General features: G+C 67.0%; 52 protein-coding genes and 1 other RNA gene (2 of these 53 only partly in view). 29 read left to right on the plus strand and 24 right to left on the minus strand.

Annotated elements, in window-relative coordinates:
* Positions 1–700, plus strand: partial view of an aspartate aminotransferase family protein gene (locus U5775_RS17245; RefSeq protein WP_322059295.1) — the 3' portion only. Its footprint begins 620 nt before the window's first position; only the last 700 of its 1,320 coding nucleotides appear in the window; its start codon lies beyond the left edge, outside the window; the stop codon is at positions 698–700.
* Between the two features lie 26 nt (positions 701–726).
* Here U5775_RS17245 and U5775_RS17250 read toward each other — a convergent pair whose 3' ends face one another.
* From U5775_RS17250 to U5775_RS17260, 3 genes are all read right to left on the minus strand, one after another.
* Positions 727–3,753: a hypothetical protein gene (locus U5775_RS17250; protein WP_322059296.1), complete on the minus strand. Its 3,027-nt coding sequence runs from the start codon at positions 3,751–3,753 to the stop codon at positions 727–729.
* A 382-nt stretch (positions 3,754–4,135) separates the two neighbouring features.
* Entirely contained in the window at positions 4,136–4,459 is a 324-nt protein-coding gene (locus U5775_RS17255) for a rhodanese-like domain-containing protein (protein ID WP_322059297.1), read from the minus strand.
* A 107-nt stretch (positions 4,460–4,566) separates the two neighbouring features.
* Positions 4,567–5,220: a protein-L-isoaspartate O-methyltransferase gene (locus U5775_RS17260; protein WP_322059298.1), complete on the minus strand. Its 654-nt coding sequence runs from the start codon at positions 5,218–5,220 to the stop codon at positions 4,567–4,569.
* 243 nt (positions 5,221–5,463) lie between these two features.
* Between U5775_RS17260 and U5775_RS17265 the strand changes: the two genes are divergently transcribed.
* The 7 genes from U5775_RS17265 (at position 5,464) to U5775_RS17295 (ending at position 13,041) form a co-directional block, all read left to right on the plus strand.
* Entirely contained in the window at positions 5,464–6,537 is a 1,074-nt protein-coding gene (locus U5775_RS17265) for a LacI family DNA-binding transcriptional regulator (RefSeq protein WP_322059299.1), read from the plus strand.
* A 38-nt stretch (positions 6,538–6,575) separates the two neighbouring features.
* Complete coding sequence (locus U5775_RS17270) at positions 6,576–8,063, plus strand: sugar ABC transporter ATP-binding protein (RefSeq protein WP_322059300.1); 1,488 nt, start codon at positions 6,576–6,578, stop codon at positions 8,061–8,063.
* The gene (locus tag U5775_RS17275) at positions 8,044–9,069 is read left to right on the plus strand and encodes an ABC transporter permease (protein ID WP_322059301.1); all 1,026 of its coding nucleotides are present in this window, start codon (positions 8,044–8,046) and stop codon (positions 9,067–9,069) included. Before U5775_RS17270 ends, U5775_RS17275 begins: the two co-directional genes overlap by 20 nt.
* A 145-nt stretch (positions 9,070–9,214) precedes the next feature.
* Complete coding sequence (locus U5775_RS17280; RefSeq protein ID WP_322059302.1) at positions 9,215–10,186, plus strand: substrate-binding domain-containing protein; 972 nt, start codon at positions 9,215–9,217, stop codon at positions 10,184–10,186.
* Positions 10,187–10,214: 28 nt separating this feature from the next.
* Complete coding sequence (locus U5775_RS17285; protein ID WP_322059303.1) at positions 10,215–11,264, plus strand: sugar phosphate isomerase/epimerase; 1,050 nt, start codon at positions 10,215–10,217, stop codon at positions 11,262–11,264.
* A 147-nt stretch (positions 11,265–11,411) separates the two neighbouring features.
* Positions 11,412–12,566: a Gfo/Idh/MocA family oxidoreductase gene (locus U5775_RS17290; protein WP_322059304.1), complete on the plus strand. Its 1,155-nt coding sequence runs from the start codon at positions 11,412–11,414 to the stop codon at positions 12,564–12,566.
* Between the two features lie 178 nt (positions 12,567–12,744).
* Entirely contained in the window at positions 12,745–13,041 is a 297-nt protein-coding gene (locus U5775_RS17295) for a type II toxin-antitoxin system RelB/DinJ family antitoxin (protein WP_322059305.1), read from the plus strand.
* A gap of 49 nt (positions 13,042–13,090) precedes the next feature.
* Here U5775_RS17295 and U5775_RS17300 read toward each other — a convergent pair whose 3' ends face one another.
* Together U5775_RS17300 and U5775_RS17305 are read right to left on the minus strand one after the other, a co-directional pair.
* Entirely contained in the window at positions 13,091–14,302 is a 1,212-nt protein-coding gene (locus tag U5775_RS17300) for an ABC transporter substrate-binding protein (RefSeq protein ID WP_322059306.1), read from the minus strand.
* 109 nt (positions 14,303–14,411) lie between these two features.
* The gene (locus U5775_RS17305; RefSeq protein WP_322059307.1) at positions 14,412–15,353 is read right to left on the minus strand and encodes a CysB family HTH-type transcriptional regulator; all 942 of its coding nucleotides are present in this window, start codon (positions 15,351–15,353) and stop codon (positions 14,412–14,414) included.
* A gap of 226 nt (positions 15,354–15,579) precedes the next feature.
* On the opposite strand from U5775_RS17305, the gene U5775_RS17310 reads away from it, so the two are divergent.
* The 6 genes from U5775_RS17310 (at position 15,580) to cobA (ending at position 21,849) form a co-directional block, all read left to right on the plus strand.
* Positions 15,580–17,259, plus strand: a complete 1,680-nt coding sequence (locus U5775_RS17310) for a nitrite/sulfite reductase (protein ID WP_322059308.1) — start codon at positions 15,580–15,582, stop codon at positions 17,257–17,259.
* A 34-nt stretch (positions 17,260–17,293) separates the two neighbouring features.
* Positions 17,294–17,842, plus strand: coding sequence for a DUF934 domain-containing protein (locus U5775_RS17315; protein ID WP_322059309.1), 549 nt, complete (start codon positions 17,294–17,296; stop codon positions 17,840–17,842).
* The gene (locus U5775_RS17320) at positions 17,839–18,612 is read left to right on the plus strand and encodes a phosphoadenylyl-sulfate reductase (RefSeq protein WP_322059310.1); all 774 of its coding nucleotides are present in this window, start codon (positions 17,839–17,841) and stop codon (positions 18,610–18,612) included. Before U5775_RS17315 ends, U5775_RS17320 begins: the two co-directional genes overlap by 4 nt.
* Before the next feature lie 92 nt (positions 18,613–18,704).
* Positions 18,705–19,667 carry a sulfate adenylyltransferase subunit CysD gene (gene cysD, locus U5775_RS17325; protein ID WP_322059311.1) on the plus strand — a complete coding sequence of 321 codons (963 nt, stop codon included), beginning with the start codon at positions 18,705–18,707 and terminating at the stop codon, positions 19,665–19,667.
* Positions 19,668–19,692: 25 nt separating this feature from the next.
* Positions 19,693–21,009, plus strand: a complete 1,317-nt coding sequence (locus U5775_RS17330; protein WP_322059312.1) for a sulfate adenylyltransferase subunit 1 — start codon at positions 19,693–19,695, stop codon at positions 21,007–21,009.
* Positions 21,010–21,075: 66 nt separating this feature from the next.
* Positions 21,076–21,849, plus strand: a complete 774-nt coding sequence (gene cobA / locus U5775_RS17335; RefSeq protein ID WP_322059313.1) for a uroporphyrinogen-III C-methyltransferase — start codon at positions 21,076–21,078, stop codon at positions 21,847–21,849.
* A 100-nt stretch (positions 21,850–21,949) separates the two neighbouring features.
* On the opposite strand, the gene U5775_RS17340 is transcribed toward cobA, so the two are convergent.
* From U5775_RS17340 to lptF, 3 genes are all read right to left on the minus strand, one after another.
* Positions 21,950–22,327, minus strand: a complete 378-nt coding sequence (locus U5775_RS17340) for a CbiX/SirB N-terminal domain-containing protein (RefSeq protein WP_322059314.1) — start codon at positions 22,325–22,327, stop codon at positions 21,950–21,952.
* A gap of 68 nt (positions 22,328–22,395) precedes the next feature.
* Positions 22,396–23,544: an LPS export ABC transporter permease LptG gene (gene lptG / locus U5775_RS17345; protein WP_322059315.1), complete on the minus strand. Its 1,149-nt coding sequence runs from the start codon at positions 23,542–23,544 to the stop codon at positions 22,396–22,398.
* A 3-nt stretch (positions 23,545–23,547) separates the two neighbouring features.
* The gene (gene lptF, locus U5775_RS17350; RefSeq protein WP_322059316.1) at positions 23,548–24,648 is read right to left on the minus strand and encodes an LPS export ABC transporter permease LptF; all 1,101 of its coding nucleotides are present in this window, start codon (positions 24,646–24,648) and stop codon (positions 23,548–23,550) included.
* 131 nt (positions 24,649–24,779) lie between these two features.
* Here lptF and U5775_RS17355 point away from each other — a divergent pair, with 131 nt between their 5' ends.
* The 3 genes from U5775_RS17355 (at position 24,780) to U5775_RS17365 (ending at position 27,254) form a co-directional block, all read left to right on the plus strand.
* Positions 24,780–26,309, plus strand: a complete 1,530-nt coding sequence (locus U5775_RS17355) for a leucyl aminopeptidase (RefSeq protein WP_322059317.1) — start codon at positions 24,780–24,782, stop codon at positions 26,307–26,309.
* On the plus strand, positions 26,306–26,722 hold the full coding sequence (locus U5775_RS17360; protein ID WP_322059318.1) for a DNA polymerase III subunit chi: 417 nt from the start codon (positions 26,306–26,308) through the stop codon (positions 26,720–26,722). Before U5775_RS17355 ends, U5775_RS17360 begins: the two co-directional genes overlap by 4 nt.
* Positions 26,723–26,786: 64 nt before the next feature.
* Positions 26,787–27,254, plus strand: coding sequence for a DUF2486 family protein (locus U5775_RS17365; protein WP_322059319.1), 468 nt, complete (start codon positions 26,787–26,789; stop codon positions 27,252–27,254).
* An 8-nt stretch (positions 27,255–27,262) separates the two neighbouring features.
* On the opposite strand, the gene U5775_RS17370 is transcribed toward U5775_RS17365, so the two are convergent.
* The gene (locus tag U5775_RS17370; RefSeq protein WP_322059320.1) at positions 27,263–27,616 is read right to left on the minus strand and encodes a c-type cytochrome; all 354 of its coding nucleotides are present in this window, start codon (positions 27,614–27,616) and stop codon (positions 27,263–27,265) included.
* 119 nt (positions 27,617–27,735) lie between these two features.
* Positions 27,736–29,409: a dihydroxy-acid dehydratase gene (gene ilvD / locus U5775_RS17375; protein WP_322059321.1), complete on the minus strand. Its 1,674-nt coding sequence runs from the start codon at positions 29,407–29,409 to the stop codon at positions 27,736–27,738.
* Positions 29,410–29,582: 173 nt separating this feature from the next.
* Between ilvD and U5775_RS17380 the strand changes: the two genes are divergently transcribed.
* A complete protein-coding gene (locus U5775_RS17380) occupies positions 29,583–30,596 on the plus strand; it encodes a LysR family transcriptional regulator (protein ID WP_322059322.1) in 1,014 nt (337 codons plus the stop codon).
* Positions 30,597–30,861: 265 nt separating this feature from the next.
* A complete protein-coding gene (gene lgt / locus U5775_RS17385; RefSeq protein ID WP_322059323.1) occupies positions 30,862–31,779 on the plus strand; it encodes a prolipoprotein diacylglyceryl transferase in 918 nt (305 codons plus the stop codon).
* A 120-nt stretch (positions 31,780–31,899) separates the two neighbouring features.
* On the opposite strand, the gene U5775_RS17390 is transcribed toward lgt, so the two are convergent.
* The 5 genes from U5775_RS17390 to U5775_RS17410 all read right to left on the minus strand — a co-directional run bounded on the left by U5775_RS17390 (position 31,900) and on the right by U5775_RS17410 (position 34,445).
* Positions 31,900–32,631, minus strand: a complete 732-nt coding sequence (locus U5775_RS17390; protein ID WP_322059324.1) for an SIMPL domain-containing protein — start codon at positions 32,629–32,631, stop codon at positions 31,900–31,902.
* Positions 32,632–32,884: 253 nt separating this feature from the next.
* Complete coding sequence (locus U5775_RS17395) at positions 32,885–33,343, minus strand: EVE domain-containing protein (RefSeq protein ID WP_322059325.1); 459 nt, start codon at positions 33,341–33,343, stop codon at positions 32,885–32,887.
* Between the two features lie 143 nt (positions 33,344–33,486).
* Positions 33,487–33,667: non-coding RNA, 6S RNA (gene ssrS / locus U5775_RS17400), on the minus strand.
* Positions 33,668–33,783: 116 nt separating this feature from the next.
* Positions 33,784–34,098: a cell division protein ZapA gene (locus tag U5775_RS17405; RefSeq protein ID WP_238465170.1), complete on the minus strand. Its 315-nt coding sequence runs from the start codon at positions 34,096–34,098 to the stop codon at positions 33,784–33,786.
* Positions 34,095–34,445 carry an ATPase gene (locus U5775_RS17410; protein WP_322059326.1) on the minus strand — a complete coding sequence of 117 codons (351 nt, stop codon included), beginning with the start codon at positions 34,443–34,445 and terminating at the stop codon, positions 34,095–34,097. The genes U5775_RS17405 and U5775_RS17410 overlap by 4 nt, the downstream gene beginning before the upstream one ends.
* Before the next feature lie 312 nt (positions 34,446–34,757).
* Here U5775_RS17410 and U5775_RS17415 point away from each other — a divergent pair, with 312 nt between their 5' ends.
* The 5 genes from U5775_RS17415 to cobC are packed head-to-tail and all read left to right on the plus strand — an operon-like array spanning position 34,758 to position 39,153.
* On the plus strand, positions 34,758–35,834 hold the full coding sequence (locus tag U5775_RS17415; RefSeq protein WP_322059327.1) for an iron ABC transporter permease: 1,077 nt from the start codon (positions 34,758–34,760) through the stop codon (positions 35,832–35,834).
* On the plus strand, positions 35,831–36,667 hold the full coding sequence (locus tag U5775_RS17420) for an ABC transporter ATP-binding protein (RefSeq protein WP_322059328.1): 837 nt from the start codon (positions 35,831–35,833) through the stop codon (positions 36,665–36,667). Before U5775_RS17415 ends, U5775_RS17420 begins: the two co-directional genes overlap by 4 nt.
* A gap of 50 nt (positions 36,668–36,717) precedes the next feature.
* The gene (gene cobT, locus U5775_RS17425) at positions 36,718–37,791 is read left to right on the plus strand and encodes a nicotinate-nucleotide--dimethylbenzimidazole phosphoribosyltransferase (RefSeq protein WP_322059329.1); all 1,074 of its coding nucleotides are present in this window, start codon (positions 36,718–36,720) and stop codon (positions 37,789–37,791) included.
* Between the two features lie 10 nt (positions 37,792–37,801).
* Positions 37,802–38,569: an adenosylcobinamide-GDP ribazoletransferase gene (locus U5775_RS17430; protein ID WP_322059330.1), complete on the plus strand. Its 768-nt coding sequence runs from the start codon at positions 37,802–37,804 to the stop codon at positions 38,567–38,569.
* Positions 38,554–39,153: an alpha-ribazole phosphatase gene (cobC, locus tag U5775_RS17435; protein ID WP_322059331.1), complete on the plus strand. Its 600-nt coding sequence runs from the start codon at positions 38,554–38,556 to the stop codon at positions 39,151–39,153. Before U5775_RS17430 ends, cobC begins: the two co-directional genes overlap by 16 nt.
* Before the next feature lie 30 nt (positions 39,154–39,183).
* Here cobC and U5775_RS17440 read toward each other — a convergent pair whose 3' ends face one another.
* The 4 genes from U5775_RS17440 to cobU are packed head-to-tail and all read right to left on the minus strand — an operon-like array spanning position 39,184 to position 42,725.
* Entirely contained in the window at positions 39,184–40,155 is a 972-nt protein-coding gene (locus tag U5775_RS17440; protein WP_322059332.1) for a cobalamin-binding protein, read from the minus strand.
* Positions 40,155–41,204 carry a threonine-phosphate decarboxylase CobD gene (gene cobD / locus U5775_RS17445; protein ID WP_322059333.1) on the minus strand — a complete coding sequence of 350 codons (1,050 nt, stop codon included), beginning with the start codon at positions 41,202–41,204 and terminating at the stop codon, positions 40,155–40,157. Before cobD ends, U5775_RS17440 begins: the two co-directional genes overlap by 1 nt.
* Positions 41,197–42,138, minus strand: coding sequence for an adenosylcobinamide-phosphate synthase CbiB (gene cbiB / locus U5775_RS17450; protein WP_322059390.1), 942 nt, complete (start codon positions 42,136–42,138; stop codon positions 41,197–41,199). The genes cobD and cbiB overlap by 8 nt, the downstream gene beginning before the upstream one ends.
* Entirely contained in the window at positions 42,135–42,725 is a 591-nt protein-coding gene (gene cobU, locus U5775_RS17455; RefSeq protein WP_322059334.1) for a bifunctional adenosylcobinamide kinase/adenosylcobinamide-phosphate guanylyltransferase, read from the minus strand. The genes cbiB and cobU overlap by 4 nt, the downstream gene beginning before the upstream one ends.
* Before the next feature lie 119 nt (positions 42,726–42,844).
* Here cobU and U5775_RS17460 point away from each other — a divergent pair, with 119 nt between their 5' ends.
* A complete protein-coding gene (locus U5775_RS17460) occupies positions 42,845–44,425 on the plus strand; it encodes a cobyric acid synthase (RefSeq protein ID WP_322059335.1) in 1,581 nt (526 codons plus the stop codon).
* 96 nt (positions 44,426–44,521) lie between these two features.
* On the opposite strand, the gene U5775_RS17465 is transcribed toward U5775_RS17460, so the two are convergent.
* Entirely contained in the window at positions 44,522–44,941 is a 420-nt protein-coding gene (locus tag U5775_RS17465) for a PaaI family thioesterase (RefSeq protein WP_322059336.1), read from the minus strand.
* Between the two features lie 289 nt (positions 44,942–45,230).
* Here U5775_RS17465 and U5775_RS17470 point away from each other — a divergent pair, with 289 nt between their 5' ends.
* A complete protein-coding gene (locus tag U5775_RS17470) occupies positions 45,231–45,857 on the plus strand; it encodes a ParA family protein (protein WP_322059337.1) in 627 nt (208 codons plus the stop codon).
* Between the two features lie 54 nt (positions 45,858–45,911).
* On the opposite strand, the gene panD is transcribed toward U5775_RS17470, so the two are convergent.
* The 4 genes from panD to U5775_RS17490 form a co-directional block, all read right to left on the minus strand.
* Positions 45,912–46,298, minus strand: a complete 387-nt coding sequence (gene panD, locus U5775_RS17475; RefSeq protein ID WP_028207747.1) for an aspartate 1-decarboxylase — start codon at positions 46,296–46,298, stop codon at positions 45,912–45,914.
* Positions 46,299–46,450: 152 nt separating this feature from the next.
* A complete protein-coding gene (gene panC / locus U5775_RS17480) occupies positions 46,451–47,284 on the minus strand; it encodes a pantoate--beta-alanine ligase (RefSeq protein ID WP_322059338.1) in 834 nt (277 codons plus the stop codon).
* Positions 47,285–47,535: 251 nt separating this feature from the next.
* A complete protein-coding gene (locus tag U5775_RS17485) occupies positions 47,536–48,471 on the minus strand; it encodes a segregation and condensation protein A (protein WP_415913595.1) in 936 nt (311 codons plus the stop codon).
* Between the two features lie 23 nt (positions 48,472–48,494).
* Complete coding sequence (locus U5775_RS17490) at positions 48,495–48,680, minus strand: DUF3460 family protein (protein WP_322059339.1); 186 nt, start codon at positions 48,678–48,680, stop codon at positions 48,495–48,497.
* A 520-nt stretch (positions 48,681–49,200) separates the two neighbouring features.
* On the opposite strand from U5775_RS17490, the gene U5775_RS17495 reads away from it, so the two are divergent.
* From U5775_RS17495 to U5775_RS17505, 3 genes are all read left to right on the plus strand, one after another.
* Entirely contained in the window at positions 49,201–50,937 is a 1,737-nt protein-coding gene (locus tag U5775_RS17495) for an autotransporter assembly complex family protein (RefSeq protein ID WP_322059392.1), read from the plus strand.
* 76 nt (positions 50,938–51,013) lie between these two features.
* The gene (locus U5775_RS17500; protein ID WP_322059340.1) at positions 51,014–55,483 is read left to right on the plus strand and encodes a translocation/assembly module TamB domain-containing protein; all 4,470 of its coding nucleotides are present in this window, start codon (positions 51,014–51,016) and stop codon (positions 55,481–55,483) included.
* 425 nt (positions 55,484–55,908) lie between these two features.
* On the plus strand, positions 55,909–56,317 hold the 5' portion of the coding sequence (locus U5775_RS17505) for a fimbrial protein (RefSeq protein WP_322059341.1). Its footprint extends 143 nt past the window's final position; 409 of the gene's 552 nt are visible here — the first part of the coding sequence; its start codon is at positions 55,909–55,911; its stop codon lies beyond the right edge, outside the window.

The raw sequence follows: 56,317 nt of genomic DNA on the forward strand, positions 1-56,317 counted from the left end.
GCACGACGCGTCGACCATCGCGGCCGTGATCGTCGAGCCGGTGGCGGGCTCGGCCGGCGTGCTGATTCCGCCGCAGGGCTATTTGCAGCGCCTGCGCGAGATTTGCGACAAGCACGGCATCTTGCTGATTTTCGACGAGGTGATTACGGGCTGGGGGCGCCTCGGCGCGCCGTTCGCGGCCAATTACTTCGGCGTGACGCCCGACCTGCTGACGATGGCCAAAGGCACCAACAACGCCGCTGTGCCGATGGGCGCCGTGGCCGCGAGCGCACGCATCCACGACGCCATCGTGGGCGGCGCGCCCAGCGGCATCGAGCTCTTTCACGGCTACACCTATTCGGGCCACCCCGTCGCCGCCGCGGCCGCGTGCGCGACCATCGACCTGTACGAGCGCGAGGGACTATTCGGGCGCGCGGCGCAAATGGCGTCGGTGTTCGAGCGCGAGATCCACAAGCTCAAGGGCGAGCCGCACGTGATCGACGTGCGCAATCTCGGGCTCGTGGGCGGCGTGGAGCTGGAGCCGCGCGAAGACGCGCCGGGCGCGCGCGCCTATGAGGTTTTCGTGCGCTGCTACCAGAAGGGCGTGCTCACGCGCTATACGGGCGACATCCTGGCGTTCTCGCCGCCGCTGATCGTGGACGAGGCGCAGATCGAGGAGATCTTCTCCACCGTCGCGCTGGTGTTGCACGAGGTGGAGTGAAGGACGTGCCCGTTTGCGCGTGACCCTCAAACCCCAAGCCACCTGGCAATGTCGATGCGTTGCTGGGTGGTGAGTGGGGCGTTGACGTTGGGATTGAGATACGCGCGCACCAAATCCGGCGTCAGGTTGGGAAATCCCTGATCTCTCATCGCCTGTTGCAATCCGGCTGGCGCAGGGCCATTTTCGTTGAGCCAGTCGTAGATGGAGTTGAAGGTTTCGTTGTCAAGCGGATTGGGATCGTTGATGTACTGCTGGACCTGTGTGCGCCCCCACGCCTGCTCCGCCTCGGCTGGCCCGGTCAGACGCTGGACCTTCGCAGGCGGCTCTGACGGACTGCCAGGCGCACGGGGCGACACGACATATCCTTGCTGCGAATCCGACCAATGGCCTTTGCCCCCGGCGATCTCGTCAACCCATGGCTTGGGTATGCCGGTTTCTTTTGCAATATCCTCGCGCGACAGTTTGCCCTCGTCGTAGAGCTTTGCCGCCTCGTTGAATTGCTCATGCGTCATGGGATCTACGTGCGGCTGGTCACTTGTTGTTGCCAGCCCGGCGCCGGATGCGGGTCCTGCTTCCCCGGCAGTCCCTTTCGGTCTGAACTGTACAACCGGTTCAGTCGAGACATCGTTGGTGCGTGCATATCGCATTGCACTCCGATATGCCGCCAGTGTGTTGCCGCTCGTATATTTGTTTGCGACATCCGCCAACGAACTCCCGTTTGACAGGTCGGTATAAATGGATTTTCCTGTTCCGTCACTCATCCAATTCAATTCGAGGCGTGATGCGACACTGTAGGGCACTGGGAGGCCGTGCTCCTTCGCATATCGCTCCATATAAGCCTTTGTTGTTTGACTGGACTTGCCCATCAGCCTTGCGGTCTCTGCATAATTGCCTCCGCTTTCATAGCTTTCGTATGCGATGCGACCGGCCTCATCGGTATACATGGTCCGCCCCCCGCCGGGCAATGAAGTGTACTTGGGGCCGCCCCCTCCCTTCAAACCGGTATCTGCATTCGGTTCCCAGTTCCCTTCACGGTTGAGCCGCACCGGATAGGGTGCTGAGTAATCTCCACGAGGCGCGTTCACGGTCCACGTTCCATTATCCTTTTGGTAGCTCACGGCGAAGGTTTGGTCACCCTGCCGGATATAGCCGTTTCCCTTGCTGTCGCGGTAGATGCCGCGATACTTGGGATCCGCTATGAGAGGTTCTGTCGGATGGCTCACGTAAGCCGCGGGCACGTTGGCGATGTTCGACATTGTGGGTCCTTTGGTTGGCGTGCCAGTTCCTTGCGGTGAGCCACCGCCGCGTACGCCTGTGCCGCCCTCAGTGCCGCTCGGGGGCTCGCCCGATTCACCGTTGCTACCGGTCTCGGTCTCGGTCTTGGCGCCCGTGCCTGTGCCTTCGCCGGATTTGACTTCACCACCGGGCGGCGTTACTCCTCTGCCCGTTGCGCCTCCACCTCCATCTCCTCGGGGCTTGGGGGTGCTCGGAAGTTTCGCAAACCCAAGCATCCCCGAGAGAACACCCGACATCAAGTCAATGCCGTTTTTCGCATCTTGGGAAAGCGAGTTCGCCGGAACGATCCAGGGTGTGAGCAGATTTACGCCGGGCACCATCCCGACGAAGAAGCGACCCAGCACATCCTCGGCCCGCTGCTGCCACAGAGGTTTCGGCGGCGTATGCGTATTGAGATACTCTTCCCTGATCGGGCCACCCTGGCTGGCGGAGTGATACATCGCCTGGTCCGCGGCAATCCCCTGGTTCGCCTGCTTGTAGCGATCCAGCAGTTCCGCTCCGTAGTTGCCGATGCGCAAATCGTCGGTTTTCATATTCGTGAAGTCCGGAAGCGGGCCGGGTAAATCGGGCGTGCGTCGGAAAGGATCGTCCTGGATTTTCTTGCGCGCCCATTCGGTCTTCGCCGCCGCGTCGGCGTACCACGTCTTGACGGGGCCGAAGCGTTCGGGGTTGTGTTGAATCTGATACTGGAATTCCCGCACGTTGCGCTCCGACGCGAGGCCATTGTCTGCAAACGATTTGAGTCGTTCGAATGAACTCGTGTTGTCGAGATCGCCCAGCGTCGCGATGCTCATGTTGTTGGCGTTCTCCTGTGCCGTGAGTAACTCCTTGTCGGCTTCGGCCCACTGCTGATCCACCTGCGTTTTGCCATACGCAATGTTGCTTCCGATCTGCAACTGCATGCTGTGACGGAGTTCCGCTGCCTGACGGAACACGGTTTCGCGTTGCTCAGGCGTCTTCGCCCCATTGAAATCGTCGTGCAGTTGTTGGAGTCTTGCTATCTGTTGCTGCCCCGCCGATCCCAGATATTGCGAACCGAACGGCGCGTTGAATTCCAGGGGTACGCGCTGCGTCGGGTCGCTCTTGATCTTCTGGTATGCCGTGTCCACCGGTTGGGTCACCTGGCCGTCCATGGTTTGCTGGACCTTCGCACGATCGGATGGCGATTTCATGGACTCGTACACATTGATGCCCTGTGCCTGCATGCCGCTGTACCGTTCGCGCTCCTTTTGCGGCAGCGCTTCAATCTTCTGACGGGTTTGCGTTTGCTGGGTTTGGAACTTGATGGCATCCGGCGATTCGCCGCGCAGGCCGTCCTCCTGAAGTTCGGAAAGCGCCTTCGCATTCGTCTCGTCGTCTGGGTAGCCCTTGCCGGACTCATACGTGTCGACGAGGTGCTGCGCCTCAGCCCGCGGAACGTCAGAGGGCGAAATTGCTGGCGCTCCAGATGCCTCTGCTGGCGTGGACGTTTGCTGCGATTGTGCGTAATTCACTTGCATGGACGTCGTGATCGACGTCGGCTGCTGGGGCTGGTCGGTTTGCTGAGTCTGCTGGCTTGGTTGAGTTTGCTCGGGCGGTTGATCTTGCTGAACCTGTTGATCCTGGCTCGACGGAGTCTGCTGGTCCTGTTGAGTTTGCTGGGCCGATTGCTCTTGCTGAATCTGCTGATCTTGCTGATTCGACGGTGTTTGCTGGCTATCCTGCGACGACGGGTCGTACCAGGCATTGGAGTCGGTACTGCCAACAGGGGGCGACATAGGCTCACCTCGCTTTACGATTGTGGGGATGTCCACGCCAAGGTGCGGACGTGCCTATGACAACAGAGTCGCGAGTGCGCGCGGTAATGAAATCTCATGCGGTGGCTGTACGACTGCCAGGCGATTCAACGTGCGCGATCAAGCGGCGACACGCCTTTGGTCCGGGGCGGCGGGATAGACAATCCGAGGCGTCCAGCGGACATGCGCGGGAGTAGAAGCGCGGCTTGCATGAGCCTGCGCGCGCACTCGAAATCGGACGGTTGGCGGCTCGTTGGCAAACCGTCAATCAACGTGGGTACGCCCGAAAAACAAAAAGGCGCGGTGTGCGCCGCGCCCTTCGTGACAGCTACCTGCAAAAGCGGGCGTGCCGCTGCTGAGGTCCTCAGTACGTCGGCACCTTGGGATCCACCTGACGCGACCACGCGTCGATACCACCCTGCAGGTTGAACACCTTCGTGAAGCCGCGCGACTCGAGGAACATCGCGACCTGGGCGCTGCGCGCGCCGTGGTGGCAGACGCAGACGATCTGCGCCTCGTCGTCGAGCTCCTCGCTGCGGGCCGGAATCTGCGCCATCGGAATCGAGACGCTGCCGGCGATGTTGGCGGTCTGGATCTCCCAGGGCTCGCGCACGTCGAGCAGCACGGGGGCGTCGCGCGAGGTGTCGGCGAGCCATTCGGCGAGGGCGGGGGCGGTCAGATTCTGCATGTGAGACTCGGTCGTTGAAAAAGTACGAGCCGCTTGCGCGGCCCGCTACGAACAATAACAGGATATGGCCTGGGTATGGGCCAAACTGCGGGCCGGGAACTACGGGCCTAGAACTTGAAGCGCGAGGGCTGCACCGCGTTTTCGAGCGGCTCGACGTACGTCTCGAACACGCTCGCGATGCGGTACTGTTTTTCGTCCATGCGCGTGATGATCTGGGCTTCCATGACCGGCGCGCCGCCGACGAAAGCCGCCATGCGCCCGCCCACCTTCAGTTGCTCGAGCAGTTCCTGCGGCACCACGGGCAGGCCGCCCGAGACGCAGATCACGTCGTAGGGCGCGTTGGCCGCCCAGCCGCGCGAGCCGTCGCCCTGCACGACCTCGGCGTTCAGCACGCCGTTCTTCACGAAGTTGGCGCGCGCGAAATCGGCGAGCTCCGTGTCGATCTCCACCGTCAGCACCTTCTGCGCGCGATGCGCGAGCAGCGCCGCCATATAGCCCGAACCCGCGCCGATCTCCAGCACGCTCTCGTGCTTCTTGACCGCGAGCTCCTGCAGCACGCGCGCTTCGACGCGCGGCGCCAGCATGTGCTGGTCGTTGGGCAGCGGCACCTCGAGGTCGGCGAACGCGAGATCGACATAGGCCGCGGGGACGAAATGCTCTCGCTTGACGATCGAGAGCAGGTTCAGCACGTCCTGGTCGAGCACTTCCCAGGGGCGAATCTGCTGTTCGATCATGTTGAAACGCGCTTGTTCGATGTTCATGGTGACTCGGCGTTATGGTTCGGGTTCTATGCAGATGGCCCGGCCCCGGATACACGGTCAAAGTGGCGCAGAAAAAACGGTGCCAGGCAACCGCGAGATTGTACCAAAGGGCTTTCGCGCCGCGCCTGGCCGGCGGCAGCTCAAACGCGCAAGCGGATCAGTATTTGTCCTGGCTACGCTCGCCTTGAAGTTTGGGCCGATCCGGACCAAGAATGTAATCGATTACATTCTGACGGACGCGCGATGCCCGCTCAGCCGCAACCGGGGTCCACCAGCTTGCCGGAAGCCGATGAGGCCCCGGCCACCGCGCGCGGCAGCTCGATCGCGGCGGTGGCCCGGCGCGCGGGCGTCTCGGTCGCCACGGTCTCGCGCGTGCTCAACGGCCATGCCAACGTGCGGCCCGCCACCCGCGAGCGCGTGCTGGCCGAGATCGAGGCGAGCGGCTATCGCGTCAACGAGCTCGCGCGCAACCTGCGCACGGCGGAAAGCCGCCTGCTGCTGACGATGGTGCCGGACTTCGGCAACCCGTTCTATGCCGAGATCGTGCGCGGCATCGACAGCGTCGCGCGCCAGCACGGCTACTTCATGCTGCTGTGCGACACCGGCGCCGATGCGGGCCGCGAGCGCAGCTATTTCGACCTGCTGCGCCGCCATCGCGCGGACGGCGCGATCTGCCTCGACCCGGCCACGGTCCAGCAGGCCAACCGGATGATGGCCGACGAATCGACGGCGCTGCCATGGGTCGCCTGCTGCGAGTTCGATCCGGCCGTGGGCGTGCCGTACGTCGGCATCGACAACTTTCGGGCCGCGCGCGACGCGGTGCGGCATCTGATCGCGGGCGGGCGCCGCCGTGTCGCGCTCATCAACTCCGACGACCACTATCTCTACGCGCAGCAGCGCCGCGACGGCTATCTGGCCGCGCTCGCCGAAGCCGGCATCGAGGCGCGCGACGCGTGGCGCGTGAACGTGAACTGCCTCGACTACGAGGCGGGCGGGGAGGCCGCCGCCGCGCTGATGCGCGTGCGCCGCAGCGAAGCGCCCGACGCCATTTTCGCGGTCTCGGACACGCTCGCGGTGGGCGTGCTCAACGGCTTGCGCGGGGTGGGCTGGTGCGTACCCGAGGACGTCGCCGTGGTGGGCTTCGACGACATCGCGCTTGCCGCGCAGGTGGACCCGCCGCTCACGACCATCGCGCAGCCGATGCGCGAGCTGGGCGAGACCGCCGCGCGCCTGCTGCTGCGGCGCCTCGCCGATCCGCAGGCGAACGTGCCGGGCGTGCTGCTGCCGCACCGGCTGGTGGTTCGGCAAAGCGGCTGAGCGTGCAGACGCCATCACACAAGGAGGAGCGGCCGGCCATGAGCGTCGCCGTGCGATTTACCGACATCCGCAAGGACTTCGGCCCCGTGCGCGTGCTGCACGGCGTCACCTTCGAGCTCGCGCCCGGCCGCATCCATGGTCTGCTCGGCGAGAACGGCGCGGGCAAGTCCACGCTCATGAGGATCCTCGCGGGCTACGAGCGCGCGAGCGCGGGCGAGATGCTCGTGGACGGGCGCGCGTGCAGTTTCGAGGGCTCGCGCGAGGCCGAGGCCGCCGGCATCGTGCTGATCCATCAGGAGTTCAACCTCGCCGAGCATCTGACGATCGCGCAGAACATCTTTCTCGGTCACGAGAAGAAGCGCGGCCCCTTCGTCGACGATGCCGCGATGCGCCGTGAAGCGCGCGCCCTGCTCGCGCAGGTGGGGCTCGCGCGCAGCCCGGACACGCCGGTGCGCGAGCTGATCGTCGCGGAAAAGCAACTGGTGGAGATTGCGAAGGCGCTGTCGCGGCACGCGCGCCTGCTCATCATGGACGAGCCCACCGCGACGCTCACGCCCGCCGAAACCGCGCGCCTCTTTGCGCTGATGACGAAGCTGCGCGCCGACGGCACGACGATCGTCTATATCTCGCACAAGCTCGACGAAGTCGAGCGCATCACCGACGACGTGATCGTGATGCGCGACGGCCGCTTCGTCGCGGCGAGCGCGACGGCGGGGCTCGCGCGCCAGCAGATGGCGAACCTGATGGTGGGGCGTGAGCTCTCCGACATGTTCCCGGAAAAGACGCCGGCGAGCGCCGATGCGCCCGTCGCGCTGCGCGTGAGCGGTCTTGCGGTGCCGGGCAGGGTCGAGGACCTGAGCTTCGAGGTGCGCGCGGGCGAGATTCTGGGCTTCGCGGGGCTCGTGGGCGCGGGGCGTAGCGAAGCGTTCGAGGCGATCGTGGGCCTGCGCGCGCGGCGCGCCGGGACGATCGAGATCGATGGGCGCGCGGTGGCGCTCAGGCATCCGCGCGACGCCGTGCGCCACGGCCTCACGTATCTGAGCGAGGACCGCAAGGGGCGCGGCCTGCATCTGGACCTGAGTCTCCAGGACAACCTCACGCTGATGACGCTCGAACGCTACGGCTGGCCGCTGCTCGATCTCAAGGCGGGACGGCGCGCGCTGGAGACGGCGGTGCGCGAATTCGGCATCCGCACCGGCGATCTTTCCAGTCGCGCGCGCATGCTCTCGGGCGGCAACCAGCAGAAGCTCGCGCTCGCCAAATTTCTGCAGCCCGACCCGCGCGTGATCGTGCTCGACGAGCCCACGCGCGGCGTCGATATCGGCGCGAAACGCGACATCTATTTCCTGATCCAGCGGCTCGCGGCCTCGGGGCGCGCCGTGATCGTGATCTCGTCCGAGCTCATCGAGCTGATCGGCCTTGCGCACCGCGTCGCCGTGATGCGCGCGGGCCGGCTCGTCGCCACGCTCGCCGAGGCGCAGCTCAACGAAGAGGAGCTCATCGCTCATGCAACCGGCACCCACTGAAGCGGCGCACCCGCACGGCCGCGCACGGCGCCTCGCCGCGCTCGCGCACCGGCTCGCGGGCGTGGGCCCGCTCATCGGCCTGATCGCGCTATGCGTGCTCGGCACGCTGCTCAACCGCGACTTCGCCACCGTCGACAACCTGCTCAACGTGCTCACGCGCACTTCGTTCATCGGCATCATTTCGGTGGGCATGACCTTCGTGATCATCTCGGGCGGCATCGATCTTTCCGTGGGCTCGATGGCCGCGCTCATCGCGGGCGTGATGATCTGGACGATGAACACGCTCGCGGCGGGCGTGGGCGGCCATGCGCTCGCGCCCGTGGCCATCGTGGCGATCGGCATCGCGATTGCGCTCGCGCTCGGCGCGCTGTTCGGGCTCGCGCACGGCTTGCTGATCACGCGCGGACGCATCGAGCCGTTCATCGTGACGCTCGGCACGCTCGGCATCTTCCGCTCGGTGCTCACGTGGCTCGCCGATGGCGGTGCGCTCACGCTGCAGAACAATCTCGCCGATCTCTACGGGCCCGTCTATTACGCGAGCCTTTTCGGCGTGCCGGTGCCCGTCTGGGTGTTCGCGCTCACCGCGGTGGGCGGCGCGCTGATCCTCAATCGCACGGCGTTCGGGCGTCACGTGCAGGCGATCGGCTCGAACGAGCAGGTGGCGCGCTATGCGGCCATACGCGTCGATCGCGTGAAGTGCGCGACTTATGTGCTCGTCGGCATGTGCGTGGGCGTGGCGACCGTGCTCTACGTGCCGCGCCTCGGCTCCGCCACGCCGACCACGGGCTTGCTGTGGGAGCTCGAAGCGATCGCGGCCGTGGTGGTGGGCGGCACCGCGCTCAAGGGCGGCGAAGGCCGCGTGGCGGGCACCGTGGTGGGCGCGGTGCTGCTCTCGGTGATCGCGAACATCCTCAATCTCACGAGCATCATCAGCGTGTATCTCAATGCGGCGGTGCAGGGCGTGGCAATCATCGCCGTGGCCTTCCTGCAGCGCGGCAGGCGGTGAGTTGATTTGGTATGGATTACGAAATATTTATGAGCTATCGGAAAGCAGGTGCTTAAAAGTGCTTGAGCGGCAGGCAGAAGGAGGCAGGACTTTCACACGGTCACACGGACGACGCTCGCATGAGCGCACATGAGGAGACGGCAACATGAACAAGGCGATTCGCAGGTTCTGCGGGGCGGGCGTACTGGCGCTCGGCGTGGCGGCGGTGCTCGGCACAGCGCCCGCGCGGGCGCAAGAGAAAGTGACGCTGGGCGTGGCGATTCCGACTGCCGATCACGGCTTCACGGGCGGCATCGTCTGGTGGGCGAACGAGGCGAAGAAGGATCTCGAGAAGGCGCATCCGGACCTGAAGATCATCGTCAAGACCGCCGCCAACGCGCCCGATCAGGCCAACCAGTTGCAGGACCTCGTGACCGTCAACAAGATCAACGCGCTCGTGATCTTCCCATACGAGTCGGCGTCGCTCACGCAGCCGGTGGCGCAGGTGAAGAAGAAAGGCGTCTACGTGACGGTGGTGGACCGCGGCCTCACGGATAAAAGTGCTCAGGATGCCTACGTAGCTGGTGATAACACCGCGTTCGGCAAGATCCCCGCCGAATATCTCGCGAAGCAGCTGAACGGCAAGGGCGACATCGTCGCGTTGCGCGGCATTCCCACGACGCTCGACAACGAGCGCTGGACCGCCTTCACGTCGGTGCTCAAGAACTATCCCGACATGAAGATCCTCGACGCGAAGTACGCGAACTGGAACCGCGACGATGCGTTCCGCACCATGCAGGACTTCCTCACGCGCTTCAAGCACATCGACGCGGTCTGGGCCGCCGACGACGACATGGCCGTGGGCGTGCTCAAGGCGATCGACCAGGCCAAGCGTACGGACATCAAGATCGTGTTCGGCGGCGCGGGATCGAAGGACATGGTCAAGCGCGTGATGGACGGCGACCCGCTCATCAAGGCCGACGTGTCGTATTCGCCGAAGTTCATCTACGACGCGATCAAGCTGACCGCCGAGGCGCGCCTGCAGGGCAAGTCGCTGCCGCCCACGACGATCATTCCTTCGGTGCTCATCACGAAGGAGAACGCGAAGCAGTTCTACTTCCCCGACTCGCCGTTCTGAGGTCGGGCCGCAACGAGGGAGGTTGGCGATGAAAACCATCAAGGGGCCGGCGATTTTCCTCGCCCAGTTCCTCGGCGACGACGCGCCGTTCGACAGCTTCGCGCACATGGCCGAGTGGGCCGCGCAACTGGGCTACAAGGGCATTCAGGTGCCCTGCGACGCGCGCCTGATCGATCTCGACCGGGCCGCGTCGAGCGTCGCGTACTGCGACGAGCTGCGCCAGGTCGCCGAGGACGCGGGCGTCGCGATCACCGAGCTCTCGACGCATCTGCAAGGCCAGCTCGTGGCCGTGCATCCGGCCTACGACGCGCTATTCGACGGCTTTGCCGCGCCGCACGTGCGCGGCGACCGCGAGGCGCGCACTGCGTGGGCCATCGGGCAACTGATGCTGGCCGCGAAGGCGTCGAAGAACCTGGGGCTGGCCGCGCACGTGACGTTTTCGGGCGCGCTCGCGTGGCCGTATCTGTATCCGTGGCCGCAGCGGCCGGCAGGGCTCGTCGAGACCGCGTTCGAAGCGCTCGCGCAGCGCTGGCGGCCGATTCTCGATGCGTTCGATGCCGCGGGCGTCGACGTATGCTACGAGCTGCATCCGGGCGAGGACCTGCACGACGGCGTGACGTTCGAGCGTTTTCTTGCGGCCGTGGACGAGCATCCGCGCGCGAACATCCTCTACGACCCGAGCCATTTCGTGTTGCAGCAGCTCGATTACCTCGCGTTCATCGACCTCTATCACGCGCGCATCAAGGCATTTCACGTGAAGGACGCGGAGTTCCGGCCCAGCGGCCGCCAGGGCGTCTACGGCGGCTACAGCAACTGGGTCGAGCGCGCGGGGCGCTTTCGCTCGCTGGGCGACGGGCAGATCGACTTCGGCGCGATCTTCTCGAAACTCACGCAGTACGACTACCCCGGCTGGGCCGTGCTCGAATGGGAGTGCGCGCTCAAGCATCCGCACGACGGTGCGCGCGAGGGCGCCGAGTTTATCCGGCGGCACATCATCCGCGTGGCCGAGCATGCATTCGACGACTTCGCCGGCAGCGGCATCGACGCCGCGGGGCTGAAGAGCGTGCTCGGTCTCTGAAGACCGGCGCGAGGATGCAATGCAGTGCGTCGCGCGCGCTGCACGATTGTGCAGGCGGCAAATGACTTCATGCGCATGCAACGCGTGCACATTAATGCAGGCATTTTGTTGCCGGTACGCATCGGCAATTCCTGAAGGAGCGAGGCAATGGCAGCGAGCGCGGCACGAAGACTCAGGCTCGGCATGGTCGGCGGCGGCGAGGGCGCCTTCATCGGCGCCGTGCACCGCATTGCGGCGCGGCTCGACGACTGCTTCGAGCTGGTCGCGGGCGCATTGTCGTCCGATGCGGGGCGTGCGCAGGCGAGCGCCGAGGCAATCGGCCTCGCGCGCAGCTACGCGGACTGGCGCGAGATGGCGCGCGCGGAAGGCGCACGCAAAGACGGCATCGACGTCGTGGCGATCGTCACGCCCAACCATCTGCACGCTCCCGTGGCGCACGCGTTCATGGACGCCGGCATCCACGTGATTTGCGACAAGCCGCTTGCCGTGTCGCTCGCCGAGGGCGAGGCGCTTGCGCAGCACGCGCGCGCGGCGAATCTCGTGTTCGCGCTCACCCATACCTACTCGGGCTATCCGCTCGTGCGCCATGCGCGGGAGCTCGTCGCGGCGGGCGAGCTTGGCGAGGTGCGCATCGTGCAGGTCGAATATGCGCAGGACTGGCTCGCCACGCCGCTCGAACGCGATGGCGCGAACCGGCAGGCGAGCTGGCGCACGGACCCGGCGCAGGCGGGACCGGCCGGTTGTCTCGGCGATATCGGCACGCATGCCTGGCAGTTGGCGGCGTTCGTGAGCGGTCTCACGCCCGAATCGGTCGCGGCCGACGTGCATACCTTCGTGCCGGGGCGGCGCGTAGACGATCACGTGGAGGCGCTGCTGCGCTACGCGAACGGCGCGCGCGGCATGCTGTGGGCGAGCCAGGTGGCGAGCGGCGCGGAGAATGCGCTGCGCCTGCGGGTCTACGGCACACGGGCGGGGCTGGCGTTCGATCAGGAGGAGCCCAACGTGTTGTGGTTCACGCCGCAAGGCGGCGAGGCGCAGCGCCTCACGCGCGGCCGCGTGACGGGCGCGGCCGCGCGCCATGCCACACGTGTGCCGCCGGGTCATCCCGAGGGCTATCTGGAGGCGTTCGCGCAGCTCTATCGCGACGCGGCGACGCAGATCCGTGCGCGTGAGCAGGGCATTGCGCCGCCGCCGGAGAGCCGGTTGCTGACCACGGTCGACGACGGCGTGGCCGGGCTGCGCTTCATCGAAGCCGTGCTCGCGAGCAGCGCGGCGAACGGCGCCTGGCGAAGCATCGGTTGATGCGTTGGAGCAAGCCCGCGGCATGGCACGGATCGTATGGCCATTCGGATGAATGGAGCGGATCGCGTCGGACAGCGAAACTTGAGGCGGGTTTAACCAGCTTCAAAGGAACAGCATGTCTAACGTAATACAGATGAATTTCGATGTCGCTTCGAACATCACGCGAAGGAGTTGGGGGATGAGCGCAAGCGCATTGGTACAGGTCCGCATCGATCCGGCGCTCAAGGAGCGCGCGTCGGCGGTGCTCGAAAGCATGGGGCTCACCGTTTCGGACGCGGTGCGCATTCTGCTCACACGCGTCGCGAACGAAGGCGCTTTGCCTTTCGACTTCGCGGTCGATCCGGCCACGCATGACGCGTGGTTCCGCGCGAAGGTGCGCGAGGCGCTTGAAGATCCGCAGCCGGGCATCGAGGCGGACGAGGTGGAGGCGCATTTCGCGAAGCGGGGCGCGGCGGCGGTGAGCAACGCGCCTTAACCGAGGCGAAGAGCCCGCGCGCTGCGGTCGAGCCGCCCGACTCGCCGCTTTACTGCGCGAGATACACGAACTTGCCGCCGCGTATCGTGCCCATCACGCTCGCGCGCTGGTCGAGGCCCACGTGGTCTTTTTCGCTGGTGTTGACCACGCCGTTGGGCACGACCAGCTCGTGGGCGTGCTCGAGCTCGCGGCGCAATGCCACGCGAAACGCCTCCGTGCCAGGCTGCGCGCTCTTGAGCGCGCGTGTCACGGCGTCCTGCAGGCGCGGGTAGACGCCGGCCGCGTCGCCCGCGAACTGCGTGACCGTGCCCGGGCCGTATTTGGCCTCATAAGCCTCGACGAACGCGAGCGCCGCCTTCTGCGCCGGCTGGTCCGCCGGCAGCGTGCGCGCGACCACGACCGGTTGCGTCGGGAACAGCGTGCCTTCCACGTCCTTGCCGCCCAGCTTGATGAATTCGGGCGTGGCGATGCCGTGCGTCTGATAAATCGCGCCCTTGTAGCCGCGCTCGACCAGCGTGCGCTGCGGCAGCACGGTGGGCGTGCCGGCGCCCGCGATCAGCACGGCGTCGGGTTTGGCGGCAATCAGCTTGAGGATCTGGCCCGTCACGCTGGCGTCGGTGCGGTTAAAGCGCTCGGTCGCCACGATCTGGATGTTGCGTTCCTTCGCGAACTTCGTGAATTCGTTGAGCCAGCTGTCGCCGTAGCTGTCCGCAAAGCCGATGAAGCCCACGGTCTTCACGCCGTGCGCGGCCATGTAGCGCGTCATCACGTCGGCCATCGCGGCGTCGGTCTGCGCCATCTTGAAGGCCCACACGCGTGCGCCTTGCTGCGGCTCGACCACGGAGCCCGAGCCCACCAGCGTGATCATCGGCGTTTTGGCCTCGGCCACGGGGTCGAGCGCGGCGAGCGCCGCCGGCGTGATGTTCGGCCCGACGATCACGTCCACGTGATCCTCATTGATGAGCTTGTGGATGTTGCGCACCGCGGCGCCCGGGTCGGAGCCGTCGTCGAGCACGATGTAGTCGGTCTTCTGGCCCGCGATCTCCGGGGGCCACATCAGCATGGCGTTCTTGCTCGTGATGCCGATGGCTGCAGCGGGGCCCGTGCTCGACAGATCGATGCCGACCTTGAGGTCCGCATGCGCAGCGGGCGCAAACGCGGCAGCAGCAAGCGCGGCCGCCGCCGCGAGCGGACGCAGCGTAGCGAAAGGCGAACGCGGGGACGAACTCAGGAACGAACTCAGACGCGGATACGGCTTCATGCGATGGGTCTCCAGGAGGAAATGAAGCGAGAAGCGTTGTTGTAATGAGGCTTGATCGTTGTTCCGGCGCGTTGGCGCGCGCCGTGCCAGGCTCGCGCGTGCTTGTGCTTTACAGCTCGTAAGTCTCGTGCTCGCCCTTGAGCGCCTGCTCGATCAGCTTGCGGTTCAGGCTCGGCGAGAGCAGTTCCACCAGCGTATAGACGTAGCTGCGCAGGTACGCGCCCTGTTTGAGCGCCACGCGCGTCACGTTGCTGCCGAACAGGTGGCCCACGGGCACCGCGCGCAGATGGCGGTCGCGCTCGGCATTGAACGCGATGTCGGCCATGATGCCCACGCCCATGCCCAGTTCCACGTAGGTCTTGATCACGTCCGCGTCGATAGCTTCGAGCACGATGTCGGGCGAGAGGCCGCGCAAGCGGAACGCGTCGTTGATCTTCGTACGGCCCGCGAACGCGTTGTCGTAGGTGATGAGCGGAAACTGGGCCAGATCGTCGAGCGAGAGCGGCTTGCGCTCGAGCAGCGGGTGGTCGGGCAGCATCACCGCCACGTGGTGCCAGTTGAAGCAGGGCAGCGAGACCAGCTCCTTGTACCCCGAAATGGCTTCGGTCGCGATGCAGAGGTCGGCCTGGTCGTGCAGCACCATGTCGGCCACCTGGGTCGGGCTACCTTGCAGAATCGAAAGGTGCACCTTCGGGAAGCGCCGCTTGAATTCGGCGATGGCCGCCGGCAGCGAGTAGCGCGCCTGGGTGTGCGTGGCCGCGATGACCAGATTGCCCTGATCCTGCGCCGCGTAGTCCTTGCCCACGCGCTTCAGGCTCTCCACTTCCTGCAGGATGCGCTCCACCGAGGCGAGGATGATGCGCCCCGGCTCCGTGAGCGAGCGCACGCGCTTGCCGTGCCGCGTAAAGATTTCGACCCCGAGTTCATCCTCCAGCTCGATGATCGCCTTCGAGACGCCCGGCTGGCTTGTATACAGGGCCTTCGCCGCCTCCGTGAGGTTGAAGTTCTGGCGCACGGCCTCGCGCACGAAGCGGAACTGGTGGAGGTTCATATATAACCCCTTGGCATATCAACCTGATTTTTAGATCGTTTGAAATATAAAGCGAGTTTATTACCATTCCCCCAAGTTTTCCAATATGGATATCTGTTTTGGTCATTAGCAAAGGAGCGGTGCATTGAAGGGCACCCCTCCCAAGCGACGATCAAGGCGGTCGAATTGAAATCGGAGCGCGCGGCGTAACCGGAACGCTGCGAATGAACAACCCTGGGGTCCCCGAATGTACCAATACGATCAGTACGACCAGACCATCGTTGACGAACGCGTCGCGCAATACAGCGACCAGGTTCGCCGGCGCCTCTCGGGCGAATTGAGCGAAGAAGAGTTCCGCCCGCTGCGCCTGCAGAACGGCCTGTACTACCAGCGCCACGCCTACATGCACCGCATCGCGATTCCGTACGGTAACCTGCGCAGCGACCAGTTGCGCATGCTCGGCCGCATCGCGCGCGAGCACGACCGCGGCTACGGCCACTTCTCGACGCGCTCGAACATCCAGTACAACTGGATCCAGCTCGAAGACACGCCGGAAATCCTGCGCAAGCTCGCCTCGGTGCAGATGCACGGCATCCAGACGTCGGGCAACTGCATCCGCAACATCACCGCCGACCAGTTCGCGGGCGTGGCGCCCGACGAAGTCATCGATCCGCGCCCGTGGGCCGAGATCATGCGCCAGTGGTCGACGTTCCACCCCGAGTTCGCGTGGCTGCCGCGCAAGTTCAAGATCGCCGTCTCCGGCTCGAAGGAAGACCGCGCCGCCGTGCAGATCCACGACCTGGGCGTCTACCTCGACCGTAACGAGAACGGCGAAGTCGTCGCGAGCATTCTCGCGGGCGGCGGCCTCGGCCGCACGCCGATCGTCGGCGCCATCATCAAGCGCGACCTGCCCTGGCAGCATCTGCTGACCTACTGCGAAGCCGTGCTGCGCGTGTACAACCGCTACGGCCGCCGCGACAACCTCTACAAGGCGCGCATCAAGATTCTCGTGAAGGCGCTCTCGCCGGCGAAGTTCGCCGCGCAGGTCGAAGAGGAGTGGCAGCACCTGAAGGACGGCCCCTCGACGCTCACGCAGGAAGAGCTCGACCGCGTCTCGCAGCACTTCGCGCCGCCGGCCTACGAAAAGCTCGCCGATACCGACGCGTCGTACGAGAAGCATCTGCTGGAAAGCCGCGCCTTCGCGCGCTGGGTCGAGCGCAACGTGCGTCCGCACCGCGTGCCGGGCTATGCGTCGGTCACGCTCTCGCTCAAGCCGCGCGACATCGCGCCGGGCGATGCCACCGACGCGCAGATGGAAGCCGTGGCCGACTGGGCCGACGAGTACTCGTTCGGCCAGATCCGCGTCTCGCACGAGCAGAACCTGATCCTCGCCGACGTCAAGAAGCGCGACCTCTACGCGCTCTGGGAAAAGGCGAAGGCGCAAGGCTTCGCCACGGCGAACATCGGCTTGCTGACCGACATCATCGCGTGCCCGGGCGGCGACTTCTGCTCGCTCGCGAATGCGAAGTCGATCCCCATCGCGCTCGCGATCCAGGAGCGTTTCGACAACCTCGATTTCGTCTACGACCTGGGCGACCTGTCGTTCAACATCTCGGGCTGCATGAACTCGTGCGGTCACCATCACGTCGGCAACATCGGCGTGCTGGGCGTCGACAAGGACGGCTCGGAGTGGTACCAGGTGTCGCTCGGCGGCGAGCAGGGCAATGGCGCCAACGGCGCACGCCTTGGCCGCGTGATCGGCCCGTCGTTCTCGGCCGAGGAAATGCCCGACGTGGTGTCGAAGGTGATCGATACGTTCGTCGAGCACCGCATCGACGGCGAGCGCTTCATCGACACGTACGACCGCATCGGCATCGCGCCTTTCAAGGAGCGTGTGTACGCTTCGCGCCAGCCGGCCCACGCATAAGCGGCACGCAACGAGACACGAGGGTTAAGCAAACATGGTTTCATTGATTATCAGGAATCGCGAGATCGTTGAGGACACCTGGCAAGTCGTGCGTGCGGCCGAAGACGGCGCGGTGCCCGAGATTGCGGCGCTGCCCGCTGGCAAGGTGCTGGTGCCGCTCGCACTGTGGCAGGCCGGGCGCGACGCGCTCGTCGCCTCGCGCGGCAAGGACGAGCTCGGCGTGTGGCTCGCGCCCGATAGCGAACCGGCCGACATCGCCGGCGACTTCGACAAGATCGCGCTGATCGGCATCGACTTCCCGGTGTTCCGTGACGGCCGCGGCTATTCGATCGCGCGTCTGCTGCGCGAGCGCTTTGGCTACAAGGGCGAGCTGCGCGCGATCGGCGACGTGCTGCGCGACCAGCTGCGCTTCTACGAGCGCTGCGGCTTCGATGCGTACGCGCTGCGCGCCGACAAGGACATCAACGACGCGCTCAAGGCGTTCACCGAGTTCACGGTGCAGTACCAGGGCGCGTTCGACGAGCCGTCGCCGCTGTTCCGCCGTCGTCTCGCGCAACAAGCACAGCAGGGCGCCGCAGCATGAGTACCGCTTCTGCCACGCTAGCGAATGAAATCGCGCCGGCGCTGCAGGCGAAGATCGAGCGCCTCGACGCGCTGCTCGATTCGATCGCCGCGCGCCACGCCAACGTGAAGCTCGCGAGCAGCCTCGCAGCCGAAGACATGCTGCTCACCCACGCGATCCTCTCGCGCGGCGTGAAGATCGGCATCTTCTCGCTGAACACGGGTCGCCTGCATGCGGAAACGCTCGGCATGATCGACCGAGTGCGCGAGCGCTACGGTTACGAGATCGAGCAGTTTCTGCCGCAGCAGGACGCCGTCGACGAATACGTCGCGCAGCACGGCCTCAACGCGTTCTACGAGAGCATCGATCTGCGCAAGCGCTGCTGCGAGATCCGCAAGGTCGAGCCGCTGAACCGCGCGCTTTCGGACGTTTCCGCCTGGGTCACGGGCCAGCGCCGCGAGCAGTCGGTCACGCGCGCGGAGCTGCACGAGGAGGAGCAGGACAACGCGCGCGGCATCGCCAAGTTCAATCCGCTCGCGGACTGGACCGAAGCCGACGTATGGGCCTATCTGGGCGCCTTCGAGGTGCCGGTGAACCCGCTGCACGCGCGCGGCTACCCGAGCATCGGCTGCGAGCCCTGTACGCGCGCCGTGCGCCCCGGCGAAGACAGCCGGGCGGGCCGCTGGTGGTGGGAGTCGCGCGACACGAAGGAATGCGGGCTGCACATCACGTCGGTTTCCGCAATTCCGGTTGTGCAGGCGCCGGCCGCCGGCCACGCGAACCAGCATTGAAGGTTGTCGCGCCGCTTCCCGAAGGCGGCGCGAAGTCGAATACAGAGCACCGCGCTCCACCAATGAGGGGCGCACAAACGAAGGATCCGAACATGAGCACGACGCTCGATTCCGCAGTGAACGCACCGCTCCAGGTCACGGCGAACCGCATGGACCACCTCGACTGGCTCGAAGCCGAGTCGATCCACATCCTGCGCGAACTCGTTGCCGAGTGCAGCAAGCCCGCGCTGCTGTTCTCGGGCGGCAAGGATTCGGTCGTCGTGCTGGCGCTCGCGCTCAAGGCATTCGGCCTCGGCGCGAACCGCAAGACCTCGCTGCCGTTCCCGCTCGTGCACATCGACACGGGCCACAACTACGAGGAAGTGATCGACTTCCGCGATCGCCGCGCGGCCGAGATCGGCGCCGAACTCGTGGTCGGCCACGTCGAGGATTCGATCAGGAAGGGCACCGTGCGTCTGCGCCGCGAAACCGATTCGCGCAACGCCGCGCAGGCCGTCACGCTGCTCGAAACGATCGAGCAATACGGCTATACGGCGATGATCGGCGGCGCGCGCCGCGACGAAGAAAAGGCCCGCGCGAAGGAGCGCATCTTCTCGTTCCGAGACGAATTCGGCCAGTGGGACCCGAAGGCGCAGCGCCCGGAACTCTGGAGCATCTACAACGCGCGCCTGCATAACGGCGAGCATCTGCGCGTGTTCCCGATCTCGAACTGGACCGAACTGGACGTGTGGCAATACATCGAGCGCGAGAAGCTCGAACTGCCGTCGATCTACTACGCGCACCAGCGCGAGATCGTGCGCCGCAACGGCCTGCTCGTGCCGGTCACGCCGCTCACGCCGATGAAGGAAGGCGAAACCAGCGAAACGGCGCTCGTGCGCTTCCGTACCGTGGGCGACATCAGCTGCACCTGCCCGGTGGAAAGCGATGCCGACAACGTCGAGAAGATCATCGCCGAAACGGCCGTGACCGAAATCACGGAACGCGGCGCGACGCGCATGGACGACCAGGCGTCGGAAGCCGCGATGGAACAGCGCAAGAAGCAAGGTTATTTCTAAAGAGCACGTTGAGGAAACATTGAATATGGTTACGACGCATCAACCTGAAGACCTCGGCGTGCTGCGCTTCATCACGGCCGGCAGCGTGGACGACGGCAAGAGCACGCTGATCGGCCGCCTGCTGTACGACAGCAAGGCAGTTTTGAGCGACCAGCTCTCGGCGCTTTCGCGCGCGAAGAACAAGCGCACCGTGGGCGACGAGATCGACCTCTCGCTGCTCACCGACGGCCTCGAAGCCGAGCGCGAGCAGGGCATCACGATCGACGTGGCGTACCGCTACTTCGCCACCGCGAAGCGCAAGTTCATCATCGCCGACACGCCGGGCCACGAGCAGTACACGCGCAACATGGTCACGGGCGCCTCGACGGCGCACGCCGCGATCATCCTGATCGACCCGACGCGCGTGACGGTCGAGAACGGCGTCACGCAACTGCTGCCGCAGACCAAGCGCCATAGCGCGATCGTCAAGCTGCTCGGCTTGCAGCACGTGATCGTCGCGATCAACAAGATGGATCTGGTCGACTACAGCGAAGCCACGTTCGACCTGATCCGCGACGCCTACGTCGCGCTCGCGCGCCAGCTCGGTCTGGAAGACGTGCGCTTCGTGCCGGTCTCGGCGCTCAAGGGCGACAACATCGTGGCCGCGAGCGAGCGCATGCCGTGGTACGCGGGCGAGCCGCTGCTCGACGTGCTCGAGGCGCTGCCGGTCGAGCAGGCCACGGGCGACGCGCTGCGCTTCCCGGTGCAATGGGTCGCGCGCCAGGACGGTTCCAGCGCCGACGACTTCCGCGGCTACATGGGCCGCGTCGAAGCGGGCGAAGTGAAGCTCGGCGACGCCATCACGGTGCTGCCGGCGGGCCGCAGCGCAACGGTCGCCGAGATCATCGCGCCGGTGCCGGGCGGCACGGCGCAGGTCGACCGCGCGTTCGCGGGCCAGACCGTCACGATCCGTCTCGCTGAAGACGTCGATGTTTCGCGCGGCGACACCTTTGTGCCGGCCTCGGACGACACGCAGCCCGCGAAGAAGCTCGAAGCGGACCTCTGCTGGTTCGACGAAGAGCCGCTCTCGCCGCAGCGCAAGTATCTGCTCAAGCAGACCGCGAGCACGGTGTTCGCCAAGATCGGCGCGGTCAAGGAAGTGCTCGACGTGCATACGCTCTCGCACGCCACCGACCGCCACAACCTCGCGATGAACGACATCGGCCGCGTGGCGCTCACGCTGCAAAAGCCGATCGTCGCGGACCTGTATGATGTGCATCCTGGCACCGGCGCGTTCGTCCTCATCGACGAGGCGACGCACCACACGGTGGCGGCGGGCATGGTCCGCGCGGTTTCCGCTTAAGGCGCACTGCACGCGGCGCGCCACCCGACTAACGGCGACGCGCCGACACACGAGTCAACGAGGCAAATGGGCAAGGTTTATCTGATCGGCGCAGGACCGGGCGCGGCGGACCTCATCACGGTGCGCGGCGCGCGGCTGCTCGCGCAGGCACAGGTCGTGCTGCACGACGCGCTCGTCGAGCCGGCGATGCTCGAGTACGCGCCGCAGGACGCAAAGTTCATCGCGGTCGGCAAGCGTTGCGGGCAGCGCTCGACGGCGCAGCATTTCATCAACAAGCAGCTCGTCGATGCGGCGCGCGAGCACGACGTGGTCGTGCGTCTGAAGGGCGGCGATCCGATGCTGTTCGGCCGCGCCGACGAAGAGATGCGCGCGCTCGAAGCGGCCGGCATCGAGTATGAGATCGTGCCCGGCATCACCGCGGCGCTGGCCAGCGCGGCCGCGCTGCAGCGCTCGCTCACGCTGCGCGGCGTCTCGCGCAGCGTCGCGCTCGCGACGTACTCGCGCGCGGCGGGCAGCGACGAGATCCGCGAGCACGTGAGCGCGGATTCGCTCGTGTTCTACATGGGCCGCGACAGCGCGCCCGAGATCGCGCGCCAGTTGATCGAAGCGGGCCGCGCGGGCGCGACGCCCGTGGCGATCGTCGAGGCGTGCAGCACGGCGCGCGAACGCACGCTCACGCTCACGCTGGCGGGTCTCGCCGCCGGCGAAGCGCAGGATTGGCTCGATGCCGCGCAGCCGAGCCTGCTCATGATCGGCGACGCGTTCGCCGAGCGGGCAGCGCAGCGCCAGGCCGAAGCCGATGCGGACGCCGAACCGTCGGGCCGCCGCGCCGCGGCCTGAAGCCTCGGAAGAAAAACGGGGGTAGGTAGAACGCAAGACGGGCCGCTCTTTGAGCGGCCCGTCTGCTTTTGTGCTGGCGAATCTTTCGATGGGCGGCGCGCTAGTCGCGCTCGCGCCTGAGACAGTACTGGACGATCGCGTCGAGCACGCCTTCGTCCTCGCCCACGGCGCTCGCGCAGGCGATCCGCACGTGTGGATGCTCGGCCTGGCATTGCGCGACGAGCGCCGGCAAATCGCGCCGGATATGGCCGCCCTGGCCGAAGAACACCGGCACCACCGTGATGGCGTCGCAGCCGAGCGCGGCTTGGGCGGCGATGGCCTCGGGCAGGTCCGGCGTCATGAGTTCGAGGAAAGCGAGGCTCACGGGGCCCGCTTCGCCGCGCGTGGCCGCGAGCTTCTCCGCCAGGCGCGCGAACGGCTCTTTCCAGCGCGCATCGCGCGCGCCGTGGCCGAACAGGATCATGCCGTGCTTGCCCATCGTCGCGATTTCCCGTGAAAGCGTGGCCTTAGCCGCTGACGAACGCCGAAGCGCACGTCAAAGCGACATCAATGCCGGTCGACCCATTTCAGGCCGATCAACCCGAGCGCCAGATAGATGAGACCCGGTGTTGCCGCCGTGAGCGGGGCGGGCCACGTGTTCAGTGTACCGATGTGCGAGAACAGCGTGTTCACGAGCTGGAAGCTCATGCCGAGCATGATCCCGCCGAACACCTTCACACCCACCACGCCCGCGCGCGTATGCAGGTACGCGAACGGCAGCGAGAGCACCAGCATCACGAACACCGCGAACGGGTAGATCAGCTTGCGCCAGAACGCGATCTCGTAGCGCTGCGTGTCCTGATGGTTCTCCGAGAGATGCTGGATGTAGCGGAACAGGTTGAACATCGACATGCGATCGGGCGAAACCAGCAGCACCGAGAGAATCTGCGGCGTGAGCTCCGAGCGCAGCGAATATTCGGGCAACGCGGTCTGCTGCGCGCGATAGACCGGATTGAGCGCATCGGTGGGCTGGTTCGGCGGCGGCGGCACGCCGATGAGCTCGGTGTCGGTCACGTCCTTGAGCAGCCAGTGGCCCGGCGGCTCGTACTTGCCGCTCTTCGCGAGACGCACGTTGGTGAGCCGGAACTGCGAATCGAATTCGTAGATGCGCACGTTGGTGATCGTCGCGTCGGGCAGCAGCTCGCCCACATTGACGAAGCGCGTGGCCTGCTCGCCGTCGGCGCGTTTGGTGAGCGTGTCTTTCACCCAGACGCCCGACTTGAAGTCCGTCGACACCGCGGAGCCGAGCGCTTCGAGGCGCACGCGCTCGGAGAGCTGGTCGGTGTACGGGCCGATCACTTCGCCCACGAGGTAGGTGAGCAGCACGAGCGGCACGCCGATCTTGAGCAGCGAGCGCAGCGCCTGGCCGGTCGCGAGACCGGAGACGCGAAAGATCGTGTACTCGGAATTGGCGGCCATCTGCGCGAACACATAGATCGCGGCGATGAGCGCCGCGACCGGAATGATCTCGTAGAGCCGCGAAGGCGCCTGCAGCGCGACGCGCAGCACCGCGTACATGAACTTGTAGTTGCCGTGGCCGACCGAGTTCAGCTCGTTGATCAGGTCGAAGAAGAAGAACAGACCCGAAAAGGCGAACAGGATGAACACGAACGCCAGATAGACCTGGCGCGCGAAGTATTTCTCGTAGATGCGCATCGGTCAGCTCCCCTGCGACGCACGCTGGAACATCGCGCGCGAAAAGAGCGGTCGGTTGCGCACGCGCAGCCAGAAGATGAAGACGACGAGCGCGAGCACGATGACGTGTAACAGCACGAGCCCGAGGCCGAACGACATCTTGCCCTGCTCGATCTGCGATTGCATGACGTTGAGCAGGTTCGAGTAGGTGAGGTAGATCAGCACGGCCATCACGAGGTTGATGGTGCGCCCGCGGCGCGGGTTCTGATACGCGAGCGGGATCGCGAGCAGCATCAGGTTGATGGCGATGAGCGGCAAGCCCGCGCGCCAGGCGAATTCGCCGAGATTGTCGCTGCTCGGATGGCGCAGCAGGTCGAGCGTGGGGGTGCTGCTCGCCGTGGGCGTGGAGACCACGGGCTGACTCTGGACCTTCACGCCATAGCGCTGGAACTCGGTGATGCGGAAGTCCGGGTGGCCGGGCTCGCCGTCGTAGCGGCGGCCGTTCTCGAGCACGACGAAGCGCTCGCCGGTCTTCATGGTTTCCGTGTGGCCGGTCTTCGAAACGATCACGCTGACCTTGCCGTTCTCCGTGCTCGTAACGAACACGTTTTCCACGCGGGCCTGATCGGGGCTCATGCTTTCGATGAAGAACACGCGGTGCGTGGTGGGCGATTCGCGGAACTGGCCGGGCGCGAGCAGCGACACTTCATCGCGCTGCTGAAAGCGCGCGCGGATCAGCTTGCTTTGCGCGTTCGACCACGGCCAGCCGATGAACGCGAAAAAGACGATGAGGATCACGATCGGCGTGGAGAAGACCGCGATCGGCTTGATGAGGCGCGTGAGGCTCACGCCGGAGGCGAGCCAGACGACCATCTCGGAGTCCTTGTACCAGCGCGTGAGCACGAACAGGATCGAGACGAAGAGCGTGACGATCAGCATCACGGCGAGGTAGCCGATCACGGTCAGGCCGATCAGGACCAGCACGTCGCGCGGGTCGATCTGGCCCGAAGCCGCGAAGCCGACGATGCGGATCATCATCGTCGTCAGCATGATCGTGAGCAGAACCATGAACACGGCGCCGGCCGTGTACGCGAGTTCGCGCTGCAGGGAACGTTCGAAGATCATTATTGATGAAGAGGGCGGGCGGTCCGCGCTGGGCGAAGCGCTCGCGCATCCGCCCAGGAGCCGCCGCGGGAAAAATAGCGGATAATTGCGGCTTTCATCCTAAGCCCTGATTTTATCCGAGGACAAGCGCGATGGACTTTAGCATAAAAGCCTGTGACTGGAGCAAAGGCGGGGAAGGCCCCTTCCTGACCGGCAAGTCGGATTGCGTCGTGGTGGGCATCTTCGAGGCGCAGACCCTCTCCGGCCCGGCGTTCGTGATCGACAGCGCCATTGGCGGCGCGATCGGCCGCCTCGTCAAGTCCGGCGACATCGACGGCAAGGCCGGCTCGGCGCTGTTCCTGCCGGAAGTGAGCGGCATCGGCGCCTCGCGCGTGCTGCTCGTCGGCCTCGGCAAGCAGGATGCATTTGGCCAGAAGGCCTATGGCGAGGCCGTCAAGGCCGCCTGGCGCGCGATTCTCGGCACCAGGATTGCACAGGTCACGTTCACGCTCGCCCAGCTGCCCATCAAGGAGCGCACGGGCGACTGGGGCGTGCGCGCCGCGATTCTCGCGCTGCGTCAGGAGACCTATCGTTTCACGCAGATGAAGAGCAAGCCCGACGTCACGCAGCGCGCGCTCAAGCGCGTCGTCTTCAGCGTCGACGCCGGCGACGACAAGGCCGCGAAGCTCGCCGCCAGGCAGGCTGTGGCGCTCGCCAACGGCATGGATCTCACGCGCGACCTCGGCAATCTGCCCGGCAACGTCTGCACGCCTACGTATCTCGCGGCCACGGCCAAGAAGCTCGCGCGCGACTGGAAGCTCAAGGTCGAAGTGCTCGGCCAGCGGCAGATCGAAGCGCTCAAGATGGGCTCGTTTCTTTCTGTTACAAAAGGGTCGGTCGAGCCGCCGCAATTCATCGTGCTGCACTACCAGGGCGCCAGCGCGAAGGCCGCGCCCGTCGTGCTGGTGGGCAAGGGCATCACGTTCGACACGGGCGGCATTTCGCTCAAGCCCGGCGAGGGCATGGACGAGATGAAGTACGACATGTGCGGCGCGGGCTCGGTGCTCGGCACGATTCGCGCCGTCGCCGAAATGGGCCTGAAGCTCAACGTGATCGGCATCATCCCCACGTGCGAGAACATGCCGGCCGGCAACGCCACGAAGCCGGGCGACATCGTCACGACGATGGCGGGCCTCACGGTCGAAGTGCTCAACACCGACGCCGAAGGGCGCCTGATCCTGTGCGACGCGCTTACCTACGCCGAGCGCTTCAAGCCGGCCGCCGTGATCGACATCGCCACGCTCACGGGCGCGTGCATCATCGCGCTCGGCCATCACAACAGCGGCCTGTTCTCGAAAGACGACGCGCTCGCGGGCGAGCTGCTCGACGCCTCGCGCGAAGCGAACGACCCCGCATGGCGCCTGCCGCTCGACGACGAGTATCAGGACCAGCTCAAGTCGAATTTCGCCGATATCGCCAATATCGGCGGCCGTCCGGCGGGCAGCGTGACCGCGGCGTGCTTCCTCTCGCGCTTCACCGAAGCGTATCCGTGGGCGCACCTCGACATCGCGGGCACCGCATGGAAGAGCGGCGCGGCGAAGGGCGCAACGGGCCGTCCCGTGCCGCTGCTCGCGCAGTTCCTGATCGATAGGGCCGCTGACGGTCGCGCAGCAGGGCAATGACGCGCATCGACTTTCACACGAACGTCGGCAATTCGCTGATGTACGCGTGCCGGCTCGTGCGCAAGGCGTATCAGGCCGGCCAGCAAGCCATCGTGCTGGCCGAGCCCGCGCGCCTGCGCGCGTTCGACGAGATGCTCTGGACTTTCTCGCCGCTCGACTTCGTGCCGCACTGCATGGCCGGGAGCGCGCTCGCCGCGCAAACGCCCATCGTGCTGGCCACGGATCTCGAGCGCGCGCCGCATCATGGCGTGCTGCTCAATCTGGGCGCGGCCGTGCCGCCCCAGTTCGCGCGCTTCGAGCGCCTGCTCGAAGTGATTGGCGATGCGCCCGAGGAACTGAGCTCGGGCCGCGAGCGTTACCGCTTCTACCGCGACCGCGGCTACGCGCTGAACAACTACAAGCAAGGCGGTTGAACCCGGCACGCCTGCTGCTTGTCTCTCCTTCATGCATATTGATCGAAATCCAGAGGAGGTGATCGTGTCCGATTTTCATAGCCCTGACGAGACGCCGATCCCGCTCTTGAACGAGACGCTCGTGCCGGGCAACCTGCTGCGCGGGCGCCATGCGTCGCCGTTCGAAACGGCCGCTGCGCCCGCTGCGCAGGCCGCTGCAGCGCCCGAGCCCGCGCATGAGCCTGGTTTTGGCGCTCCGGCCGGGAGTTCGACCAGCGTGCCCGCAAGCGAGGCCGATAGCCTTCCGCGCGATGCGGAAGCGCTCGTCGATCGTCTGAGTGGACGCGCGATGAGCTGGCTCACCGGCGAAGGGCGCAGCGTGATCGAGGCGCGCTGCGCCGCGGCGCTGCAGGAGCATTCGCACTGGATCGTGGGGCAGGTATCGCGCGAGATCGGTCTCGCGCTCGAAACTGAATTGAGGAGTTGGGTGCAGGCCGCGGTGCGCGACGAACTGGCTGCGCGCGCAGGGCAGTCGACGCCGCCGGAGGCTTGAGGCTGGCGTTACTTCAGCGTGAGAATCCAGCTCGCGAGCGTGGCCGCCTGGGTGGGATTCAACTGGGTGTTCGCGGGCATGGGCACCGTGCCCCACACGCCGCTGCTGCCTTCCATGATCTTGTGTGCGAGATAGGTCTGCGCGTCGGGCTTGCCCGCGTACTTTGCCGCGACTGCGCGCAGTGCGGGGCCCATGAACGTGCGCGTTACCGAATGGCAGCTCATGCAGTTCTGCTGTTGCGCGAGTGCGAGTCCGCCGGGACCGTTCTGCGCGTGGGCGCTCGCCGTGGCTAGCGCCAATGCCAATGCCAGCGCGGCAGTTGGCGTCGCTGTCTTGTTCTTTGCCTGCGACTTCCGTTTCATACTGGTCTCCGCTAGCGTGGTCGCCGGCTGTGTCGTCGCATTATAAGAGCAAAGGGCGCACGGTCTGTGCGCCCTTCTTGTGGCCTCCCGGCAGCCTTCACTCCGCTTTTAACCCGCTATCAATCCGTCACCGCGCCCTTGTTGGCCGGACGCGCGAGCGCCGCGTACTTCGCGAGCACACCGCGCGTGTAGCGCGGCGCCGGCTGCTTCCACGCGGCGCGGCGGCGTGCGAGTTCGGCGTCGTCGATATTGAGTTGCAGCAGCAGCTTGTGCGCATCGATGGTGATCGAATCGCCTTCCTGCACGAGCGCGATGGCGCCGCCTTCGAACGCTTCGGGCGCGACGTGGCCGACCACCATGCCCCACGTGCCGCCGGAGAAGCGGCCGTCGGTGATGAGGCCCACCGATTCGCCCAGACCCTTGCCGATGATCGCCGAAGTCGGCGCAAGCATCTCGGGCATGCCGGGGCCGCCCTTCGGGCCGAGGTAGCGCAGCACGACCACATCGCCGGCCTGGATCTTGTCGGCGAGGATCGCTTCGAGCGCGCTTTGCTCGTCCTCGAACACGCGCGCCGGGCCCGTGATCACGGGGTTCTTCAGGCCCGTGATCTTGGCGACGGCGCCATCGGTCGCGAGATTGCCCTTGAGGATCGCGAGGTGGCCTTCCTTGTAGAGCGCCTGGTCGATAGGGAAGATCACGTTTTGATCGGCGCGCGGCTTTGACGGCACGTCCTTCAGTTCTTCGGCGATGGTCTTGCCGGTGATGGTCATGCACTCGCCGTGCAGCAGGCCCGCATCGAGCAGGATCTTGAGCACCTGCGGAATGCCGCCGGCCTGGTGCAGGTCGGTCGCGACGTACTGGCCCGAAGGCTTCAGATTGCAGATCACCGGCACTTTCTTGCGCATGCGCTCGAAGTCGTCGATGCTCCAGTCGATTTCGGCCGCATGGGCAATGGCAAGATAGTGCAGCACCGCATTGGTCGAGCCGCCCGTCGCCATGATGAGCGCAACGGCGTTCTCGATGGACTGCTTCGTGATGATGTCGCGCGGCTTGAGATCCTTCTTGACCGCCTCGACGAGCACGCGCGCCGACTCGGCGGCCGAGTCGACTTTTTCCTGGTCGGGGTTGGCCATCGTCGACGAATACATGAGCGACATGCCGAGCGCCTCGAACGACGAGCTCATCGTGTTGGCCGTGTACATGCCGCCGCACGAGCCCGTGGACGGGCACGCATTCTTCTCGACGCCTTCGAAATCCACTTCGCTCATGCGGCCGGCCGTGAACTCGCCCACGGCCTCGAACGCCGACACGATGGTCAGGTCCTGGCCTTTCCAGTGGCCCGGCCGGATCGTGCCGCCGTATACGAAGATGCCCGGCACGTTCATGCGCGCGAGCGCCATCATGGCGCCCGGCATGTTCTTGTCGCAGCCGCCGATCGCGACCACGCCGTCCATCCATTGACCCTGCACGCAGGTCTCGATGGCGTCGGCGATCACTTCGCGCGAGACGAGCGAGTATTTCATGCCCTCGGTGCCCATCGACATGCCGTCCGAGATCGTGGGCGTGCCGAAGGTTTGCGGGTTGGCGTCGGCGCCCTTGACGGCGGCCACCGCCGCGTCGGTGAGGCGCTGCAGGCCCGCGTTGCAGGGCGTGATGGTCGAGTGGCTGTTGGCGACGCCGATCATCGGCTTGTCGAAGTCGGCCTTTTCATAGCCAAGCGCGTAATACATCGAACGGTTGGGCGAGCGCGCGACGCCTTGCGTGACGTGCTTCGAACGACGGTTGTATGCCATGGGGACGCTCCGTGGGGTATGTCTCGAATTTTGGTTTCGATCGCCGGATGCGGGGGGCTTGGGGAGGAAAGCGCCGGCGTGTGCGAAGTAGAATGGTGTTTCGCGAGCGCAATGTCCAATATATTATTCGTGGGCTATTGAGTCGTAAAAAGAATCACAGGACCCGTTTGCCGATGAGCACCGCGATTCCCGATTTGCGCCAGCTGCGCTATTTCGTAGCCGTGGCCGAGGAGCAGCATTTCGGCCGCGCGGCGGCGCGTCTTTCGATGACGCAGCCGCCGCTTTCCCAGGCCATCCGTGCGCTGGAGGAGACGCTCGGCGTCGAGCTCTTCGCGCGCACGCGCCGTTCGGTCGAGTTGACGGCCGTGGGCGCCGACCTGCTGCCCGAGGTGCGGCGCCTGCTCGCCGCCGCGGAGGCGCTGCGCCCGCTAGCGCAGAGCCTCGCGCGCGGCGAGGCGGGCGTGCTGGCGCTGGCCTTCGTTTCGACCGCCGATTACGGCCTGCTGCCGCTCTTGCTGCGCGACTTCGGCGCGCGCCACCCGCGCGTGCGCCTGCAGCTCGCCGAGGCCACGAGCGACGTGCAGATCGACGAGCTGGTGGCAGGGCGCATCGACGCGGGCCTCGTGATCGCGCCCTTGCCGCCGCGCCATGCGGCGCAGCTCGCGTATCTGCCGGTCGCGCGCGAGCCGCTCGTGGTGGCCATGCCGGCCGAGCTTTCGGCGCGCACGGGTGGGGCGGTGGGAGAGCGGGACAACGCGCGCGATTCAGCCGATTCATCGGATTCATCCGGGCACGACTGGTGCGAGACGCCCGTGAGCCTCGCCGATCTCGCCGACGTGCCGCTCGTGGTATTCCCGCGCCATCTGGCCCCGGGCTTTCACGACACCATCATGGATTGCTACGGGGCCGCCGGACTCGCGCCGCGGGTGGGCCAGGAGGCGATCCAGATGCAGACGATCGTGAGCCTCGTCTCGGCAGGGATGGGCATTGCGCTCGTGCCGCAGTCGCTGCGGCACCTGCGCCGCACGGGCGTGGTCTACCGGCCGCTCGCCGAAGCGGCGCCGACGATCGAAACGGGCCTCGTCTGGCGCGCGGCCGAGGTGAGCCCGGTGCTGGCGGCCTTCATCGAGATCGTGCGCGCCCATGCGGCGACCGTGGACGCCACGCGCGTGCAACGAGCGCAATGAGCACCGCTCGCGACAAGGCGCACGCCACGCCCAAATCCGGCCCTTGAACCCGCCGCGAACCCTGTCAGGGTGCATTTTGGTTCGTGTCCCCTCGTCTCGGCGATAATGTGGGCCCGCGGCGCGCCGTGCGAACTGCGCCGCTTTGGAAACGTCCAATGCACGCGCCGCGCGTTTTCGCGCACGCTTCAGGCATTTTCCTGCCGATTTTGCGCTGTTTTTTACAACTCGATTTCAAACCTCACCGCCGACAAGCCCAGATTCCACGATGCTCATCCACCCGAACCTCGACCCCGTCGCCATTCATCTGGGGCCGCTCGCCGTGCGCTGGTACGGCCTCATGTATCTCGTCGGCTTCATTCTCGCGATCGTGATCGGCCGTCTGCGCCTGCGCCTGCCGTACGTGGCCGCGCAGGGCTGGACCGCCAAGGACATCGACGACATGCTGTTCTACGGCGTGCTCGGCACGGTCCTCGGCGGGCGTTTAGGCTACGTGCTCTTCTACAAGGCGAGCTGGTACTTCGCGCATCCGCTCGACATCTTCAAGGTGTGGGAAGGCGGCATGTCGTTCCACGGCGGCTTTCTCGGCGTGACCTTCGCGATGATCCTGTTCGCGTGGCAGCGCGGACGCACCTGGCTCCAGGTCACCGACTTCGTTGCGCCGATGGTGCCCACGGGTCTTGCCGCCGGACGCCTCGGCAACTTCATCAACGGCGAGCTGTGGGGCCGCGTGACCTCGCCGGACGCGCCGTGGGCGATGCTGTTCCCGGGCGCCGCCAACGACGACGCCGCGTGGCTCGCCGCGCATCCGCAACAGGCCGCGCAATGGCATCTGAACGAAGTGTTCGCGCAATATCACCTGCTACCGCGCCATCCGTCCGAGCTCTACGAAATCGCGCTCGAAGGCATTGCGCTGTTCATCGTGCTGATCCTGTTCTCGCGCAAGCAGCGTCCGGTGGGCGCGATCTCGGCGATGTTCCTGATCGGCTATGGCCTCGCGCGCTTCACGGTGGAGTTCGCGCGCGAGCCCGACGACTTCCTGGGCCTGCTCGCGCTGGGTCTTTCGATGGGGCAATGGCTCTCGCTGCCGATGATCATTGGGGGCGTGCTGCTGATGATCTGGGCGTATCGCCGCGCTAAACGTAGCAGCAACGGCGCGCAGCAAGCCGTGGGCGCCAAGAGCTGATGCGATAGACGCTCCGCTTCCCGCACCATGAAGAAAGCCACGGTTTTGCCGTGGCTTTCTTGTTTTAAGCGCGCCGTGTGCGAGACACGCGCTTCACATGCACTATGCGCGACGTGCGCTTTACTTCATCTGCACCGAGCCCGACACGTTGACGGTCACCGTGGACGTGCCGCCTTCGAGCGACATGGGCGGCGCGGCCTTCGCGTCGGCCGACATGGCGTTTGCGCTCATCATCATCATCGGACGCGGCATGACGCCTTGATGGCCCACATTCACGTCGCGGACCGTGTAGCTGCTATAGCCGAACGCGCGCGCGTTCGCGGCAGCCTGCTCGCGGAACGAGGCAATCGCCTGGCCCGAGAGCTTCTGCTCGGCGGCGCGCTGCGCTTCGGGCGAGAGCGAGAACTGCACGTTGCCCACCTGCATGGCCGAAGCCATATCGCCGGCGAGTTTCGAAGCGGCGGCGAAGTCGTGCGATTCGAGCACGACTTCCGTGCGGCCGCGCCATGCCGAAATGCGCCCGTCGCGATCGGTCGACGGATAGATCGAGAACTGGCCCGAGCGTGCGGTCACGCCCGCGACGCCCCTGGCTTTTTGCAGCGCCTGATCGGTGCGCTGATTGAGCGTGGCGGTGAGCGAGGCGGGATCCTTCGCTTCCTGCTCGTAGAACAGCGTGATCGTGACGACGTCCTGCGGGACCTCGGCGCTGGCTTGCGCGGAAAGCGAGAGCACGCCCGAGGGTTGATAGTGCGCCTCGCTCTGCGCGAGCGCGGCGCGCGGCGCGAGCGTCATGGCGAGCGGCACAGCAGCAGCGAGAGCGGCGGCGAGCATGACGGCGGTTTTTCTCTTCATTTGGGCTCCTTGCAGAACGGATTCGCAAACGGCGCGCACAGCAGCCTGCCGACGCGAGCGCATGATTGTGCGTAACTTCGCGCAAGCGTGTCGGCTGGGTGTGCGGATGAATAATCCGTGCGTGTTCGTTAGGCGGGGCGGGTCATGCAGGGTTCCCGCTGGAGCAGGGGGCCTTTGCAATCTTTAAAGATTGGCGGCGGATGTATGCATCGCCGCGAATATTAGAGGCTTACTTCAAGCTCACGTCAGGGAGTCACATCAGCCGCTTCGTGATGAAGTCCCATTCGGCCTTCGTGACCGGCGTAATGGACAGGCGATTGCCCTTGGCGAGCACGCGCATGTCGGCGAGCGCCTCATGCTCGCGCAGCGCGGCGAGCGCGATGAGCGGGCACTTCTTCTTGAACACCACGTCGACGAGCATCCAGCGCGGCGTTTCCTGCGTGGATTTCGCGTCGTAGTAAGGGCTTTTCGGATCGAATTGCGTGGGGTCCGGGTACGGCGTCGACGAGACTTGCGCGAGGCCCGCGATGCCGGGCTCGGGACAGCTCGAGTGATAGAAGAGCACGCCGTCGCCGATCTGCATGGTGTCGCGCATGAAATTGCGCGCCTGATAGTTGCGCACGCCGGTCCATGGCAGCGTGCGCTGCGGGGCGTTCGCGAGGTCGTCGATGCTTGCTTCGTCGGGTTCGGACTTCATCAGCCAGTAGCGCATGAGTCGAAGTTAACGCGTCGAAAGTGAAGGGAAGTGCAGCAGCGCTGCTGCAATTGAAGGGGCAGCGGGCGGCAACAAAGGACGACACAAAACGAAAACACCAAAGGAAAACGGCATCGGACGTGAGTCCGATGCCGTTCGAATAGGTCCCCGCCTTAGCCGCTAGGCCGGCATCCTGAACCGGGGGTTCAGAATTGGTCGCAGTTAGCAGCACTTTGGGTACATCAGACTAGTGACGCGCACGCCCGTGCTACAAATTTCCGCAACCGTGCACATGGCATTGGTTCAAGGAATATATGACCTTGGCGAACCAGGCAGGGAAGCTGACTAAACTGTTTGGTGCTGCACGGTACGCTTACGGTACCGCTGTTTAGAAACGTCTTGTGGACCTTTCCTTGGGCATCATTTTAACGCATTCTACAGCGGGTTTTGTGCGGGTTTTATTGAACCCCGTACTGCTGGATCACTGCGCCAAGCTGCTCATTCATTTGGCGCATTGTACGACGGATTTCTTCCGCTGGGAATGCTTCGCCGTGCCGCACGCTCGTTTGCAGGCGCAGCAATTCCGACGCGATCGAAAGCGCGGCCATCACCGCGATGCGATCGGTTCCGCGTACGTTGCTGTGATTGCGGATCTTCGACATTTCCGCGTCTACGCGCGCCACGGCTTCGAGCAGCGCGCCTTCGGTTTCCGGTGAACAGGCGAGGCGATAGGTCTGGCCGAGAATCGTCGCTTCGATCTGTTTGGTCGTCATGCATTTTCTCCGTGGCGAGCCGCGTTGTCGTCGTCGGCGTTCTGCGACGGCTCGAGCAAATCGAGCTGATTATCGCGTTCGGCATTCGCGCGTGCACGCGGCAGCTTTTCGAGAATCGCGTTCAGACGGACCTGCGCGTCGTCGATCTTGGCCGAGAGCCCATCGCGCTCGGCCTGCAGCGCGTTGCGCTCTTCGCGCACCTGCTCGAGTTCGGCGCGCGTTGCTTCGCATTGCGCGTGTAGTTGTGCGAGTTGCTCTTCGAGCGCCGCGCGTGCTTCATGATGGCGCTGATTGATCTCGATCAGCCGCCCGATGTTTTGTGAGAGTGTTTCGAGTTCGTTGAGCATGTGCTGCGTCCTCTAAAGACAGGCATTCTAGCGCGGATTGTCGCGTATTCCGACAATTGCGTCGTTTCCAGACGTAACAGCACCGCTTCATGTCTGCTTCTCGCAGTTTTTGACCCGTCACGCGCCGGCGCTTGCTATGCGGGAACGCATCTTGCCTCGCGTGCGAGCCGCGCTTTCGCGCGGCCCCGTGCTGCGTTCGGAACAGTATTTCGCGCAATAATGGCGCTTTCTTGACGCTCGCATGGGGCCCTCCTACACTTGCCGGCGCTCGCGCGCCGGTGCGCCGGAACCCCAGATCGACCCCTTTCGACGATGCGAACCGTCCACCCCGATAAACCGCGCCGCACGATGCTGCTTCGCCGCACGATGAACGCGCGCCGCGCGGCCGCGATCTGGTGCGTGCTCGCCGTCGCTGCGCTCGCGGTGTTCGTGGCGTCGCTTGCAACAGGCAGTGTGCCGGTGACGCTCGGCGAGGCGCTGCATGCGCTCGTGCGGGCCTCGTCTTCCACACAAAATGTCAACGATATGTCGAGCGTGGCGAGCGAAATCGTGCGCACGCTGCGCCTGCCGCGCGCGCTCGGCGGCTTCGCGTGCGGCGCGCTGCTCGCGCTCGCCGGTGCGCTGCTTCAGGTGCTGTTGCGCAACCCGCTCGCCGAACCCTACGTGCTGGGCGTCTCCGGGGGCGCCGCCGCATTCGCGCTCGTGGCGATGATCGCGGGCGCGGCGTGGTGGGCCGTGCAGGCGAGCGCCTGCGCGGGCGCCTTCGTTTCGATCCTGCTCGTGCTCGGCCTCGCGCGGCGCGAACTATGGCGCGGCGAGCCGCAGGACAGCTCCCCGCGCCTGTTGCTCACGGGCGCGGTGACGGCGGCGGGGTGGGGCGCGCTCATCACGCTGCTGCTCACGCTCGCTCCCGAAGCGAGCCTGCGCGGCATGCTGTTCTGGCTCACCGGCGACCTCAACGGCGCCGGCATGCCGTGGCCCGCATTGATCGCGCTGGCGCTCGTGCTCGCCTTTGGCGTGAGCGCGGCGCCGCGCCTGAACGTGCTGCTGCGCGGCGACGCCGCCGCCCAGGCGCTCGGCGTCCCGGTGCTGCGCTTGCGCATGGGCGTCTATCTCGCGGCGTCGCTCGCGGCGGCGGCGGCCGTCACCACGGGCGGGACCATCGGCTTCGTCGGGCTCGTCGTGCCACACATGCTGCGGCTCGCGTTCGGCAACGACCAGCGCATGCTCGTGCCCGCGGCCGCGCTCGCGGGCGGTCTCGCGGTCATGGGCGCCGATCTCGTCGCGCGCACGATTGTCGCGCCCACGCAGTTGCCCGTGGGTGTCGTGACCGCGCTCGCGGGCGTGCCCGTGTTCCTGTGGATGCTGCTCAAAAGGCGCGCGCCATGAGCCATGACAGCACGAGCCACCACCCCGCGCCCGTAACGCCCGCAAAGCCGCTGCTCGCCGTGCACGCGCTCACGCTGCGTGCGGGCGCGCGCACGCTGGTCGAGGGCCTCACGCAGCGCTTCGAGGCCGGCGAGATCTGGTGCGTGGCCGGCGCGAACGGCGCGGGCAAGACCACCCTGATCGCGACGCTCGCGGGCCTGCGCGAGAGCGCGGCGGGCCAGGTCGACGTGGACGGCGTCGCGCTGCGCGACTGGCCGCCGGTGCGCCTCGCGCAACGCCGCGCGCTGATGCCGCAAGACGTGCGCGACGCATTCAGCGCGAGCGTGCTCGACACCGTGCTGCTCAACCGCTATCCGCATCTCGCGGGCTGGGGATGGGAAAGCGAGGACGACCGCGCCGCCGCCCACGCCGCGCTCGCGATGCTGGGCCTCGAGACGTTCGCGGCGCGCGACGTGCTCTCGCTCTCGGGCGGCGAGCGCCGGCGCGTCGCGCTCGCGGCGGTACTCTGCCAGGACGCGCCGCTGCTGCTGCTCGACGAGCCGCTCGCGCATCTGGACCTCCATCATCAGATCGCCTGCTTGGAAGCGCTCGCGCACTGGGTGAACACCGGGTCGCGCACCGTGGTGTTTTCCTGTCACGATCTCAATCTCGCGCGGCGCTATGCGACGCACGCGCTGCTGCTCGATGGCCGCGGCGGCTGCTTCGCGGGCCCGGTGCGCGAGGTGCTCACGGCAGAGCGCGCGAGCGCGGCGCTGGGCCATCCGCTCAGGCTGATCCGCGAAGGCGCGCACGAGGCGCTCGTGGCCGCCTTCGACTATCCCCGCGAGCGCTGAAGGCTTGGGCCCGGCGCGCGCGACCCGAACAGAATCGAAACGAAACCCCTATGACTTCAACGCTTTCCGAATTGCTTGCCGTCGAGCCGCTCGACCTGTCGCTGCGCGACGCGCTGCAGCGCCTCATCGACACGAAGACCAAGCCGCCCGGCAGCCTCGGCCGCCTCGAGGCGCTCGCGCGCCAGCTCGGGCTGATCCAGCGCACCACCCACCCGCGCGTCGAGCGTCCCGTGATGATCGTGTTCGCTGGCGATCACGGCATCGCCAGCGAAGGCGTGAGCCCCTACCCGCAGGCCGTGACCGCGCAGATGGTCGCGAACTTTCTCGCGGGCGGCGCGGCCATCAACGCGTTCAGCGGCGTGGCCGGGCTCGAGCTCGAGATCGTCGATGCGGGCGTCGCGACGCCGTTGCCGCCGCTGCCGGACACCTCAAAGCTCGTCTCGGCGGCCGTTGCACGCGGCACGCGCAACTTCGCGCACGAACCGGCGATGACGCGCGACGAGGCCATCGCCGCACTCGCGGCAGGCGCGGCGCGCGTGCGCCATCACGCGGCGCTCGGCACCAACGTGATCGGCTTCGGCGAGATGGGCATTGCGAATACCTCGTCGGCCGCATGCCTGATGAGCCGGCTGTGCAACGTGCCCATCGACGAATGCGTGGGGCGCGGCACGGGCCTCGACAACGCGGGCCTCGCGAGAAAGCGCAACGTGCTCGCCGCGGCGCTCGCGCGCCACGCGCACGCGCGCGAGCCGATCGATGTGCTCGCAACCTTCGGCGGCTTCGAGATCGCGATGATGGCGGGCGCGTTTCTCGAAGCGGCGCGCCAGCGCATGGCGATTCTCGTCGATGGCTTCATCGCGACCTCGGCGCTGCTGGTCGCCGATACGCTCGCCCCGCACGTACGCGACTACTGCGTGTTCGCGCATGCGTCGAACGAAGCGGGGCATCGGCGCATGCTCGATCATTTCGGCGCGCGCGAGCTGCTCGCGCTCGATCTGCGTCTGGGCGAGGGCACCGGTGCGGCGCTGGCCGTGCCGCTGTTGCGCGCGGCCGTGGCGTTTCTCAACGAGATGGCGAGCTTCGAGTCCGCGGGCGTGGACGATCGCAGCGAGCGTCCGCATTGATGCGCGCGCAATGAATCCGCTTGCGGAATTGCGCTACTTCTTCACGGCGCTCGGCTATTTCACGCGCGTGCCGGTGCCGCGCTGGGTCGGCTTCGAGCCGCAATGGCTCAATGCGGCGGCGCGCTATTTTCCGCTCGTCGGCGCGCTGATCGGCGTGCTCGCGGCGCTCGTGTATTTCGCGGCGCTCCATGTGTTTCCCGCGAGCGTGGCCGTGCTGCTCTCGATGGGCGCCACGCTGCTCGCGACGGGCGCGTTCCATGAGGACGGTCTCGCTGACTGCCTCGACGCATTCGGCGGCGCGTACCAGCGCGAGGACGTGCTGCGCATCATGCACGACTCGCGCATCGGCGCATTCGGCGCGATCGGCCTCGTGATCGCGCTCGCGCTGAAGTGGCAGACGCTGGCCGCGTTGCCGCCGCTGCGCGCCGCCACGCTCATGATCGCGGGGCACGCGGCGAGCCGCGCGCTCGCGATCAGCTATCTCGTCTCGCTCGACTACGTGCGGCCCGAAGGCAAGGCCAAGCCGGTCGCGCAGCGCATGAGCGCGCTCGCGCTCGGTTGCGCGTTCGTGTTCGGCCTGCCCTGGCTTTTCTGGCCCGCGTGGCCCGACTGGCGCGCGGGCGTGGCGACGCTCGCCGTGCTCGGCGCGCTGCGCTATGCGCTCGGACGCTATTTCGTGCGGCGCATCGGCGGCTATACGGGCGATTGCCTCGGCTTCGCGCAGCAGGTATTCGAACTGGCGATCTATTTGATGGGGCTCGCGTGGATCTCGTCCTGATTCGTCATCCGGCCGTGGCGGTGGAAGCGGGCGTCTGCTACGGCAGCTCCGACGTGGCGCTCGCCGGGGCCGCCGCTGCCGGCGCGCAATCGATCGCCGCGCGTCTGGCCGCGCTCGGCGCACGCGCGCCGCAGCGCATCGAAACGAGCCCGCTCACGCGCTGCGCGAGCGTCGCCCGCTTGCTCGGGCAGATGCATGGAGGGCTCGCGCCCAACGAAGACGCGCGTCTCGCGGAAATGGATTTCGGCGCATGGGAGATGCAGCGCTGGGACGCCATCGAGCGCGCGCAGATCGACGCCTGGGCCGCCGATTTCGAGCATGCGCGCACGCATGGCGGCGAGAGCGTCGCGCAGTTCGATGCGCGCACCGGCGCGTGGTTCAAGGCGCTCATGGCGTTTGACGTGCAGGCGCACGAGAGCCTTTGGGCCGTCGCGCATGCGGGCGTGATTCGCGCGGTCACTGCGCGCGCATTGGGCTTGCCGCTCGCGCGCTGCGCACGCTGGCCGCTCGAGATGGCGGCGATCGTCGTGCTGCGCCGCGAGGCGTCGAGCGGCGAGTGGTCGCTCGCGCGCTGGAACGCCTGAAGCGCGCATCCCATCTATTCGGATTCCCGATTAATTCGCCGTGTTGGCGTCGCGTGTGCGCGCGCGGTCCATATCCTCGCACAACTGCGTCGCGCCTTGTGCGATGCGCGGTCCTGGGCGCGTGAGCAGATCGCCGTCGATGGCGAACAGATTGCCGTGCGCCACGGCACGCAACTGGGGCCACGCGCGCCAGCGCGTGAGCGCGGGCAGCGGCCGGTCCGGCGCCGTCGCGCCTTGCGAGGCGGTGACGATCGCGTCGGGATTGGCGGCCAGCACGGCTTCGGTCGAGAGCGTAGGCACGAGCGGATGCAGCGCGGCAAAGACGTTGCGCCCGCCGCAGAGTGCGATGACGTCGCTGATCATGTGCTCGCCGTTGATCGTCATGAGCGGCTGGTCCCAGACTTCGTAGAACACGCTCACGGGCGCGCGCTGCGCGTAGCGCGCGCGCAGTTGCGCGATCTCGCGGCGATAGGTTTGCGCCGCGTCTTGCGCGGTCTTCTGCGTGCCGAGCAGCACGCCGAGCCGCGTGAGCGAGGTCGCGACGTCGTCGAGCCGATGCGGCTCGCTGAAGAAGAGCGGAATGTGCATCTCGCGCAGACGGTCGATCTGCTGCTGCGCATTGCCGTGCCGCCAGACGACGATCAGATCGGGCTTGAGCGCGGCGATGCGTTCGAGGTCGAGCGCGCGGTTGTCGCCCACGCGCGGCACGCTGAGCGCCTGCGGCGGGTAATCGCTGTAGGCGACGACGCCCACCAGCTTCGCGCCGCCGCCCGCCGCGTAGATCAGCTCGGTGGTGTGCGGCGCGAGGCTGATGACGCGCTGCGCGGGCGCGGCGAGCGTGACGGTGTTGCCGGCGTCGTCGACGGCGCTGACGGTGGCGGCGCAAGCCGTGTCGAGTGTGAATGCGGCGACCGTCGCGAAGGCGAGCGCGAGCGCGGCGGTGCGCCAGCCATTGCGAGCGAAGGCGCGAATGATCGAGAGGCGGTGCGTCGGGCGCTGCATCAGCCGAGCACCTGCATGGCCTGCGCGAGCGCCGTCTCGAAGCGCCGCCATTCGTCTTCCGAGGCGGGCAGCCCGAAGCGCAGGCTCGCGGGCGATTCGAAGCGGCGCGTCCAGACCGCGCGCGCGGCGAGCGCGTCCTGCAAAGCCGCGGCGCGCGGGTGGACGACCCACGCGAACAGCGGTGTGGCGCGCGGCGCGAGGCCGTGCGAAGCGAGCAGGGCTGCAAGGCGCGCGCTTTCGCCGGCGAGCCGCTCGCGCATCGCGCGTTGCCACGCGGCGTCTTCGAACGCGTGCGCGACCGCGTGGCGCGCGGGCCCGCTCACGGTCCACGCGCCCAGGCGCTCGCGCAGCGCCGCGAGCAGCGCGGGCGCGGCGAGCGCGAAGCCGCAGCGCGCCCCCGCGAGGCCGAAGAACTTGCCGGGCGAGCGCAGCACCACGAGGCCGGCGCGGCCGGTCGCGCCGGCAAGCGAGGTCGTGCGGGGATCGGCGAAGGCGTCGGCGAACGCTTCATCGACGATCAGCGTGCCGCCGCGCGCGGCGAGTTGCGCGTGCCAGCGCAACAGCGTCTCGCGGCCGATCAGGCTCGCCGTGGGATTGTTGGGATTCACGACGACTGCGTACGTTGCGTCTTCGGGCAGCATCGGGCACGCAACGTCGAACGGCACGACGGTATGGCCGGCCTGCGCGAACGCGGGCGCGTACTCGCCGTAGGTGAGCGGGGCGATCGCCACGCGCGACTTCGGCGACAGCGTGGACAACAGCGCGGGCAGCGCGCGGATCGCGGCCTGGCTGCCCGCCACGGGCAACACGTGCTGCGCGTCGGGCGCGCCGTAGTAGCGCGCGGCGCGGGCGGCGAAGCCGTCGCCGTCCTCGGGCAGGCGCCGCCATGCCGAGGCGGGCACCGGGGGAACCGGATAGCCGTGCGGATTGATGCCGGTCGAAAGATCGATCCACGCGTCCCAGGCGATGCCGTAGCGCCGCGCGGCTTCGTGCAGATTGCCGCCGTGCGCGATCGCGCGCGGGGCGGTGTCGAGATGCGCTTCAGCCATGGGTTGCCACGCTCAGGAAGGCCAGTGCGAGCAGCACGGCGAGCCACAAAATGGTCGTGCGCTCGACGAGACGCAGCGCGGCTGTCACGTCCTGCGCGCGCGGCGGCGCGCCGGCGCCGAGCGCGGGGCGTTCCTCCACGGCGCCGTGGTAGACCGCCGCGCCGCCCAGCAGCACGTTCAGGCTGCCCGCGCCCGCGGCCATTACCGGGCCCGCGTTCGGGCTTTCCCAGCGCCGCGCCTGCTCGCGCCAGCAGCGCAAGGCGACGCGCGTATCGCCGAGCAGCGCGTAGCTCGCGGCCGTGAGGCGCGCGGGAATCCAGTTGAGCACGTCGTCGATGCGCGCGGCCGCCCAGCCGAAGCGCAGAAAGCGCGGCGTGCGATAGCCCCACATCGCGTCGAGCGTGTTGGCGAGGCGAAACGCGAGCGCGCCCGGCCCGCCCGCGAGCGCGAACCAGAACAGCGCGCCGAAGATCGCGTCGTTGCCGTTTTCGAGCGCCGATTCGCAGGCCGCGCGCGAGAGCGCGGTGGCGTCGGCGTTCGCGGTGTCGCGCGAGACGATGCGTGCGGTCAGCTCGCGCGCCGCCACGAGGTCGCGTTCGGCGAGCGCGCGCGCGATGGGCGCGATGTGTTCTTCGAGGCTGCGCGCGCCGAGCGCGAACCAGAGCAGCGCGACGTGCAGCGCCCACGCGAGCGGCCAGGGCAGCACGGCGCACAGCAGCGCCGCGAGCGCCACGGGCGGCGCGAGCACGGCAAGCCAGGCCACGAGGCCGAGCGGGCGGCCGCGTCGGCCCGTGTTCAGGCGTTTTTCGACGCGGTTCGCGAGCGCGCCGAACGCGACGAGCGGATGCGCGCGGCGCGGCTCGCCGAACCAGCGGTCGACGGCCACGCCGGCGACGGCGAGGGCCGCGGTGGCGGGCAGGCTCAGTGCCGTCAGCATGATTGGCCCGATGTGTCCGATGCCGGCGCCTTGAGCACGAGTGGCAGACCGGCCGCGACGAGCATCGCGCGGTCGGCGAGCGCGGCGATGCGCTGGTTCAGGCGCCCCAGCTCGTCGACATAGAGCCGCGTGGCCGCGCCCATCGGCACCACGCCCATGCCGATCTCGTTGCTCACCACGAGCGCGGCGCAGTCGGCGCGCTTCGCGCGCTCGCAGGCGGTGGCGAACGCATCGAGACGCGCGCGCCAGTCGGGCAGCGGCGCTTCTGATCCGGGCGGGCAAAGCAGATTGGCGAGCCAGAGCGTGAGGCAATCGATCAGCACGCACTGGCCGGGCGTGGCCGCGGCGTCGAGGGCACCCGCGAGATCGAGCGGCGCTTCGGCGAAGCCCCAGTGCGCGGGCCTGCGCGCGCGATGGTGGGCGATGCGCGCGGCGAATTCGGCATCGGCGTGCGCACCCCCCGGCGTGGCCGCGGTGGCGATATAGGTGACCGGCAGGCCGCTTTGCCCGGCGAGGCGTTCGGCACAGGCGCTCTTGCCCGAGCGCGCGCCGCCGACGATGAAGGTGAAGTCGCGCGAAATCATCGCGTGATTGTAGCGGCTAGTCTCCGACAGATTGACGCCGAGCGCGGCGGGCCCGCACGCGATGGGATAATGCGCGTTCGCCCGACCGACCCGGCGCTTCGCCGCTTTTCATCGCCACCATGTCCGCAACGAAACCCGCCGCCGTGCCGCGCGGCACGCTGATGATCCAGGGCACCACGTCCGATGCCGGCAAGAGCACGCTCGTGGCCGGCCTGTGCCGGCTCGCGCGCCGCGCGGGCGTGCGCGTGGCGCCGTTCAAGCCGCAGAACATGGCGCTCAACAGCGCCGTGACGGTGGACGGCGGCGAGATAGGCCGCGCCCAGGCGCTGCAGGCGCTTGCCGCCGGCATCGAGCCGCATACCGACCTCAACCCCGTGCTGCTCAAGCCCAATAGCGATCTGGGCGCGCAGGTGATCATCCACGGCAAGGCGCGCATGAATCTCAACGCGCGCGCCTACCAGGACTACAAGCCGATCGCGCGCGAGGCCGTGCTCGAATCGTACGCACGGCTGCGCGCGCGCTACGAGACCGTGTTCGTCGAAGGCGCGGGCAGCCCCGCCGAAATCAATCTGCGCGCCAACGACATCGCCAACATGGGCTTTGCCGAGGCCGTCGACTGCCCGGTCGTGCTAGTCGCCGACATCGACCGCGGCGGCGTGTTCGCGCATCTGATCGGCACGCTCGCGTGTCTGTCCGAGAGCGAGCGCGCGCGCGTGAAGGGCTTCATCATCAACCGCTTTCGCGGCGACGCGACGCTGCTCCAGCCCGGCCTTGACTGGCTCGAAGCGCAGACGGGCAAGCCGGTGCTCGGCGTGGTGCCGTATCTGCACGGCCTGACGCTCGATGCCGAGGACATGTTGCCCGGCGCCGCGCATACCCTGGCCCAAGCCGGCGGCAAGACCTTGCGCGTGGTGGTGCCGGCGCTGCCGCACATCAGCAACCACACGGATTTCGATGCGCTGCGCGCGCATCCGCAGGTCGAATTCAGCTACGTGCGCACGGGCAGCGCGCCGCCGAGCGCCGATCTCGTGATCCTGCCAGGCTCGAAGAACGTGCGCGACGACCTCGCGTGGCTGCGCGCGCAGGGCTGGGAAACGGCGCTCGCGCGGCATCTGCGCTACGGCGGGCGGGTGATCGGCATTTGCGGCGGCATGCAGATGCTCGGGCGCGTGATTGCCGATCCGCATGGCGTGGAAGGGGAGCCCGGCACCGTGGCCGGCTTCGGCTGGCTCGACTACGAAACCGGGCTCACGCGCGAGAAGACCCTCGAAAACGTGACGGGGCGCCTTGCATTGCGCGGCGACCTGGACGCGGCTGGCGGCGGGGTGCCGGCGCCGGTAAAGGGCTACGAGATCCATATGGGGGTGACGCGCGGCCCGGCGCTGGCCGACCCCGCGCTGCACATCGTATCGACGGATAGCGCGGAGGACGGCGCGATGAACAGCGACGGCACGGCGGTCAGCGAGACAAGCGCGCTGCGCGCGGACGGCGCGCAATCGGCGGACGGCCAGATTCTCGCGACCTACGTGCACGGCCTCTTCGACACGCCCGAAGCGTGCGCCGCGCTGCTGCGCTGGGCGGGGCTGGAGGCGGCGCAACGTGTCGATTACCCGGCGCTGCGCGAGGCGTCGCTCGATCGGCTCGCCGACACGCTCGAAACGAGCCTCGATCTGGCGCGCCTTTATGGCGCGATCGGCTGACCGGGCGGCGCGTCCATGACGCCTGAAGCGTATGCAGCACCGCCCGGCGTCATCGGCCCGGCAACATTCGTGCGCTACCGTTAGTACCGCACCGCGTTAGTACAGCACCATCTGCGTGCAGCGGAACAGAGCCGTGGTCTTGCCGTCCGGGCCGGTCACGGTCGCGTCCCAGATCTGCGTGCTGCGCCCGAGATGCACGCCGGTGGCGACCACGCTCAACGTGCCCTCGCGCGCCGTGCCAAGGAAGTTGCTCTTGAGCTCGATAGTCGTGAAGTTCTTCGCGCCCGGCGGCAGATGCGCGAAGCAGCCGTAGCCGCAGGCGGTATCGGCGAGACAGATCACCGTGGCGGCGTGCAGGAAGCCATTGGGCGCGAGCAGTTCGCTGCGGATGTCGAGTTCGGCGCGCAGCAGGCCTTGATCGAGCGCGACCGCGCGAAAGCCGATCAGCCCCGGCAGCCGGCCGCGCTGGCGCTCGTGCAGGGAATCGATGGTGATATCGGTGCGCAACGTGCTCATGACAGGAAGATCTCCTCGGTTTTCGAAAGGGGGATGAAGGGGGGAAGCGGCACGGTGCGCACGCCTCGCAAGGGCGCGGAGCGATGCGCTACACGCGCGCACGCGCGGGCCGGGACTTCGGCGCCGCCGCATTTGCCGATATTATCGGACGGTTGCGCCGATGCGCCGCGTCCTTCAACGTGGCGGGCAGCGGATGGGCTGCGGCATCGGCAGCAAGCGAAAATCGGCAGAATCGACACAATCGGCAAACCGGCTGGCCCGCGCGCCAGCCATCCTGACGGGAGTATTCATGACGGTGATCGTGGTGGCGAACCCGAAGGGCGGCGTCGGCAAGAGCACGCTGTCCACCAATCTGGCCGGCTATTTCGCGGCCCAAGGCGAGTGGGTCGCGCTCGCGGACCTCGACCGGCAGCAATCGGCGCACGCGTGGCTCGACCTGCGGCCCGAGACGCTGCCGGCCATCGAGAGCTGGAGCGTCGACCTGGATAACCCGGCGAGGCCGCCCAAGGGGCTCGAGCACGCCGTCATCGACACGCCGGCGGGCCTGCACGGCAACCGGCTTGCCGCGATCGTCGCGCTCGCGGACAAGGTGATCGTGCCGCTGCAGCCGTCCATGTTCGACATTCTCGCGACCAAGGACTTCCTCGACCGGCTGGCGAAGGAAAAGGCGGTGAGAAAGGGCTCGATCAAGGTGGGCGTGGTGGGCATGCGCGTGGATGCGCGCACGCGCTCGGCCGAGCAGTTGCAGCGCTTCGTGGAGGGGCTCGATCTGCCCGTGCTGGGCTATCTGCGCGACACGCAGAATTACGTGCAGCTCGCCGCCCACGGCCTCACGCTCTGGGACGTCGCGAAAAGCCGCGTCGAGAAGGATCTCGACCAGTGGCAGCCGATCGTTTCGTGGGTGGACGCGAAATAAACGGCGCCGGGGCGGGCAGGGCGCCCGCGCTGCATGAGCCGGTCTTCCGGCGCTTTAGCTCCAGCTTTGCGTCGGCACGTGGTCGCGGCTGCCCTTGATGCGGTTGTTCTCGTCGACGAACACGAGGTCCGGCTTCCAGCCCGCCTTCAGCTCTTCTTCTTCCACGTTCGCGAAAGCCGCGATGATCACGAGGTCGCCCAGTTGCGCGCGCCGTGCCGCCGAGCCGTTCAGCGAGATCATGCCGCTGCCGCGCTCGCCCTTGATCGCGTAGGTCGTGAAGCGCTCGCCGTTGTTGATGTTCCAGATGTCGATGCGCTCGTTCTCGACGATGTTCGCCGCTTCGAGCAGGTTCTCGTCGATCGCGCACGAGCCTTCGTAATGGAGCTCGCAGTGCGTGACGGCGACGCGGTGGATCTTCGACTTGAGCATGTGGCGTTGCATGGTGTGTCTCCTCGGGCGAGCGGGCGTGCGGCCCGCCGCGGGTGATGCCGGAAAAAAGTGCCGGAACTAGCGTGCTGAAAAACGGGAAAAAGCGGCGCGCCAACCAGCAAAACGGCGCACGGCGCGAATTGGCGTGAATACGCGCGCGGCGCTCAGATCTCGAGATTGTCGATCAGGCGCGTGGCGCCCAGCTTGACCGCCGCCAGCACGACGAGCGGCGCATCCTTTTCGCCGGGAGCGGGGGGCAAGAGGTCGACCCGCTTGCGGATGGCGATGTAGTCGGGCTTCCAGCCGCGCGCGGCGAGCGTGGCCATCGCGTCGAGCTCGATCTGCGGATAGTCGTGACGGCCCGAGAGCACCTGCTCGCGAATCGCGCGCAGCGCGAGCGCCAGTTGCGGCGCCTCGGCGCGCTCGGGCTCCGTGAGATAGCGGTTGCGCGAGCTGAGCGCGAGGCCGTCGGCGTCGCGCACGGTTTCGGCGGCGATCACCTCGGTCGGCAGCGCGAACTGTTGGCACATCGCGCGCACGATCATGAGCTGCTGGTAGTCCTTCTTGCCGAACACGGCGACGCGCGGCTGCACGCACGACATCAGCTTCATGACCACGGTGCAGACGCCTTCGAAGAAGCCGGGCCGGAACTCGCCTTCGAGAATATCGCCCAGATTGTGCGGCGGGTGGACGCGATATTCCTGCGGCTGCGGGTACATGTCGGTCTCGGTGGGCGCGAACAGCACGTAGACGTTTTCCTTCTGCAGCTTCTCGATGTCGTCCTGGAGCGTGCGCGGGTATTTGTCGAAATCTTCGTTGGGGCCGAACTGCAGGCGGTTGACGAAGATGCTGGCGACCACCGGGTCGCCGTGCTGGCGCGCGAGGCGCATCAGCGAGAGGTGGCCTTCGTGCAGATTGCCCATGGTCGGCACGAACGCGGTGCGGTTTTGGCCGCGCAACTGGTCGCGCAGTTCCTGAATCGAGCTGATGACTTTCATGATCGGATGCGTTATGCCTCGCACGGGGCAAGACGGGTTGCGGCAAGCGGCACTCGCGCGGCGCACCAGGGTGCGCGGCCGGCCGGATGGCGTGCCCGGCCCGTCAGGGGCAGGCGCGGGCGATTGTAGAGGATTTGGGCGTGCTGCGCAGCCGCTCCGGATGGGGGGTTATCCTGGAGTGGCATGATGGGGTCCTATCACCACTTCGGCCCCATCATCCGGCGCCACCAGAGGGGCAGCAAGGCAGGCAGTTACGCGGGCAGATACGCGAGGCGCACGTAGATCGGCGCGAACGGCTCGGCCTGGGTGATCTCGATGAGCGATTCGCGCGCGAGCTCGAGCATGGCGATGAAATTCACGACCACGACGGGCACGCCGCGCGTGGTGTCGAAGAGCTCGGAGAACTCCATGAAGCGCGCGCCCCGGAGCCGGCGCAGGATCACGCTCATGTGCTCGCGCACCGAGAGCTCCTCGCGCGAGATCTTGTGGTGCTGCACGAGCTTCGCGCGCTTGATGACGTCGGCCCACGCGGCGCGCAGGTCGTTGCTGTCCACGTCGGGAAAGCGCGGCGTGATGCTCTGCTCGATATAGACCTCGGCGCGCATGAAGTCGCGGCCGAGCTGGGGCAGGCGGTCGATGCGCTGGGCGGCCAGCTTCATCTGCTCGTATTCGAGCAGGCGCCGCACGAGCTCGGCGCGCGGGTCCTCGGCTTCCTCGCCGGTGTCGGCCTTCTTGACCGGCAGCAGCATGCGCGACTTGATCTCGATGAGCATCGCGGCCATCAGCAGATATTCGGCGGCGAGTTCGAGATTGGTCTTGCGCAACTGCTCGACGTAGCCGAGGTATTGCGTGGTGACATCCGCCATCGGGATGTCGAGCACGTTGAAGTTCTGCTTGCGGATCAGGTAGAGCAGCAGATCGAGCGGGCCTTCGAACGTTTCGAGAAAGACTTCGAGCGCGTCGGGCGGGATATAGAGGTCTTGCGGGAGCTTGAAAAGCGGCTCGCCATAGAGGCGCGCGAACGCGACGCCGTCGACCGTGTCGGGCGTCGAATCCGTGGCGGGAGTGCTCAGCGCCTCACCCGGGCTCGCGTTCTGGCCCGCCGGGCCGGCAGGAGCGTGGCCCGGCGCGGCGCCGGCCGGGAGGGCGTGACGTGCGTCGGCCCGTCCTTCGGCTCCCTCAGCCATGTCGGCCCCGTCGGCCTCGGCCATCAGAAGTTCTGGTAGTAGACGTACGACGTCTGCCTGACGCGCGAGGCTTGCTGGCGCTCGCGCTCGTCGAGGTCGAGCGGCTGCTTGTCCCACAGGAGCGCGCGGCCCTTGCGCTGCTGCTCGTCGAGATACGGCTTCTGCTCTTTGAGCTGATTCAGGAATTGCGTGATTTCCGACTGATACATGGCTAACGTCCGTCGCGAGTGCTGCGCGTAATTGCGCGTAGGTGCCCTGATTGCGATCAGGCGGCCGCGTTTGACGGGCCGCCTGGGTGCGTGTCGGCGGCAATTTTACCGCAAGCGCGAGGCGCGGAACATCCAGGCGGGCGGCCTGATCTGACGCTTCTTGCGGCCCTTTTTGAGCGGCGTCCTGGGGTTTTCGAGCGCCGATGTGGTGAAATAACGCGTTTGCGCCCGCGCTGCAGCAAGACGCGTCCGCGCAAACGTGTGCAACGGGCAAAAGAACGGCGGCTGGAGGTCTTGTTTGGCGGGACGGGTGATCGAAGCGTTGTGTGCAAAGCGGCATCCCTCATGGGTGACGCGGCACGGGCACGCCGCTGCGCAGGGCTCTATCGACGGACGCCCCGGCGTGCGTTCCGCAGCCTCCTTTCCGCTGCGCCTGTCGTCGCGCTTTTTATCCTGCTTCTCGCTGGCCGTGTCGCTTCGCTTCGCCGCGTGGCTCGCCGTGGGACTCCTCGCGAGCCTCATGGCCCCGGCGCCCGCGCGGGCCGACCTGGCGAGCCTGCTGCCGTGGTCGCACAAGCGCACCTGGTACGACGTCGATATCCAGACCTCGCCGCGCGAGCTGCGCAAGCTGCTCGAAGCGCACCTCGACCTCGCGCGCTTCTCCACGCGCTCCGGCGTCAGCGACGACCAGTTCGACTTTCTCGTCACCGCCACGCCGCAGCAGGTGCGCGACCTGGCCTCCACGGACGGCTATTTCTCGCCGGTCGTGCGCACCGACGTGCGCACCGGCGAAAACGGCAAGCGCGCCGTGACCGTCTATGTCGACGCGGGCCCGCGCACGACGATCTCGTCGGTGACGCTCACCTTCACGGGCCCGGTGCTGACCGAGGACAAGGCGCAGGAAAACGCCACGCGCTTCGCGTTCTCGCTGCACGAGCGCGATGCCTTCACGCAGTCGGGCTGGGACGGCGCCAAGAGCGCGGCGCTGCGGGCGCTGCAGGCGCGCCGCTATCTGGGCGCGAAGATCTCGCATTCCGAGGCGCGCGTCGATCCGCTCAAGCACGACGCGAAACTTTCCGTGACGTTCGACAGCGGCCCGACCTTCACGATGGGGCAGGTCGATGTCTCGGGCACGCGGCGCTATCCGGAAAAGATCATCGAGAACGTGAACCCGATCTCGCCCGGCGAAATCTACGACGTCAACCGCGTGACCGAGTTGCAGCGCCAGGTCCAGAACACGCCGTACTACGCGAGCGTGGCCATCGACGTGGACGACAACACGCAAAAGCCTTTGCAGACGCCGCTGCACGTGAAGGTGAGCGAGTACCCGTACAACAACTTCCGCGGCGGCGTGGGCTACTCGACCGATACCGGCGCGCACGTCCAGGGTTCGTACACGTATCTCAATACGTTTGGCTCGGCATGGCCGCTCCAGCTTTCGGGGCGGCTCGACCAGATCCAGAAATACGGCCAGATCCAGCTCTCGATGCCGCCAGGCGCGCGCGCATGGACCAATAGCGCGCTCGCGTCGTACACGACCACCGACGTCTCGGACACCACGATCTACAGCCTGCGCGCCGGGGTGCAGCGCACGCGCACCTCGCAGAACATCGATTACTCGTACTCGCTGCTCTTCTACCAGGACCGCCTGTACCAGAACGCCGGGCCGCCCACCATGGCGCGCGCGCTCGTGCCGCAATGGTCGTGGACCCGCCGCAACGTCGACGATCCGCTGTTTCCGCGCTCGGGCAACGTCGTGCGCGTGGAGGCGGGCTTCGGCGTGAAGAGCGCGGGCTCCGACGCCACCTTCGTGCGCGGCTACATGCGTGGCCAGCAGTATCTGCCGATCGGCCGCAGCGACCTCGTGCTGTTTCGCGCCGAACTGGGCGGCGTGTTCACGTCGAGCAGCTCTTCGGACGTGCCCGCCTCGCTGCTGTTCCGCGCGGGCGGCTCGAACTCGGTGCGCGGCTACGCGTTCCAGAGCGTCGGCAACAACGTCGACGGCTCGATTCTGCCGACCAAGTACCTCGTGACCGGGTCGACCGAATATCAGCACTGGTTCAATCGCGATTGGGGCGGCGCGGTGTTCTTCGACGTCGGCACCGCCACCGACACGTGGGGAGAGAAAGTCTTCTTTCCGGGCGCGGGCTTTGGCGCGCGCTGGCGCAGCCCCGTCGGTCCGGTCAATCTCGACCTCGCGTATGGGTTTCGCGACCGCAGAGTGCGGCCCTATCTGACACTCGGGATCGCATTCTGATGATGACGCCTGCCATGTTCCGGGTTGCTTCGATGCTGCCGCTCGCCGGCGGGCGCATGGCCAGAGGGGGCGCCGTATGAGCGCGCACGAACGCTTCCTTCGTTGCGCGGGTTGGCTCGTGCCTGCGGTGGCGCTTGCCGCGTCGTCAGACGGTGGCGGCGGCAGCACGAATGGCACCAACGGTGCCGATGGTGCAGACGGCGCGGGCGTCCCGCCATCGGGCGAAGGCCGCGAGCCCGATGCTCCGCCTCCGCGTCGCCGGCGCCGGCTGTGGAAGTCGCTTGCCTGGGCAGTCGCGGTGCCGGTGTTGATCGTCGGGTTGGTGGCGGGGCTCCTCTACGGCGCGGCGACGACCGAGCGCGGCACGGCCTGGGTCTGGCGCGCGGCCGTGAAGGTGCTGGGCGGCCAGCTCGCGGGCACGCTCGACGGCGGCACGATCGCGACGGGTCTGCGCCTGCACGACGTGAGCTGGCGCGGCAAGGACGGCACGACCTTCGCGATCGACCGCGTGAGCAGCCAGTGGGCGCTGGAGATCCACGAGGGGCGGCCCTGGCGCTTCGTGCTCGACTATCTGCATGTGGGCGACGTCGATGCGCGCATCGTGCCGTCGCCCACCCCCGAGCCTTCCTCGCCGATGACGCTGCCGGGCGACCTGCGGCTGCCGCTCGCGCTCGAGATCCGCGACGTGCGCGTGGCGAAGCTCACGCTGCACACGGGCGCCTCGGCCACCGAGTTCTCGAATTTCGCCTTCCACGGTCGCAGCGACGGGCGGCATCACGAAGCGGCCGTCGAGCAGCTCGACACGCCATACGGCGCCGTGAGCGCGAGCGCGAAGCTCGACGGCGTGCGGCCGTTCGCGCTCTCGGGCGACGTGGGCTACGCGGGCAAGGTGAACAACGAGGACGTGCAGATGAACGCGCGCCTCGGCGGATCGCTCGAAGCGCTTAGCGCCGAAATCGCGGCGAGCGGCATGAAGCTGACGGGGCAGGCACACATCGAGGCGGCGCCGTTCGCGGCCGTGCCGCTCAAGCGCGCGACGCTCGCGTTCGATCACGTGAATCCGCAGGCGTTCGCGCCGGGCGCGCCGTTCGCCGACCTTGCGCTGCGCGCCGATCTGGAGCCGGCGCAGGGCGGTGTCGCGCCGTTCGTGCCCGAGGCGGCGTCTGGGGCGCCCGCGCGTGCGGCGGCTTCCGCCACAGCCATCGCTTCAGGCGCTTCGGCCGCCGCGCCAGGCGACGAGAATCCCAATGCGGCGGGCTTCACGGTCGCGGGCAAGGTGTCGATCGTCAACGCGAAGCCGGGCGCCATCGACGCGCATCTGCTGCCGCTCATCGACGCGCACACGGACGTCGTGCTCGATGCCCATACGCAGCGCCTCTCGAATCTGAACGTGCGGCTCGTGAAGCACGCGACGGTGACGGGCGGCGGCGTGCTGGCGGGGCGCAACGGCCGCTTCGACCTCAAGGTCGCGGGCCTCGACCTGAACGCGCTCGAAGCGAGCGTGCTCCCGACGCAGCTCGCGGGCCCGATCACGGTGCGTCTTGCCGGCGACGCGCAGAGCGTCGCGCTCGATCTCGCCGATCCGAAGGCTGCGCTGCGCTTGCAGGGCAAGGTGACGCAGGACCCCGCGCGCCTCGCCTTCAACGACGTGCGCCTCACTTCAGGGGCCGGGCATATCGACCTCACGGGCGCGCTCAAGCACGACGCCCATTCCTCGTACACGCTCAAGGCGGTGCTGACCAATTTCGATCCGCTCTCGCTGGCGTCGCAGATGCCGGCGCGCGCGGGTGCGGCGCACCAGGCGGCGAAACCCGAGGGCCCCACCGAGGCGCAACGCGCCGCGCAAAAGAACGCCTTGAATCCGCGGCGCAACCTCGCGCTCAATCCCGCGATGAACCCCGCGCTCAATCCGGCGCAGACGGGCGAGCAGGCGGACGCGCAGAACGTGGCGCGCAATACCACACAAACCGCCACGCAAAGCGCGACACCGGGCGCCACGCCACCGAAACCGGCGGCGCGCACGGCGGTCACGCGCAAACCCGCGCCGAAAGCCCCGGCGCGCCGCATCGCGGCCCGCGTGAACGGCACGCTAGAGGCCAGCGGCATGCTCGCGCCCACCTTGACGACGAAGGCCGAGTTCAAGCTCGGCCCGAGCGTCTACGACGACCTGCCGCTCACGGGCCAGGGCCTGATCCAGCTCACGGGCTCGCGCATCTTGCCGAGCCGCGCGAATCTCTCGGTCGCGGGCAATATCGTCGACCTGCAGGGCAGCTTCGGCGCGCGCGGCGACCGCCTGCGCTTTCGCGTGGACGCGCCGCAGCTAGACCGGCTCGGTTTCGGCGTCGCGGGCCAGCTCGCGGCGAGCGGCGACCTGACCGGCACCTTCGCGCATCCCGACGTGACGCTCGATTACAAGGCCGAGAACGTGGTGTTCGGCGAGAACCGCGTCGGCCATGCCGAGGGCCGCGCCGAGGCGCACGACGGCGCGAACGGCGCGCTCGCCTTCAGCGCCGACGCGAGCGGCATCGCCGTGGCGGGCGTCGACATCACGACGCTGAGCGCGCGCCTCGCGGGCACGCGCGCGAAGCACACGCTCACCGCGAGCGCGAAGGGCCGGGTGCAGGGTCAGCCGATCGACTTCGCGGTCGCGGCCAACGGCAAGCTCTCGGACACCCGCGAAGGCACGCGCTGGGACGGCACGCTCACGCAGCTCGAAAACCGCGGCGTGCCCGGCATCAAGCTGGAGGCGCCGGTGACGGTGAGCGCGGGGGCGGACAAGGTCACGCTCGGCGCGACGCGCATCGCCGCCGTGGGCGCCTCGCTCGACCTGAAGTCGTTCGATCTCGACCACGGCCGCATCCGCTCGGCGGGCTCGCTCACGAACGTCTCGGTCGCGCGCATCCTGCAGTTGCGCCAGCAGTTCACGGGCGTGCCGTCCACGCTCAAATCCGACTTGATCTTCGATGGCGACTGGGACTTCTCGATCGGCCAGAGCGCGAGCGGCTATGTGCAGGTGAAGCGCCGCTCGGGCGACATCACGACCGAGATCGGGCGCGGTCTCGCCTCGCTCGGCATCGGCGAGCTCAACGCGCGCGCGGCCTTCAGCGGCGGCAATCGCCTCACGCTCACCGCGCATGCGCAGGCGAACCGCGTGGGCGTGCTCGACATCGACGCGAATACGACGCTCGTGTCGCGCGGCGGCATGCTCACGGTGGCCGACGAAGCGCCGCTCGGCGGCACCATCAAGGCGAACGTCCCCTCGCTCAAGACCACGGGCGGCCTGCTGGGGCCGAGCTATCTGCTCGATGGCCATCTCGCGCTGCAACTCGCGCTGGGCGGTACGGTCGCGAAGCCGAATCTCACGGGCGCGCTCACGGGCGACGGCATTTCCGCAACCGTCGTCGATCAGGGGCTCGAGCTGAAGGACGGCACGATTCGCATCGCGCTCTCGAAGAATCTCGTCGACTTCCAGCAGGTCGAGTTCCACGGCGCGACGAGCGGCACGCTGCGCGCGACGGGCCGCGTGCGGCTCGACAACGACGAGCCCGATCTCACCGCGAGCATCATCGCGGACAAGCTCGAACTGTTTGCCTCGCCCGACCGCAAGCTGTCGCTTTCGGGCAGCGCGAGCATCGCCAACGGCGGCCATCTGGGCGGCATGCAGATCGACGGCAAGTTCACCGTCGATCGCGCGCGCTTCGACATGCCCGAGTCGCCCGCGCCCTCGCTGGGCGACGATGTCGTGATCGTGCGTCCCGACGGCACGACCATCGGCGGCACGCCGCCGCCCATCGAGCAGACGGCCTCGCAGAAGCCCGCGCCGCGCTTCGCGCCGCGCGCGAATATCGCCATCGACCTCGGGCGCGATTTCCGTTTCCGCGGGCAGGGCGCGGATCTCGGCCTTGCCGGCACGATCGCCGTGAATAGCGCGCCCGACGTGCCGCTGCGCGCGGTCGGCAACGTGCGCGTGACCGAGGGCTCCACGTATACGGCGTTCGGCACCAAGCTCAATATCGAGAACGGCTTTTTCACGTTCAACGGACCGGTTGGCAATCCGGGCATCAACATTCTCGCCATGCGCCGCAATCAGCAAGTGGAGGCGGGCGTGCAGGTCACGGGCACGGTCCAGGCGCCGGTGGCGAAGCTCGTTTCCGAGCCGAACGTGCCCGATAACGAAAAGCTCTCCTGGCTGCTGTTCGGCCATGGCACCGACCAGGGCAACAACGTGGGCCAGCAAAACGCGATGACCACGGCGCTCGCGCTGCTCGGCAGCGCGCAAGGCAAGCGCCTCGCGCAGAGCATCGGCCTCGACGAATTCTCGATCGGGCGCAGCGAGGTGGGTCTGACCGACCCTGAGGTCGTGATGGTCGCCAAGGCCATCAACGAGCGGTTCGTGCTGGGCTACGAGCAGGGATTGCAATCGGCGTCGAACGCGGTGAAGGCCACGATCAACCTCAGCCGCTACTGGTCCGTGGTGGCGTACGGCGGCACGTTCTACGGCACCGACATTCTCTATACGCGGCGCTTCGATCGCATCAAGTGGTAGTGCGCGCCCGGCGCGCCGCGAAGTAGCCAAAGGCACGCCTGCGCAGGATCGCGACAAGTGTGCTCTTTCCCCGTGTGACTGCGTCCGTCGACGCGATCAGCTTCCTTTCGTGTGTGGGCCGTCCCCGGCGATTCAGGCCGCGCATGGCCATTCGCCGCCAATGGCGTCTCAATTTATCTCAAACAAGATAAAGAAGGTTCTGAGTTTAGGCCCGATAATTTAAGATTATTCCTATGATTTTCCGTACGGTTGCCTTTCATAATTTGAACTCCCCTTCAATGGGGGTGCTGAGCGACCGGAACTAGCGATTCAGCCGGCACGGGGTGGGTTGTCACTGCCGGTTGAATGACGTCCGGGTTCAGCGTGCTTTTCGCTGATTCATCTATCTGGTCGGTCACTTCGGTGGCTATTTAGGATTCCTTTTTATGAAAAAAATTGCACTTCCCATGATCGTCGCGGCGTTGGGGCTCGCTGCTTCGGCGGCGCACGCTGCTGGACCCGCGAGCAACGGTGGCATCGTGACCATCAACGGCGAACTGACGTCCAACACCTGCGACGTGAGCGGCAACGGTCAGGGCAACAACTTCACGGTCACGCTGCCGACCCTGTCGGCTTCGGAACTCTCCGCAGCGGGTTCGGTCGCGGGCTCGACGGGCTTCAACATTGCCCTGACGAACTGCACGCCGTCGACGGGCAACGTCCACACGTTCTGGGAATACGGCGCGAACACGCTGAGCGACGGCAACCTGCTGAACAACGGCACCGCGACCAACGTGGAAGTCCAACTGGTCGACTACAACAGCGGCATGAAGACCATCGACGTGAGCAAGGTCG

Source organism: Paraburkholderia sp. J63, from assembly GCF_905220245.1.
Taxonomy (GTDB): Bacteria; Pseudomonadota; Gammaproteobacteria; order Burkholderiales; family Burkholderiaceae; genus Paraburkholderia.

Coding starts and splice junctions, on each gene's coding strand:
- U5775_RS17250 (WP_322059296.1), bottom strand. CDS start 3,753: ATGTCGCCCCCTGTTGGCAGTACCGACTCCAATGCCTGGTACGACCCG.
- U5775_RS17255 (WP_322059297.1), bottom strand. CDS start 4,459: ATGCAGAATCTGACCGCCCCCGCCCTCGCCGAATGGCTCGCCGACACC.
- U5775_RS17260 (WP_322059298.1), bottom strand. CDS start 5,220: ATGAACATCGAACAAGCGCGTTTCAACATGATCGAACAGCAGATTCGC.
- U5775_RS17265 (WP_322059299.1), top strand. CDS start 5,464: ATGCCCGCTCAGCCGCAACCGGGGTCCACCAGCTTGCCGGAAGCCGAT.
- U5775_RS17270 (WP_322059300.1), top strand. CDS start 6,576: ATGAGCGTCGCCGTGCGATTTACCGACATCCGCAAGGACTTCGGCCCC.
- U5775_RS17275 (WP_322059301.1), top strand. CDS start 8,044: ATGCAACCGGCACCCACTGAAGCGGCGCACCCGCACGGCCGCGCACGG.
- U5775_RS17280 (WP_322059302.1), top strand. CDS start 9,215: ATGAACAAGGCGATTCGCAGGTTCTGCGGGGCGGGCGTACTGGCGCTC.
- U5775_RS17285 (WP_322059303.1), top strand. CDS start 10,215: ATGAAAACCATCAAGGGGCCGGCGATTTTCCTCGCCCAGTTCCTCGGC.
- U5775_RS17290 (WP_322059304.1), top strand. CDS start 11,412: ATGGCAGCGAGCGCGGCACGAAGACTCAGGCTCGGCATGGTCGGCGGC.
- U5775_RS17295 (WP_322059305.1), top strand. CDS start 12,745: ATGAGCGCAAGCGCATTGGTACAGGTCCGCATCGATCCGGCGCTCAAG.
- U5775_RS17300 (WP_322059306.1), bottom strand. CDS start 14,302: ATGAAGCCGTATCCGCGTCTGAGTTCGTTCCTGAGTTCGTCCCCGCGT.
- U5775_RS17305 (WP_322059307.1), bottom strand. CDS start 15,353: ATGAACCTCCACCAGTTCCGCTTCGTGCGCGAGGCCGTGCGCCAGAAC.
- U5775_RS17310 (WP_322059308.1), top strand. CDS start 15,580: ATGTACCAATACGATCAGTACGACCAGACCATCGTTGACGAACGCGTC.
- U5775_RS17315 (WP_322059309.1), top strand. CDS start 17,294: ATGGTTTCATTGATTATCAGGAATCGCGAGATCGTTGAGGACACCTGG.
- U5775_RS17320 (WP_322059310.1), top strand. CDS start 17,839: ATGAGTACCGCTTCTGCCACGCTAGCGAATGAAATCGCGCCGGCGCTG.
- cysD (WP_322059311.1), top strand. CDS start 18,705: ATGAGCACGACGCTCGATTCCGCAGTGAACGCACCGCTCCAGGTCACG.
- U5775_RS17330 (WP_322059312.1), top strand. CDS start 19,693: ATGGTTACGACGCATCAACCTGAAGACCTCGGCGTGCTGCGCTTCATC.
- cobA (WP_322059313.1), top strand. CDS start 21,076: ATGGGCAAGGTTTATCTGATCGGCGCAGGACCGGGCGCGGCGGACCTC.
- U5775_RS17340 (WP_322059314.1), bottom strand. CDS start 22,327: ATGGGCAAGCACGGCATGATCCTGTTCGGCCACGGCGCGCGCGATGCG.
- lptG (WP_322059315.1), bottom strand. CDS start 23,544: ATGCGCATCTACGAGAAATACTTCGCGCGCCAGGTCTATCTGGCGTTC.
- lptF (WP_322059316.1), bottom strand. CDS start 24,648: ATGATCTTCGAACGTTCCCTGCAGCGCGAACTCGCGTACACGGCCGGC.
- U5775_RS17355 (WP_322059317.1), top strand. CDS start 24,780: ATGGACTTTAGCATAAAAGCCTGTGACTGGAGCAAAGGCGGGGAAGGC.
- U5775_RS17360 (WP_322059318.1), top strand. CDS start 26,306: ATGACGCGCATCGACTTTCACACGAACGTCGGCAATTCGCTGATGTAC.
- U5775_RS17370 (WP_322059320.1), bottom strand. CDS start 27,616: ATGAAACGGAAGTCGCAGGCAAAGAACAAGACAGCGACGCCAACTGCC.
- ilvD (WP_322059321.1), bottom strand. CDS start 29,409: ATGGCATACAACCGTCGTTCGAAGCACGTCACGCAAGGCGTCGCGCGC.
- U5775_RS17380 (WP_322059322.1), top strand. CDS start 29,583: ATGAGCACCGCGATTCCCGATTTGCGCCAGCTGCGCTATTTCGTAGCC.
- lgt (WP_322059323.1), top strand. CDS start 30,862: ATGCTCATCCACCCGAACCTCGACCCCGTCGCCATTCATCTGGGGCCG.
- U5775_RS17390 (WP_322059324.1), bottom strand. CDS start 32,631: ATGAAGAGAAAAACCGCCGTCATGCTCGCCGCCGCTCTCGCTGCTGCT.
- U5775_RS17395 (WP_322059325.1), bottom strand. CDS start 33,343: ATGCGCTACTGGCTGATGAAGTCCGAACCCGACGAAGCAAGCATCGAC.
- U5775_RS17405 (WP_238465170.1), bottom strand. CDS start 34,098: ATGACGACCAAACAGATCGAAGCGACGATTCTCGGCCAGACCTATCGC.
- U5775_RS17410 (WP_322059326.1), bottom strand. CDS start 34,445: ATGCTCAACGAACTCGAAACACTCTCACAAAACATCGGGCGGCTGATC.
- U5775_RS17415 (WP_322059327.1), top strand. CDS start 34,758: ATGCGAACCGTCCACCCCGATAAACCGCGCCGCACGATGCTGCTTCGC.
- U5775_RS17420 (WP_322059328.1), top strand. CDS start 35,831: ATGAGCCATGACAGCACGAGCCACCACCCCGCGCCCGTAACGCCCGCA.
- cobT (WP_322059329.1), top strand. CDS start 36,718: ATGACTTCAACGCTTTCCGAATTGCTTGCCGTCGAGCCGCTCGACCTG.
- U5775_RS17430 (WP_322059330.1), top strand. CDS start 37,802: ATGAATCCGCTTGCGGAATTGCGCTACTTCTTCACGGCGCTCGGCTAT.
- U5775_RS17440 (WP_322059332.1), bottom strand. CDS start 40,155: ATGCAGCGCCCGACGCACCGCCTCTCGATCATTCGCGCCTTCGCTCGC.
- cobD (WP_322059333.1), bottom strand. CDS start 41,204: ATGGCTGAAGCGCATCTCGACACCGCCCCGCGCGCGATCGCGCACGGC.
- cobU (WP_322059334.1), bottom strand. CDS start 42,725: ATGATTTCGCGCGACTTCACCTTCATCGTCGGCGGCGCGCGCTCGGGC.
- U5775_RS17460 (WP_322059335.1), top strand. CDS start 42,845: ATGTCCGCAACGAAACCCGCCGCCGTGCCGCGCGGCACGCTGATGATC.
- U5775_RS17465 (WP_322059336.1), bottom strand. CDS start 44,941: ATGAGCACGTTGCGCACCGATATCACCATCGATTCCCTGCACGAGCGC.
- U5775_RS17470 (WP_322059337.1), top strand. CDS start 45,231: ATGACGGTGATCGTGGTGGCGAACCCGAAGGGCGGCGTCGGCAAGAGC.
- panD (WP_028207747.1), bottom strand. CDS start 46,298: ATGCAACGCCACATGCTCAAGTCGAAGATCCACCGCGTCGCCGTCACG.
- panC (WP_322059338.1), bottom strand. CDS start 47,284: ATGAAAGTCATCAGCTCGATTCAGGAACTGCGCGACCAGTTGCGCGGC.
- U5775_RS17485 (WP_415913595.1), bottom strand. CDS start 48,471: ATGGCTGAGGGAGCCGAAGGACGGGCCGACGCACGTCACGCCCTCCCG.
- U5775_RS17490 (WP_322059339.1), bottom strand. CDS start 48,680: ATGTATCAGTCGGAAATCACGCAATTCCTGAATCAGCTCAAAGAGCAG.
- U5775_RS17495 (WP_322059392.1), top strand. CDS start 49,201: ATGGCCCCGGCGCCCGCGCGGGCCGACCTGGCGAGCCTGCTGCCGTGG.
- U5775_RS17500 (WP_322059340.1), top strand. CDS start 51,014: ATGAGCGCGCACGAACGCTTCCTTCGTTGCGCGGGTTGGCTCGTGCCT.